This window comes from Halalkalibacter suaedae, from assembly GCF_017939705.1.
Taxonomy (GTDB): domain Bacteria; phylum Bacillota; class Bacilli; order Bacillales; family Bacillaceae_D; genus Halalkalibacter; species Halalkalibacter suaedae.
On the sequence record NZ_JAGKSQ010000007.1, the window covers coordinates 1 to 57671 of the forward strand.

Annotated in this window: 52 protein-coding genes and 5 tRNA genes (1 of these 57 running past the window's edge); 45 read left to right on the forward strand and 12 right to left on the reverse strand. The window is 38.5% G+C overall.

All coding sequences use genetic code 11. The annotated features are described in order from the left end of the window. Positions 1-299: 299 nt before the first annotated feature. The 8 genes from J7W16_RS15815 to dnaA all read right to left on the reverse strand — a co-directional run bounded on the left by J7W16_RS15815 (position 300) and on the right by dnaA (position 10513). Entirely contained in the window at positions 300-1382 is a 1083-nt protein-coding gene (locus tag J7W16_RS15815; RefSeq protein ID WP_210598448.1) for an HD-GYP domain-containing protein, read from the reverse strand. Positions 1383-1507: 125 nt separating this feature from the next. Further along, positions 1508-4063, reverse strand: coding sequence for a DNA gyrase subunit A (gene gyrA / locus J7W16_RS15820; protein WP_210598450.1), 2556 nt, complete (start codon positions 4061-4063; stop codon positions 1508-1510). Between the two features lie 25 nt (positions 4064-4088). Continuing rightward, positions 4089-6002 carry a DNA topoisomerase (ATP-hydrolyzing) subunit B gene (gyrB, locus tag J7W16_RS15825; protein ID WP_210598452.1) on the reverse strand — a complete coding sequence of 638 codons (1914 nt, stop codon included), beginning with the start codon at positions 6000-6002 and terminating at the stop codon, positions 4089-4091. Positions 6003-6059: 57 nt separating this feature from the next. Next, positions 6060-6326: an extracellular matrix regulator RemB gene (remB, locus tag J7W16_RS15830; RefSeq protein WP_210598454.1), complete on the reverse strand. Its 267-nt coding sequence runs from the start codon at positions 6324-6326 to the stop codon at positions 6060-6062. An 18-nt stretch (positions 6327-6344) separates the two neighbouring features. Further along, a complete protein-coding gene (gene recF / locus J7W16_RS15835) occupies positions 6345-7454 on the reverse strand; it encodes a DNA replication/repair protein RecF (RefSeq protein WP_210598456.1) in 1110 nt (369 codons plus the stop codon). Positions 7455-7466: 12 nt separating this feature from the next. Further along, on the reverse strand, positions 7467-7682 hold the full coding sequence (gene yaaA, locus J7W16_RS15840) for a S4 domain-containing protein YaaA (protein ID WP_210598458.1): 216 nt from the start codon (positions 7680-7682) through the stop codon (positions 7467-7469). Between the two features lie 165 nt (positions 7683-7847). Beyond that, positions 7848-8990, reverse strand: coding sequence for a DNA polymerase III subunit beta (dnaN, locus tag J7W16_RS15845; protein ID WP_210598459.1), 1143 nt, complete (start codon positions 8988-8990; stop codon positions 7848-7850). A 167-nt stretch (positions 8991-9157) separates the two neighbouring features. After that, positions 9158-10513: a chromosomal replication initiator protein DnaA gene (gene dnaA, locus J7W16_RS15850; RefSeq protein ID WP_210598460.1), complete on the reverse strand. Its 1356-nt coding sequence runs from the start codon at positions 10511-10513 to the stop codon at positions 9158-9160. A gap of 599 nt (positions 10514-11112) precedes the next feature. Between dnaA and rpmH the strand changes: the two genes are divergently transcribed. The 12 genes from rpmH (at position 11113) to J7W16_RS15910 (ending at position 22156) form a co-directional block, all read left to right on the forward strand. After that, the gene (rpmH, locus tag J7W16_RS15855) at positions 11113-11250 is read left to right on the forward strand and encodes a 50S ribosomal protein L34 (protein WP_003323480.1); all 138 of its coding nucleotides are present in this window, start codon (positions 11113-11115) and stop codon (positions 11248-11250) included. Between the two features lie 73 nt (positions 11251-11323). Beyond that, positions 11324-11683 carry a ribonuclease P protein component gene (gene rnpA / locus J7W16_RS15860; protein ID WP_210598461.1) on the forward strand — a complete coding sequence of 120 codons (360 nt, stop codon included), beginning with the start codon at positions 11324-11326 and terminating at the stop codon, positions 11681-11683. A 73-nt stretch (positions 11684-11756) separates the two neighbouring features. Beyond that, complete coding sequence (spoIIIJ, locus tag J7W16_RS15865; RefSeq protein ID WP_210598462.1) at positions 11757-12527, forward strand: YidC family membrane integrase SpoIIIJ; 771 nt, start codon at positions 11757-11759, stop codon at positions 12525-12527. Further along, positions 12524-13159 carry an RNA-binding cell elongation regulator Jag/EloR gene (gene jag / locus J7W16_RS22200; RefSeq protein WP_210598463.1) on the forward strand — a complete coding sequence of 212 codons (636 nt, stop codon included), beginning with the start codon at positions 12524-12526 and terminating at the stop codon, positions 13157-13159. Before spoIIIJ ends, jag begins: the two co-directional genes overlap by 4 nt. A 185-nt stretch (positions 13160-13344) precedes the next feature. Further along, complete coding sequence (gene mnmE, locus J7W16_RS15875) at positions 13345-14724, forward strand: tRNA uridine-5-carboxymethylaminomethyl(34) synthesis GTPase MnmE (protein ID WP_210598464.1); 1380 nt, start codon at positions 13345-13347, stop codon at positions 14722-14724. A gap of 22 nt (positions 14725-14746) precedes the next feature. Further along, positions 14747-16633, forward strand: coding sequence for a tRNA uridine-5-carboxymethylaminomethyl(34) synthesis enzyme MnmG (gene mnmG, locus J7W16_RS15880; protein WP_210598465.1), 1887 nt, complete (start codon positions 14747-14749; stop codon positions 16631-16633). A gap of 18 nt (positions 16634-16651) precedes the next feature. Further along, positions 16652-17365 (forward strand): 16S rRNA (guanine(527)-N(7))-methyltransferase RsmG, encoded by a 714-nt coding sequence (gene rsmG / locus J7W16_RS15885; RefSeq protein WP_210598466.1) that lies wholly within the window; start codon positions 16652-16654, stop codon positions 17363-17365. A gap of 211 nt (positions 17366-17576) precedes the next feature. Then, positions 17577-18464: a nucleoid occlusion protein gene (gene noc / locus J7W16_RS15890; protein ID WP_210598467.1), complete on the forward strand. Its 888-nt coding sequence runs from the start codon at positions 17577-17579 to the stop codon at positions 18462-18464. Between the two features lie 132 nt (positions 18465-18596). Further along, positions 18597-19370 carry a ParA family protein gene (locus J7W16_RS15895; RefSeq protein ID WP_210598468.1) on the forward strand — a complete coding sequence of 258 codons (774 nt, stop codon included), beginning with the start codon at positions 18597-18599 and terminating at the stop codon, positions 19368-19370. Continuing rightward, on the forward strand, positions 19351-20199 hold the full coding sequence (locus tag J7W16_RS15900) for a ParB/RepB/Spo0J family partition protein (protein WP_210598469.1): 849 nt from the start codon (positions 19351-19353) through the stop codon (positions 20197-20199). The genes J7W16_RS15895 and J7W16_RS15900 overlap by 20 nt, the downstream gene beginning before the upstream one ends. An 87-nt stretch (positions 20200-20286) precedes the next feature. After that, positions 20287-21435, forward strand: coding sequence for an aminotransferase class V-fold PLP-dependent enzyme (locus J7W16_RS15905; RefSeq protein ID WP_210598470.1), 1149 nt, complete (start codon positions 20287-20289; stop codon positions 21433-21435). Positions 21436-21451: 16 nt separating this feature from the next. Beyond that, entirely contained in the window at positions 21452-22156 is a 705-nt protein-coding gene (locus tag J7W16_RS15910; protein WP_210598471.1) for a DUF554 domain-containing protein, read from the forward strand. Positions 22157-22415: 259 nt separating this feature from the next. Here J7W16_RS15910 and yyaC read toward each other — a convergent pair whose 3' ends face one another. Then, positions 22416-23069 (reverse strand): spore protease YyaC, encoded by a 654-nt coding sequence (yyaC, locus tag J7W16_RS15915; protein WP_210598472.1) that lies wholly within the window; start codon positions 23067-23069, stop codon positions 22416-22418. A 97-nt stretch (positions 23070-23166) separates the two neighbouring features. Here yyaC and J7W16_RS15920 point away from each other — a divergent pair, with 97 nt between their 5' ends. From J7W16_RS15920 to rlmH, 25 genes are all read left to right on the forward strand, one after another. Continuing rightward, positions 23167-24189 carry a YkvI family membrane protein gene (locus J7W16_RS15920; protein ID WP_210598473.1) on the forward strand — a complete coding sequence of 341 codons (1023 nt, stop codon included), beginning with the start codon at positions 23167-23169 and terminating at the stop codon, positions 24187-24189. Positions 24190-24246: 57 nt separating this feature from the next. Beyond that, positions 24247-24447, forward strand: coding sequence for a DUF951 domain-containing protein (locus J7W16_RS15925; RefSeq protein WP_210598474.1), 201 nt, complete (start codon positions 24247-24249; stop codon positions 24445-24447). A gap of 192 nt (positions 24448-24639) precedes the next feature. After that, positions 24640-25740 (forward strand): redox-regulated ATPase YchF, encoded by a 1101-nt coding sequence (ychF, locus tag J7W16_RS15930; RefSeq protein ID WP_210598475.1) that lies wholly within the window; start codon positions 24640-24642, stop codon positions 25738-25740. Positions 25741-26100: 360 nt separating this feature from the next. Beyond that, complete coding sequence (gene rpsF / locus J7W16_RS15935) at positions 26101-26388, forward strand: 30S ribosomal protein S6 (RefSeq protein ID WP_210598476.1); 288 nt, start codon at positions 26101-26103, stop codon at positions 26386-26388. A 25-nt stretch (positions 26389-26413) separates the two neighbouring features. Beyond that, positions 26414-26896: a single-stranded DNA-binding protein gene (gene ssb / locus J7W16_RS15940; RefSeq protein ID WP_210598477.1), complete on the forward strand. Its 483-nt coding sequence runs from the start codon at positions 26414-26416 to the stop codon at positions 26894-26896. Between the two features lie 72 nt (positions 26897-26968). Further along, positions 26969-27202 carry a 30S ribosomal protein S18 gene (gene rpsR, locus J7W16_RS15945; RefSeq protein ID WP_034628907.1) on the forward strand — a complete coding sequence of 78 codons (234 nt, stop codon included), beginning with the start codon at positions 26969-26971 and terminating at the stop codon, positions 27200-27202. Between the two features lie 297 nt (positions 27203-27499). Continuing rightward, positions 27500-28438, forward strand: coding sequence for a YybS family protein (locus tag J7W16_RS15950; RefSeq protein WP_210598478.1), 939 nt, complete (start codon positions 27500-27502; stop codon positions 28436-28438). Between the two features lie 10 nt (positions 28439-28448). Beyond that, on the forward strand, positions 28449-30413 hold the full coding sequence (locus J7W16_RS15955) for a DHH family phosphoesterase (RefSeq protein ID WP_210598479.1): 1965 nt from the start codon (positions 28449-28451) through the stop codon (positions 30411-30413). A gap of 1 nt (position 30414) precedes the next feature. Further along, positions 30415-30858, forward strand: coding sequence for a 50S ribosomal protein L9 (gene rplI / locus J7W16_RS15960; protein WP_210598480.1), 444 nt, complete (start codon positions 30415-30417; stop codon positions 30856-30858). Positions 30859-30984: 126 nt separating this feature from the next. After that, a complete protein-coding gene (gene dnaB / locus J7W16_RS15965; protein ID WP_210598481.1) occupies positions 30985-32349 on the forward strand; it encodes a replicative DNA helicase in 1365 nt (454 codons plus the stop codon). Between the two features lie 191 nt (positions 32350-32540). Continuing rightward, positions 32541-33827, forward strand: coding sequence for an adenylosuccinate synthase (locus tag J7W16_RS15970; RefSeq protein ID WP_210598482.1), 1287 nt, complete (start codon positions 32541-32543; stop codon positions 33825-33827). A 357-nt stretch (positions 33828-34184) separates the two neighbouring features. Further along, positions 34185-34260 (forward strand) — tRNA-Lys (locus J7W16_RS15975). A 15-nt stretch (positions 34261-34275) separates the two neighbouring features. Continuing rightward, positions 34276-34350, forward strand: a tRNA-Glu gene (locus J7W16_RS15980). 16 nt (positions 34351-34366) lie between these two features. Then, a tRNA-Asp gene (locus tag J7W16_RS15985) sits at positions 34367-34443 on the forward strand. Positions 34444-34461: 18 nt separating this feature from the next. Then, positions 34462-34537, forward strand: a tRNA-Phe gene (locus tag J7W16_RS15990). Positions 34538-34540: 3 nt separating this feature from the next. Then, positions 34541-34613, forward strand: a tRNA-Thr gene (locus J7W16_RS15995). A 245-nt stretch (positions 34614-34858) separates the two neighbouring features. Beyond that, positions 34859-36310: a peptidoglycan DD-metalloendopeptidase family protein gene (locus J7W16_RS16000; protein ID WP_210598483.1), complete on the forward strand. Its 1452-nt coding sequence runs from the start codon at positions 34859-34861 to the stop codon at positions 36308-36310. A 163-nt stretch (positions 36311-36473) separates the two neighbouring features. Next, complete coding sequence (yycF, locus tag J7W16_RS16005; protein WP_210598484.1) at positions 36474-37181, forward strand: response regulator YycF; 708 nt, start codon at positions 36474-36476, stop codon at positions 37179-37181. Next, entirely contained in the window at positions 37182-38999 is a 1818-nt protein-coding gene (gene walK / locus J7W16_RS16010; protein ID WP_210598485.1) for a cell wall metabolism sensor histidine kinase WalK, read from the forward strand. It begins immediately after the preceding gene. After that, positions 38996-40336 (forward strand): YycH family regulatory protein, encoded by a 1341-nt coding sequence (locus J7W16_RS16015; RefSeq protein WP_210598486.1) that lies wholly within the window; start codon positions 38996-38998, stop codon positions 40334-40336. Before walK ends, J7W16_RS16015 begins: the two co-directional genes overlap by 4 nt. Next, on the forward strand, positions 40323-41099 hold the full coding sequence (locus J7W16_RS16020; RefSeq protein WP_210598487.1) for a two-component system regulatory protein YycI: 777 nt from the start codon (positions 40323-40325) through the stop codon (positions 41097-41099). Before J7W16_RS16015 ends, J7W16_RS16020 begins: the two co-directional genes overlap by 14 nt. A gap of 33 nt (positions 41100-41132) precedes the next feature. Continuing rightward, on the forward strand, positions 41133-41930 hold the full coding sequence (locus tag J7W16_RS16025) for an MBL fold metallo-hydrolase (RefSeq protein ID WP_210598488.1): 798 nt from the start codon (positions 41133-41135) through the stop codon (positions 41928-41930). A 400-nt stretch (positions 41931-42330) separates the two neighbouring features. Further along, positions 42331-43545, forward strand: a complete 1215-nt coding sequence (locus tag J7W16_RS16030; protein ID WP_210598489.1) for a S1C family serine protease — start codon at positions 42331-42333, stop codon at positions 43543-43545. 141 nt (positions 43546-43686) lie between these two features. Next, positions 43687-43845: a CxxH/CxxC protein gene (locus tag J7W16_RS16035; protein ID WP_210598490.1), complete on the forward strand. Its 159-nt coding sequence runs from the start codon at positions 43687-43689 to the stop codon at positions 43843-43845. A gap of 61 nt (positions 43846-43906) precedes the next feature. Then, positions 43907-44386 carry a 23S rRNA (pseudouridine(1915)-N(3))-methyltransferase RlmH gene (gene rlmH / locus J7W16_RS16040; RefSeq protein WP_210598491.1) on the forward strand — a complete coding sequence of 160 codons (480 nt, stop codon included), beginning with the start codon at positions 43907-43909 and terminating at the stop codon, positions 44384-44386. Between the two features lie 132 nt (positions 44387-44518). Here the strand turns inward: rlmH and J7W16_RS16045 are convergent, their stop codons facing one another. Further along, on the reverse strand, positions 44519-46579 hold the full coding sequence (locus J7W16_RS16045; protein WP_210598492.1) for a S8 family serine peptidase: 2061 nt from the start codon (positions 46577-46579) through the stop codon (positions 44519-44521). Positions 46580-46766: 187 nt separating this feature from the next. Here J7W16_RS16045 and J7W16_RS16050 point away from each other — a divergent pair, with 187 nt between their 5' ends. The 4 genes from J7W16_RS16050 to J7W16_RS16065 all read left to right on the forward strand — a co-directional run bounded on the left by J7W16_RS16050 (position 46767) and on the right by J7W16_RS16065 (position 52363). After that, positions 46767-49040, forward strand: a complete 2274-nt coding sequence (locus J7W16_RS16050) for a cell wall-binding repeat-containing protein (protein ID WP_210598493.1) — start codon at positions 46767-46769, stop codon at positions 49038-49040. Between the two features lie 17 nt (positions 49041-49057). After that, complete coding sequence (locus J7W16_RS16055; RefSeq protein ID WP_210598494.1) at positions 49058-49699, forward strand: carbohydrate binding domain-containing protein; 642 nt, start codon at positions 49058-49060, stop codon at positions 49697-49699. 358 nt (positions 49700-50057) lie between these two features. Then, positions 50058-51356 (forward strand): GHKL domain-containing protein, encoded by a 1299-nt coding sequence (locus J7W16_RS16060; RefSeq protein WP_210598495.1) that lies wholly within the window; start codon positions 50058-50060, stop codon positions 51354-51356. 170 nt (positions 51357-51526) lie between these two features. After that, complete coding sequence (locus tag J7W16_RS16065; protein ID WP_210598496.1) at positions 51527-52363, forward strand: alpha/beta hydrolase; 837 nt, start codon at positions 51527-51529, stop codon at positions 52361-52363. Positions 52364-52709: 346 nt separating this feature from the next. Here J7W16_RS16065 and J7W16_RS16070 read toward each other — a convergent pair whose 3' ends face one another. Further along, a complete protein-coding gene (locus tag J7W16_RS16070) occupies positions 52710-53087 on the reverse strand; it encodes a VOC family protein (protein WP_210598497.1) in 378 nt (125 codons plus the stop codon). Between the two features lie 292 nt (positions 53088-53379). Here J7W16_RS16070 and J7W16_RS16075 point away from each other — a divergent pair, with 292 nt between their 5' ends. From J7W16_RS16075 to J7W16_RS16090, 4 genes are all read left to right on the forward strand, one after another. Next, complete coding sequence (locus J7W16_RS16075) at positions 53380-54507, forward strand: acyl-CoA dehydrogenase family protein (protein ID WP_210598498.1); 1128 nt, start codon at positions 53380-53382, stop codon at positions 54505-54507. A gap of 23 nt (positions 54508-54530) precedes the next feature. Then, entirely contained in the window at positions 54531-55352 is an 822-nt protein-coding gene (locus tag J7W16_RS16080; protein ID WP_210598499.1) for a phosphate/phosphite/phosphonate ABC transporter substrate-binding protein, read from the forward strand. A gap of 124 nt (positions 55353-55476) precedes the next feature. Further along, a complete protein-coding gene (locus tag J7W16_RS16085; RefSeq protein ID WP_210598500.1) occupies positions 55477-56658 on the forward strand; it encodes a cobalamin-independent methionine synthase II family protein in 1182 nt (393 codons plus the stop codon). Next, positions 56651-57139 carry an OsmC family protein gene (locus J7W16_RS16090; RefSeq protein WP_210598501.1) on the forward strand — a complete coding sequence of 163 codons (489 nt, stop codon included), beginning with the start codon at positions 56651-56653 and terminating at the stop codon, positions 57137-57139. Before J7W16_RS16085 ends, J7W16_RS16090 begins: the two co-directional genes overlap by 8 nt. A 275-nt stretch (positions 57140-57414) precedes the next feature. Here J7W16_RS16090 and J7W16_RS16095 read toward each other — a convergent pair whose 3' ends face one another. Next, positions 57415-57671, reverse strand: partial view of a clostripain-related cysteine peptidase gene (locus J7W16_RS16095; protein ID WP_210598502.1) — the end only. Its footprint extends 1708 nt past the window's final position; only the last 257 of its 1965 coding nucleotides appear in the window; the start codon falls outside the window, past its right edge; its stop codon occupies positions 57415-57417.

Genomic DNA, 57671 nt, shown 5'->3' on the forward strand with positions numbered 1-57671 from the left:
ATGTATTAGGCACGCCGCCAGCGTTCGTCCTGAGCCAGGATCAAACTCTCCATAAAATTGGTTTGAGTTTAAATAGCTCAATACTTGTTGCTGACTTTTAAAAAAGTCTAAATTGACGAGATATCCTTACTGTTGAAGTCAACAGTAAAATTCTCTTTTTCGCTTGGCTTTTGTTCAGTTTTCAAAGAACTCGTTTGCCGCTCAGTGGCGACTTAAAATAATATACCATATTGATTAATCGGCGTCAACAAAAAAAGAAAAATATTTTGAGTGGTAGCTTAAATACAAATAGTGTTCTTTTAGTTAATCACTTCATTTATAAATAATTCAGCATGCTGCACTAAATTTATTATTTCAGCAGTTGAATCTAATTTAACCATTGGTCTTGTTGGATTGCTTTCATTGTAAAAAACAATTTCAGCTGTTTCACTATTTGATAGAAGTACCCGATTCCCAACAGAAACAGGAATAATATTCTCTACTAAAGCTTGAATTGTCTTCAGATCAAACTTTCCAAACTGACCTTTTGAGATATCTTCAATAACTTGATATGGTGATCGTTTTGAACGGTAGAAACGTTCAGAAGTCATCGCATGGTAAACATCTGCAACAGCCACAATTTGACTGAAAGGATGGATCTTTGAACTTTCAGTACTTAACGGATATCCACTTCCATCATGACGCTCATGGTGTTGTAATACTGCAAGAAGAATGGAATCAGAAATACCAGTTACTTTCTTTAACATATTATAGGCATAAATAGGGTGCTTTTTTATTTCATCAAATTCTATAGCTGTTAATGAACCTGTTTTTTGCAAAATACTTGGGGCGATTTTGGCCATTCCTGCATCAGCTAAAACACCAGCATAACCAATTTGAAAATAATCACCTTGCTTATAATCCATCTTAAGTCCAAGGTAAAAAGATAAGATTCCAACATAAACAGAATGATGGAAGAGGTAATCTTCTTTTGTGCTTAGATGATGGAGATTGACTAGTTCATGAGGTTGTTCAACTACACTATCAAATAAAGGAGATAAAATTTTTCTAACGTTAAGCATCTCGACCTTGTTACCAGCTTGCCAAGATTGAAAGAGTTTCTTATATTCTTTAACAGCATTCATGTAATCATTGCTAAAGTTCTTTTCAATAAGAGGTTGTTTTGGTAAAACATCTTCTTCCTTTAATTCAGTTGGAATGTATTTTTCTCCATTTGCTTTAATTGATTGAACTTCAACAGTTTTAATTAAGAACACATTTAAAACGTTTAGCAGCTCGGGTGTAAGAACCGTATTCTCTCTAATAATTGGGAAATCTGTTAAGCCATCAACATCTTTAGCAACGATACATCCACTTTCTACTTGTTTTAAATTAACCTTCATTATTAAAATCCTCTCAATAGAAAAATAACTAAGCTACCTCTCATTATACGTCAACTTTTAAAAAACAAAAAGAGGGTGTTAGAAAGGTTTACTACCCTATCAACACCCCTAATGTTAGTAACTATTTATTCTTCGTTATCCGTTTCTGGTTCTTCCTCTAAATCTTCCTCTGAATCTTTTTCAAGATCAGACTCTAATTCGGAAACTGTTTCTGTTTCGGATAGCTCATTTGCTTCCTCATCAATGATATCTTCTTCATCTTCAATATCAACTCGTGCTACAGTTGCTACTTCCTCGCCTTCGTTCACGCGAATTAGAGTAACCCCTTGAGTATTACGTCCAGTTGTTGAGATACCCTCCACTTGTGTACGAATCACAACACCACTTACAGTAATAATCATAATATCATGGTCCTCTGAAACAACCTTCAAGGCAACTAAAGGTCCATTCTTTTCGGTAATATTACACGTTTTTATCCCTTTACCACCACGATTTTGGATACGATACTCCTCGATAGGCGTCCTCTTACCGTAGCCTTTCTCAGTAACAATTAGAACCGCATGATCTGGCTCAATAATATCCATACCAACGACATGGTCATCATTCCCTAAGGAGATTCCTCGCACTCCGGCTGCAGTTCTTCCCATTAAACGAACATCTGTTTCAGGGAAACGAATGGACATCCCCTGCTTTGTTCCAATAATTAATTCCTGACTACCATCTGTTAAGCGAACCCCGTGAAGTTCATCTTCTTCCCGTAACGTTATCGCAAACAATCCACCTTTACGAATATTTGCAAAAGATGATAGTGCTGTCCGTTTTGTTACACCGTATTTTGTTAGGAAGAATAAATAGGCATTTTCCGTGAATTCCTCGATCGGTATAACCGTACTAATATATTCCCCTTGTTCGATCTGAAGAAGATTAATAATCGGAATTCCCTTTGCCGTTCGGCCAAGTTCAGGAATTTCATACCCCTTCAGACGATAGACTTTACCCTTATTTGTAAAGAATAATATCGTATGATGCGAGTTTGTTGTGAATAGATGTTGAACAAAATCATTATCATTTGTTCCCATACCTTGAATTCCTTTACCGCCTCTTTTTTGATTGCGGTACGTCGAAATAGGTAATCGTTTAATATAACCATGGTGTGAGATCGTAATAACGATGTTTTGGCGTGGGATTAAATCCTCGTCCTCCAAATGCTCTTCACTCATAGAAATGATTGTGCGACGCTTATCATTGTATTTCTCTTTAATTTCTGTGAGCTCTTCTCTGATAATTTCAAGTACCTTTTCATTATCAGCTAGAATGGCTTTAAGCTCTGCAATTCTTTCCATAAGCTCATTATACTCGTTTTCTATCTTATCGCGTTCTAAACCAGTTAGACGCTGTAATCGCATATCGAGAATGGCTTGAGCCTGCTCATAGCTTAAACTGAATCGTTCAATTAAGCCGTTCCTTGCTATTTCAGTTGTTTGTGACGCACGAATTAAACTAATTACTTCATCAAGATGATCCAGTGCAATACGCAAACCTTCTAGGATATGTGCTCTAGCTTCAGCTTTTCGAAGTTCGAAAGCTGTACGTCTACGAATCACTACGACTTGATGGTCAAGATAATGCTCAAGACATTCCTTTAGATTTAATACCTTAGGTTGTCCACCTACAAGTGCTAATAGGTTTATACCAAAGCTTGTTTGCAATGCCGTTTGTTTATATAAATTATTTAGTAGCACATTAGCATTAGCATCTCTACGGAGCTCCATTACAATACGCATTCCTGTACGATCAGATTCATCACGTAGATCCGTAATACCATCAATCTTCTTTTCACGAACTAACTCAGCAATTTTTTCGATTAATCGAGCTTTGTTCACTTGATAAGGTAACTCATTGACAATAATGCGTTGCTTACCATTGTTTTCCTCAATCTGTGTTTGTGAGCGAATAATTATAGACCCGCGTCCAGTTTGGTATGCTTTACGAATACCCGATCGTCCAAGTATCTCAGCTCCAGTTGGGAAATCCGGACCAGGAATGTATTCCATTAGCTCTTCAATTGTAATATCACGATCCTGAGAAAGAGCAAGAACCCCATCAATTACTTCGCCAAGTTGGTGCGGAGGAATGTTTGTAGCCATCCCAACCGCAATTCCAGATGCACCGTTAACTAAGAGATTTGGGAATCGTGCTGGTAGAACAATCGGCTCTCTTTCAGAACCGTCGTAGTTATCCTGGTAATCAATCGTATCTTTATTAATATCACGTACAAGCTCCATTGAAATCTTGGACATTTTCGCTTCTGTATAACGCATTGCTGCTGCAGAATCACCATCAACAGAACCGAAGTTACCATGTCCATCAATAAGCATATAGCGATAACTAAAGTCTTGAGCCATTCTGACCATCGTTTCATAAACGGCAGAATCGCCATGTGGATGGTACTTCCCGATAACTTCTCCAACAATACGAGCTGATTTCTTATATGCCTTATCAGACGTCATACCAAGTTCATTCATCGCAAATAAAATACGGCGATGAACGGGCTTCAACCCATCTCTTGCATCAGGAAGAGCACGACTTACAATTACACTCATCGCGTAATCCATAAAAGATGACTTCATTTCTTGACTTATATTTCGTTCTTGTACTCTAGATTGATCTTGCTCAGCCATTAATTATAAACCTCCATCTCCAAGCCTAGATATCAAGATTTTCTACATATTGAGCATTCTCTTGAATAAAATCTCGGCGTGGCTCTACTCGATCTCCCATAAGGATTTCAAAGATTTCATCTGCCTTCATGGCGTCTTCTAATGTTACTTGAAGCACCGTACGGTATTCAGGATCCATTGTCGTTTCCCATAACTGGGTCGGGTTCATTTCACCAAGACCCTTATAACGTTGAATACCAACTTTTGATTTATCAGCTACATCCTTTAACGCTTCTTCTAATTGCTTATCACTATAAACATATTGTACTTCACGGCCCTTAGTTATCTTGTAAAGAGGTGGTTGAGCAATATAAATATAGCCCATCTCTATTAATGGCTTCATGTACCGATAAAAGAACGTTAAAATAAGCGTTCGAATATGAGCCCCGTCAACATCGGCATCTGTCATAATAATAATCTTGTGATAACGAGCCTTTTCAATATTAAATTCTTCACCTATACCAGTACCGAAAGCTGTAATCATTGCTCTGATTTCATTATTAGCTAAAATTTTATCAAGTCTCGCTTTTTCGACATTAATAATTTTTCCACGTAGTGGCAAAATAGCTTGGAAATGACGATCTCGTCCTTGTTTGGCTGATCCACCTGCAGAATCACCCTCTACAATATAGATTTCACTGATTGTAGCATCCTTAGAAGAACAATCTGCTAGTTTCCCTGGAAGAGAGCTAACTTCAAGAGCACTTTTTCGACGAGTTAACTCTCGTGCCTTTTTTGCTGCTTCACGAGCACGAGAAGCCATTAACCCTTTATCGACAATCTTTCTTGCTACTTGGGGATTCTCAATAAGAAATCTCGCAAAATGTTCGCTGAAAAGTGAATCAGTAATCGTTCTAGCTTCACTATTTCCTAATTTAGTTTTCGTTTGTCCTTCAAACTGGGGATCAGGGATTTTAACAGAAATAATAGCCGTTAATCCTTCCCGGACATCCTCCCCAGTAAGATTCGGGTCATTTTCCTTGAAAAGACTATTCTTTCGAGCATAGTCATTAATAACACGAGTCAAACCTGTCTTAAAACCAGATTCATGCGTTCCGCCCTCATGTGTACTAATATTATTCGCAAATGAGTAAATATTGCTAATATAGCTATCATTGTATTGAACCGCTACTTCAACAGTTAGCCCGTCCTTCTCGCTCTCAATATGAATGGGTTCATCATGAAGTACTTCTTTCGTACGGTTAAGATGCTCAACAAAAGAAGCAATTCCCCCTTCATAATGATACGTAGCTTCTTTATCCTCCACTCGTTTATCTTTTATAGAGATTGTCAAACCTTTATTAAGAAAGGCTAATTCTCTTAGACGAGTAGCTAAAATGTCGAACTCATATACCGTTGTTTCTTGGAAGATCTCTTCATCTGGCTTAAAGTGAATAATCGTACCATTCTTACTAGTTTCTCCAATTACCTCTAAATCTCCAGCAGGAACGCCTCGTTCAAACTTTTGATAGTGGATTTTTTGCTCACGATGAACTTCAACCTCGAGTACCGTTGAAAGTGCATTTACAACAGAGGCACCAACCCCATGTAGTCCACCAGAGACTTTATATCCGCCACCACCAAATTTACCACCAGCATGTAGGACAGTCATAATGACTTCCACTGCAGGGCGTCCCATCTTCTCATGAATTCCAACAGGAATACCTCGACCATTATCCTCAACTGAAATACTGTTGTCTTCGTTAATGGCTACTTTAATTGTATCGCAATAGCCTGCCATTGCTTCATCAATACTATTATCAACAATCTCCCATACAAGGTGATGTAATCCTCGTGAGCTCGTTGAACCAATATACATACCAGGGCGTTTTCGAACAGCTTCTAAACCCTCTAAAACCTGAATCTGACTTTCATCATAAGATTGTTGTTGTTCTGTCACTTCATTCACCTTCATTCTCATTTATCAATATATCTAGAAAGGCTATTAATAAATATATTACGTATCTTCTCTCTCCAACTGAAGTTCAACCTTGTTGTGGGCTCGCCGATTAAGGGTCAACGAAGAAACAGGGGAATAATAGATTTCATCATTTGTTAAAACGATAGACTTAATATAATCAGCGGAGATCGTATTGATCTTCTTAGTTTTCCCCTCATGCTTTAAGAAATCAGCTGTTACAGATTGTTCCTTAGAGTCATAATTTAAAATAGCGATAATGTCCTTTGAACGTATAATGACATCTCCACCCAAATGGATAAACATACTTACACCGCCTCACTTTTAGTGATCAATTGTTCCTTCTGACACATGAAAAACGGCTGCTTTTTTTAATATTTGATCATCAATTCCTTCAACACTTGTTGTTGTTACAAATGTTTGAACACGCCCTTGAATTGTATGAAGAAGATGGGACTGACGGTAATCGTCTAACTCTGAGAGCACATCATCTAGAAGTAATATCGGATATTCACCAATTTCTGAATAAATTAATTCTATTTCTGCGAGCTTAACAGCCAAGGCTGTCGTCCGTTGCTGCCCCTGTGATCCAAAAGTTTGGACATCCCGTTCATTCACAACAAATCCAAGATCATCACGATGAGGACCAAATAACGTTACACCACGTTGTATTTCTTTTTGTTTCTTCTCTTCATACGTACGATAGAATTCATCCTTTATTTTCGACAAATCCATCTCTTCTAATACGTTAGTAGAGGGGATGTAGCGAATTTCTAGTTTTTCTTTCCCTCTACTAATGTCATGATGTATCGGTTCGGCCCATTTTTGTAGACGTTTAACAAAGGCAAATCTTCTAATCGTCACTTCTGCAGCTAACACAATCATTTGATCTGTTAATACATCCAGCATTTCCTTAGATCCTTTTCCAATCTGGAGTGCTTTTAGCAAATGATTTCGTTGAAGCAAGACTTTATGAAACAGAGCTAAATGATGTAAATAGACGTTACTAATTTGACCAAGTTCCATATCTAGGAATCTTCGGCGGATTTGCGGACTACCTTTGACTAGGTTCAAGTCCTCTGGAGCAAACATGACCACATTAGCAGCACCAATGTATTCACTTAGCTTTTTCTGCTCAAGTCCATTTATTTTCCCTTTCTTCCCCTTGAGAGAAAGGATTAGTTCCATGTTCAGTGGACCTCTTTGTTTCGTGAATTGTCCTTCAATCTTTGAAAACTCAGCTCCCCAACTAATTAACTCTTTATCCTTAGATGTTCGATGGGATTTTGCAAGCGCAAGTACATAAATTGCTTCTAGGATATTGGTTTTGCCTTGGGCATTTTCACCTAAAAAAACATTCACTTGTTGTTCAAAATTCATCTCAACTCTTTCGTAATTACGAAATTGTCTTAAGAGCAAGTGATCTAAATACAAAAGGGATTCCCCCTAATTGGCCACAATTTCAATTTTCCTTCCATCTTCAAAAAGTAAAATGTCGCCAGGTATCAGTTTTTTACCACGACGATTTTCTTCTTCGTTATTCACATAGACAGTATGTTCAGCCAAATACCATTTAGCCATACCACCTGTATCAATTAACCCAACCTCTTTAAGAACCTGCCCTAAGGTTATGTAAGCTGTTGAAATGACGATTTGTTCCATGTAATCACATCTTTCTCTTGTTTTAAGATAAGACTTTTTTCAGCAAAGGGAAGACAGCAAATCATATAAATTGAAATGCTGTCTCTGTTTCTCGTTCATTCGACTTCTCTATATTGTACTAAACGTAGCCTTGATAGCCAAGTCCTTTTGTTATTCCATCGAAGATTAATATGTTCGAACAGGGGAGAATAGGTGTAAATAATGGTCATGATCGGTTGGTCTAATAACAAACGGACTCATTGCTCCAGTAAAAGTAATATGAATTTCCTCACTGTCGACAACCTTTAAGGCGTCGATTACATTTTTGCCATTAAAGGAGATCCTCATATCTTCTCCCTCGAAATCGATTGAGTCAATATGCTCAGTAACTTTTCCAACTTCAGGTGAAATAGAGGTGATCTCAATTTGTCCCCCTTCTAATGTTTTTAAGTTAATAACATTATTTTTACCCTCTCTTGATAAAAGCAAAGCACGTTCTAATGTATGGAGAAATGGTTTCGCTTTTAGTTTAAAGGCTGTCTTTGATTGTGTTGGAATCATCCCTTTTGTAACGGGGTATTTCCCTTCAAGTAACCTTGAGAAAAACAAAATATTTTTCATTTTAAATAATACTTGATTTTCTGTCACGACAATGTCGACCCGTTCTGAGGAATCATCAAGAATTTTGCTCAGTTCATTTAGGCTTTTTCCTGGAATGACAACATTATTAAATGATAACGATTCATTATTTCTTTCAATTGTTGCTTTTCTCATTGCTAATCGGTGACTATCTGTTGCAGTACAGTTCAACTCATCTTCTTCCGTTTCTAAGTTTACACCTGTCAACACCGGACGTGTTTCCTGAGTGGACACAGCGAAAACTGTTTGGCGAATAAGATTTTTAAGCATATCTTGCGGTAAACGAAAGAGGAGATCTTCTTTCACTTGTGGTAAACGAGGATATTCCTCAGGGTCTAGTCCGTTTAAATTAAAAACTGAAGAGCCAGAACGAATCGTAGTAGCAAATTGATCTTGAACAATGATTTCAATATCTTGTCCTGGTAGCTTCTTAACAATTTCAGCAAAAAACCTAGCTTGGAGAACGATAGAACCCTTTTCCTCAATTCGAACAATTTCCGAACCTTCTTCTTCTTTAGGGATGAAGGTCTCTATTGAAATATCTGAATCACTTCCTGTTAAAGTAATTCCACTGTGATCGGCAACGATTTTAATTCCTGTCAGAATAGGAATAGTCGTTCTAGAAGAAACCGCCTTTGTTACATTCTGAACGTCATGAACAAATCGATCACGATTAATAAAAAAACGCATAGTAAAAACTCCTTAATTATATATTTATGTTTTTTAAAAAAGTAGTAATAGTAGTAATAGGGGCTGTGGATTTGTGGATAAGCGACTTAAACGAACGCAGGGCAAGCCTATCCACATGTTAGTAGTTTGTTGATAGACTTGTACCCTTTATTCACATTGTGCACAATTTAAGAAGATCTTAATAAATCAATGAGTTCTTGAACCTTATCTTGAAGATCTTGATCTGTTCTTAGTAAGGTTGAGATTTTTTCATGGGCATGAATGACTGTTGTATGGTCTCGTCCGCCAAATTCACTCCCGATTTTAGGTAAAGAAGAATCGGTCAACTCTCTTGATAGATACATGGCAATTTGTCTAGGGAATGCTACTGATTTCGTTCGTTTCTTTGCTTTGAAGTCCTCTAACTTTACGTGATAATGCTCTCCTACTAATTTCTGAATATCAGTAATCGTTAAGATCTTAGGTTTAGAATTTGGAATAATATCCTTTAATGCTTCGGCGGCTAGGTCAGCATTCATATCTTGATTAATGAGCGATGAATAAGCAACAACTCGAATTAAGGCCCCTTCAAGCTCTCGAATATTGGTATCTATTTGATTTGCGATATACAGCATCACTTCATTTGGTATATCTAAATTTTCAGCCTTAGCCTTTTTTCTTAAGATGGCAATACGAGTTTCTAAGTCTGGAGGAGTAATATCAGTAATCAATCCCCATTCAAACCTCGAACGTAACCGATCTTCTAACGTAGGAATCTCTTTTGGTGGCCGATCACTAGAGATTACAATCTGTTTCGATTCTTCATGTAGAGCATTAAATGTATGAAAAAATTCTTCTTGTGTTTGTTCTTTTCCAGCTAAGAATTGAATATCATCTATTAAAAGAACATCGACATTCCGGTACTTGTTTCGAAAATGGACAGCCTTGTTATCCCGAATCGCATTAATGAATTCATTTGTGAACTTCTCAGAAGATAAGTAAACAACCTTTGCATTAGGGTTATGATCCATTACATAATGGCCAATCGCATGCATTAAGTGAGTTTTACCTAGCCCGACTCCACCATAAATAAATAACGGGTTGTAAGCTTTAGCTGGAGCTTCTGCAACAGCTAGAGAAGCTGCATGGGCAAAGCGATTACCTGAGCCGATGACAAATGTATCGAACATATATTTATCATTGAGCATCGTCTTTGTGGATGAAGCTACTAAGTCATTCTCCTGCCTTGCCTTCTTTTTCGGTAATGGATCTGGAATAAAATCCTCTTCTAATTCATGCTGCGGGATGACAAACTTCGGCTTAAGTCGAGTACCTGTTAAATGTTCAATCGTATCAGTTGTTAATTCAGCATAGTGATCTTCAAGCCAATCGCGTGCAAATTCATTGGGAGCAGTAATGACAATCGTATCATTCTGAATATCATTTGCTTTTGTAGCTTTTAACCAGGTTTCAAAACTAGGTTTGCTTACTTTTTTCTCGATTTCAGCAAGAGCCTGGCTCCACAAATCATGGATATTCTCCAAAGGTTTCCCCCTCCTAACTGTCTTTTTTTTTAGACTTTTAAATGACAAATTCTGCGTGTATAACGTTTGTACACCTCGAAGTATACAAGCGAATAAATATACATACACACAGGAATCGGTATAAAATAATATTATAGAAGAAAAGCATCATAAACAGAGTTTTGTACATGTTGTGGAAAACTAAATCAACACCAATTAAAAGATGTCCACAACTTTACCCACAGGCTGTGGACAAATAAATAGCACATTTACCTTATCCACGAGTGAAAACAATTCAATCATAGCAAAAAAACTTATCAGTGGCAACGGTTTGTTGTATTTATCCACATAACACTGCATCTTGTGTTCTTATTTTATCCACAACACAACATATGTGTGTAACTTGTCGATAAAACTGAGGAGAACTCGAAAAGTGTCGGTTAATGGTTATCCACAGCACTTACCGAGGGATTTGTATAATGTGTTTTTGTGTTTTAATAGAGGATCAGAGAAAGGGAGGAAGAAAACTTAATAATAGACTTCTTGACATTTACCACTAAAGTTCTTTATAATTTACAAGAATGTCTAAGGAGTAGTTAATCCTCAGGGAGGTGTTATAAATGGGAAAACCAACGTTTCAACCAAATAATCGTAAGCGTAAAAAGGTACACGGATTCCGTGCACGTATGAGCACAAAGAACGGCCGCAAGGTATTAGCTCGTCGTCGTCGTAAAGGAAGAAAAGTTTTATCTGCATAGGCCACTGATGTCAGTGGTCTTTTTCTTCTTAATAAAGAGGAAGTAGAAAACAATGATCGAAGGAGGACGTAATGTGAAAAAAGAACAACGGATCAAAAAGAATGATGAGTTCTCAAAGGTCTTCAAACATGGGAAGTCCGTTGCTAATCGCCAATTCGTCCTCTATACATTAAGGAAAGAGGGACAAGATGCACTTCGGATCGGTCTTTCTGTTAGCAAAAAAGTAGGAAATGCCGTTACTAGAAATCAAATTAAACGGTACATACGAGAAGTCTTTCGATTAAATGAAGAAAGCTTGGCTGCGAATGTCGATTATGTCGTGATAGCAAGAAATCCAGCAGCTGAAATGAAATTTGCAGAAATAGAAAAGAGTTTGTTTCATATATTAAAGAAGGCGAATGTCTTAAATAAGAAAGCAATACTATCAAAGTAGGGATGACCTATAGTGGTAGTCTATTATAAAAGAAGATAGAAGAATTCCTGAAAGAGGATAGGGAGGAAGACAAGTGCTGAAAAAATTTGGCTTGGCTGCAATGCTAATTGGGCTTCTTGTAGTAATGACAGGGTGCTTTAACATTGAGGAACCAATTACAAGAGATAGTGAAGGGATATGGAATTCGTATTTTGTGTATCCGTTATCTTGGTTGATCATATATGTTGCAGAGTTATTTAATGAGAACTATGGACTAGCAATCATTATAGTAACGATTCTAATTCGATTGGTTTTACTACCATTAATGATTAAGCAGACGAAGAGTGCGAAGGCGATGCAGGCAATCCAACCTGAAATGGCTAAGCTTCGTGAAAAATACAGTGCAAAAGACCAAAAGACACAACAACAATTGCAAAAAGAAATGATGGAAATGTTCCAAACTAAAGGAGTTAATCCTTTAGCAGGCTGTTTGCCGTTATTTGTTCAAATGCCAATTCTACTTGCTTTCTACCACGCGATCATGCGAACAGATGAAATTGGAGGTCATAATTTCCTTTGGTTTGCTTTAGGTGAGCCTGATCCAATTTTTGTTTTACCAATCGTTGCTGGGATCACAACTTTTATTCAACAAAAGATGATGATGGTTACAGATAATCCGCAAATGAAAGTATTACTATATGTAATGCCAATTATGATTTTTGTGTTCGCCATTTTCTTCCCAACTGCATTAACCTTGTATTGGGTTGTTGGTAACATATTCATGATTACTCAGACTTATTTTATTACTGGTCCAAATGTTGGTAAGGATAAGGTACCTAAAGAAACTGGAGGCAAGAAAAAGTGAAGAAGCTAACTGTTTCAGGTAAAACAATTGAAGAGGCTATTACTAAAGCATTAATTGAGCTTGATACGGTAAGAGATAAGATCACTTACGATGTTGTTGAAGAGCCAAAAAAAGGGCTATTTGGCCTTTTTGGCTCAAAGCCTGCTGTTGTAAATGTCGTTGTTCTACCTGACCCGGTTGAAAAAGCTTATTCGTTTCTACTAGAGACTTTAACCCATATTGGAATTGATTCAAGCATTACAAAGCAGGAAGAGGGACAAACGGTTAAATTCGATCTCACTTCAAATGGTGAAGCTGCTCGGTTAATTGGTAAAAGAGGTCAAACGCTTGAAGCATTAGAGTATTTGACCAATGTAGTTGCTAATAGAGAGGCAGAGTCATACCTTAAAGTAGAACTTGATACTGAAAATTACCGTGAACGCCGGAAACAGATTCTTGAGAAATTGGCAATCCGGGTAGCGAAGCAAGTCAAAGTGACACGAGTTCCGACTCCGTTAGAACCAATGAATTCAAGTGAGCGTAAACTGATCCATTCCACACTGCAACGTTTTGCTGGAATCCGAACGGTTTCAGAGGGGAAAGGAATAAAGAGACATATTGTGATTACTCCTGCTTCAAAAAAGTCTCATTAAGACTTTCTGTTGAGGGTGTTCCAAAAGGTAGATGACCTTTTGGAACACCCTCTTTTGTGATTCGTATTTATTGGTTGATTATGCTATTCTAATACTTTAATAATGATGGCTATAGTAACTAATAGTTAAGGTGATAATAAAGATTATATAATATAGTATATATTGGGTTTATAAGAGAGGTGAGTATGGTGGAATTTGATACAATAGCTGCGATATCAACAGCACTTGGTGAAGGAGCAATTGGAATAGTGCGATTAAGTGGGGATCAGGCTGTTGAAATTGCAGATCTCATTTATAAAGGGAAAGACAAGTTAGAGTCCGTTCCTTCCCATACAATTGTTTATGGGTATATTACTGATCCGAGAACGAATGAACGGATCGAAGAAGCAATGATTTCTATTATGAGAGCACCTAAAACCTTTACTAGAGAAGATGTTGTCGAGATTAACTGTCACGGTGGAATTTTATCCGTTAATCGTGTCTTACAGCTTGCCTTAAGAAATGGAGCTCGTTTAGCTGAGCCGGGTGAATTCACGAAACGTGCCTTTTTAAATGGTCGAATTGATCTCTCGCAGGCTGAAGGGGTAATGGATCTCATTCGTGCGAAAACAGACCGTGCGATGGATGTTGCTCTGAACCAGGTTGAAGGCCGTTTATCTAACCAAATTAGATTATTAAGACAGGCACTACTTGAAACTGTTGCACATGTTGAGGTCAATATTGACTATCCTGAATACGATGCTGAAACGATGACGCATCATATTTTAAAGGAGAAGGCAGAGTATGTGCTTAAGGAAATTGATAAATTATTAACAACAGCTTCTCAAGGGAAAATTCTCAGAGAAGGAATATCAACAGTTATTATCGGTCGCCCGAATGTCGGTAAGTCTTCTTTGTTAAATAGTCTTGTCCATGAAAATAAGGCTATTGTTACGGATGTTCCTGGGACAACTAGGGATGTAATTGAAGAGTATGTGAATGTAAGAGGGGTACCGTTAAAGCTAGTCGATACAGCTGGTATTAGAGAAACTGAGGATATTGTAGAACGAATTGGTGTTGAACGCTCGAGGCAAGTATTAAAGGAAGCTGATCTTATCTTACTTGTTCTCAATTATGGTGAAGTACTATCAGAGGAAGATCGTGCTTTATTTGAAGTAGTAAAAGATATGAACGTTATTGTCATTGTCAATAAGACTGATATTGAGCAGAGGATTGATCTAGATGCTGTGAGAGAGTTAGCGAAAACGCGCCCGCTCGTTACAACATCGCTCCTACTTGATGAAGGGATTGATCAATTAGAGCAAGCAATTGCTGATTTGTTCTTTGAAGGAGATATTGAAGGTGGCGATTTAACCTATGTGTCGAATACGCGTCATATTGCTTTACTAGAGCAGGCTAGCTCGACGATTAAGGATTCTCTTGAAGCGATTGACATGGGCGTACCTATCGACCTCGTGCAGATCGATATAACAAGAACGTGGGAGCTACTTGGCGAAATCATTGGTGACAGTGTACATGAAAGTTTAATTGACCAATTGTTTTCACAATTCTGCCTAGGGAAGTAATGAAAAAAAGGAGGTTAAAAAGATGAATTATCAAGGCGGAGAATTTGATGTTGTGGTCATTGGTGCTGGCCATGCTGGTGTTGAAGCTGGACTTGCTGCAGCGCGTATGGGTGCTAACACATTAATGCTTACTTTGAATCTAGATGCTGTAGCATATATGCCATGTAACCCTTCAGTAGGTGGACCGGCTAAAGGGATTGTTGTTCGTGAGATTGATGCATTAGGTGGCGAAATGGGTAGGAATATTGATAAAACTCATATCCAAATGAGAATGCTTAATACTGGTAAAGGGCCTGCAGTTCGGGCGTTACGTGCACAGGCAGATAAGTTTCTCTATCAAAATGAAATGAAGAAAACGATTGAGGAGCAAGAAAATTTGCTTCTGAGACAAGGAATGGTCGATCGTCTTATAGTGGAAGATGGTGTATGTAAAGGGGTAATAACAAACACAGGAGCTGAGTATCGCTCAAAAACAGTCATTGTTACAACTGGAACATATCTTAGAGGGAAAATTATTCTAGGAGAGCTTGCGTACGAAAGTGGGCCAAATAATATGCAAGCATCTGTTAAATTATCGGATCATCTAAAGGAGCTAGGTTTTTCTATTGTGCGCTTCAAAACAGGAACGCCTCCTCGTGTGAATGCAAGCAGTATTGATTATTCACAAACAGAGATCCAACCAGGGGATGACCAGCCTCGTGCGTTTTCATTTGAAACGGTTAAATTCATTACAGATCAGTTGCCTTGCTGGCTAACATACACAGGTGAGGAAACGCACACAATTATTAACAATAATCTAAGTCGTTCTCCAATGTATTCTGGTGTTATTGAAGGAACAGGACCGAGATACTGCCCATCAATTGAAGATAAAATTGTTCGATTCAATGATAAACCGCGTCACCAAATTTTCCTTGAACCAGAAGGGCGTAATACGTCTGAGGTTTATGTTCAAGGATTATCAACTAGTTTACCTGAGGAAGTCCAACTTGAGATCCTAAAATCAATTCCAGGCTTACAAGATGTGAAAATGATGCGGCCAGGATATGCGATTGAGTACGATGCCGTTGTTCCGACTCAATTGTGGCCAACGCTTGAGACAAAATTAATTGAAGGTTTATTCACAGCAGGTCAAATAAATGGAACATCTGGTTATGAAGAGGCAGCTGGTCAAGGGATTATGGCTGGAATTAACGCAGCTCGAAAAGCTCAAGGTAATGAAGGAATTATTTTAGATCGATCAGAGGCATATATTGGTGTTCTTATTGATGATCTCATTACGAAAGGGACAAATGAACCTTATCGTTTACTAACTTCTAGAGCTGAGTATCGTCTTCTGCTTCGTCATGATAACGCAGATTTAAGATTAACTGAAATCGGACATGAAATTGGAATGATCCCACAGGAACGCTATGAACGCTTTATTTTGAAGAAGAATCAAATTGAGCAAGAAAAGAAGCGGCTAGAAGGAATTATTATTAAGCCGTCAGAGCATGTAGCAGAAGTATTAGCTGCAGCAGGGTCTACACCATTGCAAGAAGCGATCAGAGCAACCTTGCTTTTGAAGCGTCCTGAGATGACTTATGCTGATATTGCTAAAATAGTAGAAGCTCCAGAAGAGGCTATTAATGAAGAAGTTGCAGAGCAAGTAGAAATTCAAGTGAAATATGAAGGTTATATTGAAAAACAGCTTCAACAAGTTGAACGTTCTAAGAAGATGGAAAACAAAAAATTACCAGAAGATCTCGATTATATGGCTATTAGTGGGTTAGCATCAGAGGCTAGACAAAAATTAAGTCAAGTTCGGCCGCTTTCGGTAGGTCAGGCATCGAGAGTATCTGGAGTGAATCCAGCTGATATTTCGATTTTGCTAGTGTATTTGGAGCAGGGGAAATTAGCCAAAATTCAATAAGAAAAGTGGAGATTGTCCATGTCAAAACAACAATTTATCCCTTTATTAAGGGAAAAAGGCATTGAATTAACAGAGAAACAGGAACACCAGTTCGATTTGTACTTTAACATTCTAGTTGAATGGAACGAGAAGATGAATCTAACTGCAATTACGAATGAAGATGATGTTTATTTAAAACATTTTTATGACTCAATCTCTGCCGCATTTCATTATCCTTTTAAAGCCGGACAAAGGGTTATTGATGTCGGTGCGGGGGCAGGCTTTCCTAGTATTCCAATTAAAATCATCTATCCTGAGCTAGAAGTAAGTATTGTTGATTCGTTAAACAAACGGATATCATTTTTAGAACATCTCGCTTCCTCATTACAATTAAAAAATGTCTTTTTCCATCATGATCGTGCTGAAACTTTTGGACAAAATAAGCAGCATCGTGAAGCATATGATATTGTAACTGCTAGAGCTGTTGCTAGAATGTCAGTGCTCTCAGAGCTTTGCTTACCGCTTGTTAAGGTGGGTGGTGACTTTTTGGCAATGAAAGCTGCAGGTACACCAAATGAACTTGAGGATGCGAGTAAAGCAATTACTCTTCTAGGTGGGAAGATAGTCTCTGACAATGCATTTACGTTGCCGATTGAAGAAAGCGAAAGGCATATCGTTCATCTGCATAAAGAGAAAGCAACGCCAAAAAAATACCCAAGAAAGCCGGGTACCCCAAATAAGCTACCATTGTAAGTTATGTTTCACGTGAAACATAACTTCTTTTTTCTAAAGCATTTAACATAGTTTCTGAAGACCAATTATATTAATTTTATCTGTTAATTAAGGAATATTACTTGACGCTAATGGCATTGCAGGATATAAAAGAAATAGGGATAATAGAAGGACTTTCGTAGTGTGTGTCGAAATCAGTAAGACGGTTACTATCAGAAGGTGGTGTCAGACGATGAAGCAACCGTTTTCTCGCTTTTTTGGCTTGAACGATAAACAAGCCGAGGTAGAACAAAGTGAAAACGACGAAATAGAAGTGGTAAGCGAAAACGAAGAAATTAATGATAATGAAGAAGTTAGAGAAGTATTAATTTCTGAAATTGTACCGAATCGTTTCCAGCCTCGTACTGTATTTGACGAGGAACGCATACAGGAACTCGCACAAACGATTCGTACTCATGGGGTAATTCAGCCGATAGTCGTGAGAGAACGTGATGGTAAGTTTGAGATTATTGCTGGTGAAAGAAGATGGCGAGCGGTTACATTGCTTGGTTGGGAAACAATCCCTGCACTAATAAAAGATTATAATGACTCCCAAACAGCTTCAATTGCATTAATTGAAAACTTACAAAGAGAAGGGTTAACTGCGATTGAAGAAGCGATTGCGTACGCAAAGTTAATTGAGTTACATGGCTTAACACAGGAGAGCCTAGCTCAAAGATTAGGAAAAGGACAATCAACTGTCGCAAATAAGTTGCGATTGTTACATCTTCCTGATTTAGTTCAGCAAGCAATCATGGAACGCAAAATCTCAGAACGCCATGCCCGGGCATTGCTTTCACTAAAGGATGAAGTCGTCCAGACAAAGCTTTTAGAAGAAATTATTGAAAAGCATCTTAATGTTAAGCAAACAGAGGAACGGATTAGACAGATTTTAGAAGGTCAACAAGGCCAAAAGAAAAAAGTAGCAACGCGTAAGTCTTATTCTAAGGATATGCGTATTGCTATGAATACAATTAGACAGTCCGTCGATATGGTTTTAAAAAGTGGTTTACATGTAGATACAGATGAAGAAGAGCATGATGAATTTTATCAATTTACTATTCGAATTCCTAAAAAATAATCTATCAATTGTGATAGATTATTTTTTTCTATCAAATTATTTACGCAGTTACACAACTTTCTAAAAACGTGAAACGAAAATTGTGTTAAAATAAAAGACGAATTGCAGTTAGGACGGAAAGTAGGTGACAGTGTGGGGAGAATCATCTCTGTAGCAAATCAAAAGGGTGGTGTCGGAAAAACGACAACCGCTGTTAATTTAAGTGCTTGTTTAGCACATATTGGCAAGAAGGTTCTGCTTGTTGACATTGATCCACAAGGGAATGCAACAAGTGGTGTAGGGATAGAGAAAGGCGATGTTGATGAGTGTGTCTATGATGTCTTAGTTGAGGATGTTGAACCAAGACAAGTTATAAAGAAATCAGCATTAGAAGGTTTAGATGTTTTGCCTTCTACGATTCAATTATCAGGAGCTGAAATTGAATTAGTACCGACCATTTCCAGAGAAGTACGATTAAAAAGAGCCTTGGCAACTGTTTCTGATGATTATGATTTTATATTTATAGATTGTCCACCATCACTGGGGCTACTAACGATTAATGCGTTAACCGCTTCAGATTCGGTGTTGATACCGGTACAGTGTGAGTATTATGCATTAGAAGGTTTAAGCCAATTATTAAATACAGTACGATTAGTACAAAAACATTTAAATACAAATCTTGCTATTGAAGGTGTTTTGTTAACGATGCTAGATGCTCGAACGAATTTAGGAATTCAAGTTATTGAAGAAGTTAAGAAATATTTCCGTGAGAAGGTATTTGATACAATTATTCCACGTAATGTACGTTTGGGAGAAGCACCGAGTCACGGGAAACCAATCATAACGTATGATCCTAAATCAAGAGGGGCAGAGGTTTACGTAGATTTAGCAAAGGAAGTGGTGACGAGTGGCGAAAGGGTTAGGTAAAGGATTACAAGCATTTTTTCCTGATCATACAGATGAAATGGAAGATAAAGTAGAACAGTTATCTGTCTCTGAATTACGATCAAATCCATATCAGCCTCGTAAAACTTTTTCTGAAGAAGCAATTAAAGAATTATCAGACTCTATTCGTGAGCATGGTATTCTTCAACCGATCATTGCTCGGAAAACCATTAAAGGCTATGAAATTGTCGTTGGAGAAAGACGTTTTCGTGCAGCGAAAGAAGCTGGATTAACTGCCGTTCCTGTGGTTGTTAAAGAATTAGATGAACAAAAAATGATGGAATTGGCATTAATCGAAAATCTTCAAAGAGAAGATTTAAATCCAATTGAAGAAGCTGTGGCTTATGAAAAATTAATGAGCCATCTCAAGGTTACACAGGAACAGCTATCAAAAAGGGTTGGTAAAAGCCGTCCGCATATTGCGAATCATTTACGATTATTGCAATTACCAAATGTTGTTCAACAATTTATCTCTGACGGAAAATTATCAATGGGACATGGACGAGCTCTGCTTGGACTAAAAGAAAAACAGAAACTCTCCATCTTACTTGAGAAAGTTTTGCAAGAGAAATTAAGTGTTCGTGAAGTTGAAGCACTAGTAAATCAATTAAATGAACATGTTCCACGTGAAACAAAACGAAAGAAAATTGTGTTATCGCCTTTCCTGAAAGAACGTCAGGATGTTCTGAGATCTAGACTTGGAACTTCGGTGCTGATTAAGCCAGGAAAGAAAAAAGGAAAGATAGAAATAGATTATTTCTCTGATGATGATTTAGAGCGTATCGTTCAGATGTTAGAAGCTAATCAATAATAATCTAATCAAAAAAGTCATCACTATCGATCGTTATAGCGATGACTTTTTTTTGCTGAAATGAGATTAGGAGGGGAGTAGTAGCGTATGATTTACTTTGATCACGCAGCATCTTCGTTTCCAAAGCCAAAAGCTGTGGCACAGGCTATGCATGAAGCAGTAGACACGTACAGTGCGAATCCAGGTAGGGGTGGACACGTTCTTGCGGAAAAAGCCCGCTTAGCTATTGATGAAACGAGGAAAAAGCTAGCAAATCTTTTTGGAGCAGCAAGTAGCAAGAATGTATGGTTCTATCAAAATGCAACAATGGCTATTAATCAAGCACTAATTGGTTTTCCATTTGAAAGTGGGGATCATGTTATTACAACGATGTTTGAGCATAACTCAATCTTAAGACCACTTGAAAAACTGATAAGGGAAAAAGGGATTAAAGTTACATATGTCGAGCCGAATGAAGAAGGAATGATCACTCCTGACGTCTTTTTAGCTGAAGTAACGGACCGAACAAAAATGTTTGCAGTCACACATGCCTCCAATGTAACTGGAGCCATATTCCCAATTAAGGAGCTTGCTAAGGTTGCTACGAAGAATAGTATTGTAGTAGTAGTAGACGCCTCTCAAACAGCTGGGACTCTGCCAATTGATATAGAGAAAGATGGAATTGACCTATTAGCCTTCGCAGGTCATAAATCATTATTAGGTCCTCAAGGAACTGGTGTCCTTATAAGTAAGCAGGATTATAACCTTGAACCACTTATTGTAGGAGGTACTGGCAGTTATTCTGAATTACCGCATCAACCATTATCATGGCCTGATCGGTATGAAGCCGGGACGTTGAATACACCAGGGATTGTCGGGCTTTCAGCAGGTATTGATGAAATTAATCGAAAAGGGATATCGTCAATTTATGAGCATGAGCAGCAGCTAGTGAAAACATTTTTAGAACAAAGTGAATTAATTGAAGGTTTGACTGTTTACGGGCCAAGGAATCTATTAGAACGCGTTGCTGTTATTTCGTTTAAGCTTGATGGAATCGATAGTCATGAGGTGGCGATGATTCTTGATGACCATTATCAAATTGCAGTTCGTGCTGGACTTCACTGTTCACCGAAAATACATCAATCAATGAAGACAATAGATACAGGTCTTATTCGAGTTAGCTTCGGACCGTATAATACACTTGATGAAGTGAGTAAATTAATTCAGGCATTAAAAGAAATAGAAGCAGCATTTTAGCGAGGAGATCGAGAACATGGTTTTGACTGGAACAATTGTGAATGGACTGGCAATCATTCTAGCTTCACTCATAGGTCTACTAGTTAGACGAATTCCTGAGCAAATGAAGCAAACCATCATGCAGGCAATTGCCCTTGCAGTCATTGTCTTAGGTATTGGAATGGCATTAGAGAGCGACCAATTTTTAATTGTGATTGCGAGTCTTGTAATAGGTGGAATTATAGGAGAAAAGGTTAATATTGAAGGTGGATTAAATAGAGTAGGGGTATGGCTTGAACGACGCCTTGGTGCCAAGGAAGAAGGATCAATTGCAAAAGCCTTTGTTACGACAACTCTTATTTATGTTGTCGGTGCTATGGCCATTCTTGGTGCACTTGATAGTGGTTTACGAGGAGATCATGCCGTTCTTTATACGAAATCAATGCTAGATGGGTTTTCAGCAATTATCTTCACATCAACATTAGGTATTGGAGTAATTTTTTCAGCTATTCCAGTTATGCTATATCAAGGTGGAATTGCCTTACTTGCTACTCAGATCAATCAATTTGTACCTGAAGTAGTAATGAGTTCATTTATAACAGAAATGACAGCTACAGGTGGGGTATTGATTATTGCAATTGGATTGAATATTGCGGGTCTATTACAGGTTAGGGTTGCCAATCTACTACCTAGTATTGCTATTGTTGCTGTAATGGTAACTGCTTTACACTTTTTTTCTTAATATAATAAATAGAGAGGCTCGGACGCAACAAAAGTGTCTGACTGAAATTCGGAATAAAGCATTTATTTAGCGGATGAAATATACGTAGACTCCTGCGGGATGCAAAAGCAAGCCAAAGGTGAGACCCCACAGGCGAAGCCGAGGAGGCTCACCGGCTTCCCGCGGAAAGCGAAGTATATTTCAGGAGCGGCGTCCGCAAGCTATCTATCTTGGTTCGGGTTTTAAGTCAGTTCAGACTTTTGTCCCGGCCTCTTTTTTGTTATAGTGGTGTCTCTTTTTTTGATTGAAAGAGAAGCTGAGGTTTCACTTTGAGCTTTTGTAATAAGGTAGGGGCACTTGTTTCTTTCATTGGAAGATTAAGATCTGCCTTTTTAATAGATTCAGCAATGATATCAGCCATTGTCATAACAGTATGAAGTCTTGTGTTTTGTAAGACAAAGTATTCCATCATTCCACCGATATTTACAATGCCAGTCATATGAATGTCACCAATTGCCGGCAGTTGCTTCTGAACGGCCGCTCCTGGCTGGATAGGGCCATGGGCGAGTGAAATATGCCCGACACTCGTTAAACGTCCTAGACACGCATCAATCGCTAAAATGAATGGACGGAAGTGTGTGCGCTTAATTTCCTCTAAACGTTCAACCATATTGACGGCGTGAACCGGGTGCTCTAACGTTCCATATACATGGAACCGATTTAGGCTCATCTGTTCTAGTTTGGTTCCTATTAGAGGACCCAATGAATCCCCCGTTGAACGATCTGTTCCAATACAAATAATAACTAAATCGCGTCTGACATAATATTCTGTCATTTCATACAATAGTTCAGCCAGCTTCTCTGTTACGCAAGAATCATCCATATGAATCCGTAAATGATCTTTTTTACCGAACAGACGATGGTTTGTACTCATAACATCGCCTCCTTTGCCATAGTAGTAACAGTATACGGAACTTTTTTCCTTTCTATACATAGAGAGTGAAGAAAGGGAGAATGAGGAGAGGATTTGTATGTGGGGAAACGGGTTGAAATGGATGTTTCTTATAATTGGAACAATGATTGGAGCAGGATATGCATCAGGGCGTGAATTATGGGAGTTTTTTGGTTCAGAAAGCGGACTAGCAATCATTTTGTTTGCTATTTTATTTTCTATTTGTTGTACGGTTATTTTAACGATTAGCGCTAATAAAAAGTCAACTCATTATCTTCCGGTGCTACAGGCAATTATGGGGGAACGCCTTTCTCGAATTTATGATTTTATGATTATCATTTATCTATTTTCAGTAACTGTAATTATGCTTGCAGGGGGTGGGGCGACCCTTGAAGTTGTACATGTACCATATTGGCTAGGTACCGTTATTATAGGTGGGATGGTCGTTTTATTATTTTTATGGGACACAAAAGGCATGACGTCAATGAATGCTTTTATTATTCCTATCTTAATTGTCTTTTTATTAGGTGTGTTAATCGCCTTTCAATCTTTACAAGGCTTTCCAATAGAATTTCGGTTTGATAACCAAAGCAATTGGCCCGCAGCATTAACTTTTACAGCTTTGAATATATTGCCGCTCATTGCAGTACTTGGTGCGATCGGTAACGAAATTAAACATAAAGGGGAAATATGGATTGCGAGTATAGGTAGTGGTATTATATTAGGTGGTATCTCCTATTTATATAATGAATCATTGCTTCAAGTTGCTGGAGATATTATGCTCTATGAGATTCCACTATTTGCGATATTAAAGCACTATCCGTATTTTATGGTACTTATTATGTCTGCATTATTATGGTTAGCCATCTATACAACAGCCGCTTCTGGAGTGTTTGGTTTATTATCTAGAACAAGAGAGTGGATTAAAGGACCAGCATGGATGATTGCATTGCTTCTAATCAGTATCATGGCGCCACTAACAACGATAGGTTTCTCTACATTAGTTTCGGTTCTATATCCATTGTATGGAGTCCTTAACCTCTATGTTCTTGCATCCCTTTTGTTATATCCAATAATTCATCGGCGTTCTGCTATGAAATAATTCCATCTCTAACGAGGTTTCATGTATAATATAAAATGAGAAAAGGAGGTACATGACATGACAGATAAAGAGTTTGCCCTAAATGATGTTGTAGAAATGAAGAAGCAGCATCCTTGTGGTGTGAATCGATGGCAGATCATTCGAATGGGTATGGACGTGAGAATTAAGTGCCAAGGTTGCCAGCATAGTGTCATGCTCCCTCGTAAAGAATTTGCGAAAAAAATGAAGAAAATTATTGAGAGTCAAGCAAATGTGTAAGACTTTAGGTAAAAACATTCCAATAGGGAGTCTGCTATGAATATTTATAGTGGACTTCCTATCATGTGTTGAAGCTGATTGCAGCTTGTCTTTTTTTTAGGGAATCACTATAATTAGTAACGACATTAGGAATGAATACATGCTGAGCGTAAACGGACAAGCATGTTTGAATATAAAAAAGGAAGTGAACGCATGGCTTTAACTACTGGAATTGTAGGATTACCAAACGTTGGGAAATCTACATTATTTAATGCGATAACACAAGCAGGAGCTGAATCTGCAAATTACCCATTCTGTACAATTGATCCGAATGTAGGAATTGTTGAAGTACCAGATGAAAGATTAAGAAAATTAACAGAGCTAGTTTCTCCGAAGAAAACCATTCCGACTGCTTTTGAATTCACTGATATTGCTGGGATTGTAGAAGGTGCTAGTAAAGGAGAAGGGCTCGGGAATAAATTCTTATCTCATATTAGACAAGTTGATGCTATTTCACACGTTGTTCGATGCTTTGCTGATGATAACATTACACATGTCGCTGGTGGGGTAAATCCTTTACGTGATATTGAAGTAATTAACCTTGAGTTAATCCTAGCTGACTTTGAAACAGTAGATAAGCGACTAGCTCGCGTTGCCAAGCTTGCAAAAGCAAAGGACAAGGATGCGATAGCTGAATTAGAAGTTTTAGAACTTCTCCGTGATGCATTTGAGAATGAAAAGCCTGCTAGAAGTATTGACTTTACAGAAGATCAAGAGAAGATTGTCAAGCAGTTTCATCTATTAACAAGTAAGCCAGTCTTATATGTTGCCAATGTAAGTGAAGATGATTTAATGGCATCAGAAGATAATGACTATGTAAAGCAAGTGAAAGAATTTGCCGCAGCTGAAAATAGTGAAGTCATCTTAATCTGTGCCAAGATTGAATCTGAGATTGCAGAGCTTGAAGGTGAAGAAAAAGAAATGTTCTTAGAAGAGCTAGGAATAGAGGAGTCAGGGCTAGACCAACTGATTCGTGCAGCCTATAATCTTCTTGGCTTACAAACTTACTTCACTGCAGGTGTTCAAGAAGTGAGAGCATGGACATTCCGTAAAGGAACAAAAGCACCACAAGCCGCAGGAATCATTCATACTGACTTTGAACGAGGCTTCATCCGTGCCGAAATCGTCTCATACGAAGACCTAGTTGATGCAGGGTCAATGAACGTAGCAAAGGAAAAAGGAAAAGTCCGCTTAGAAGGAAAAGAATACATCGTTCAAGACGGAGATGTTATTCACTTCAGATTTAACGTATAATCAATAGAAAAGATCTTAAAGCTTGTAGGCAACGTCTCCATAACGAGGGACTGTCGACAAGCTTTTTTGATCTTTAATTCCCAGGAAAAATTTGTAGTGATTTGATTCCAATTTCACCTCTTACAAAGCGGACGGGATGGGAGCTCTCATCTTGGCTTCTTACCTTTTGACTTTGCTATTACGCGGAAGAGAGGAAGTTTATACACTATAACCACATGAACTTCACCAAACACCAACAATCTTCTTGCGTGCCAAGTATCGATCTGTTATAATCTACTAATGTGAGTAAAATGACTCATCTGATGAGTTTTATTCCTTGCTCCAATAAGGAGCCGTTAGACCAAAAGGAGGTGGACCGGAATGCGTAAGTACGAAATTATGTACATCATCGCTCCAAACCTAGAAGAGGCAGCTACTAAAGAAGTTGTAGAACGTTTTAATAATGTTCTTACTACTAATGGTGCTGAAATCGAAAAGGTGAACGAGATGGGTAAGCGCCGTTTAGCATACGAAATCAACGATTTTCGTGAAGGTTTCTACGTATTGTTAAATGTACAAGCTAGCTCAGAAGCGATTGCAGAATTTAACCGTCTTATTAAGATCAACGATAATGTTATTCGTGTTCTTGTAACAAAAGACGAAGAATAATTAAATGAAAGTGGGAGGGGTATGAATGCTTAATCGTGTCGTGCTTGTTGGACGCTTAACGCGTGACCCAGAACTACGTTACACACCAAATGGAGTGGCAGTAACAAATTTTACCCTTGCGGTAAACCGAACATTTTCAAATAAGCAGGGTGAACGCGAGGCTGATTTCATCAATTGTGTCGTCTGGCAAAAACCAGCTGAAAATGTAGCTAATTACTTGAAAAAAGGTAGTTTAGCAGGTGTTGACGGCCGAATTCAAACTAGAAGCTATGACAACAATGAAGGTCGAAAAGTCTTTATTACTGAAGTTGTAGCGGAAAGTGTTCAATTCCTTGAGCCACGTGGTGCAAACTCAGGGCAAGGAAATGAATCATATGGTGGACCTAGTTCAATGGGGAATAACGATTACGGAAAGCAGCAGAACCGCTCATCTGGTAGTTTCAATAATGACCCATTTGCAAATGATGGGAAGCCAATTGATATTTCAGATGATGATTTGCCGTTCTAAAATCCTCTCTTGCTTATAATGAAAATGTGATGAATATACGAATACAAATAGAAAAGAAAGGAGTGCTGCTCAATGGCTCGTCGTGGTCGTCCAAAACGTCGTAAGGTTTGTTTCTTTACTGTAAACAAGATTACGAAAATCGATTATAAAGACACTGATCTTCTGAAGCGTTTCATTTCAGAGCGTGGAAAAATTCTTCCTCGCCGTGTAACTGGAACATCTGCAAAATATCAACGTCAACTAACTATTGCAATTAAGCGTGCTCGTCAAATCGCTCTATTGCCATATGTAAATGATGTTAACTAATAAGTAAAAATATAAAACACAGCCATCGTGCTGTGTTTTTATTTTTTGAATAACAGGCTGGGACATAACTAAAGTGTCTAACTGAAATACTGAACAAGGCAATACCTCAGGAGCGGTTTACTTCCGCCCACTATTATTGTTCGGATTTTCTTTTAGTAAATCACTTTTGTCCTAGCCTATTTTATTTTTTGAATAAACTCTCTGATTTCGAGCAATGCTTTAACTTTGAGGGCAATTGCGTTAAAATATAAAAGAATATCAAGAGTTGCATACACAACAAGAAAAAGAGGTGGATTTGTGAGAGAAACAAGAATGATAACAGAAGGGGCTGTCCTAGCCGCTATTGTTACAATAATTTTACTTCTCACGTTTTATGTCCCGGTTATTGGTTCGTTTACGATATGGGCACTGTCGTTGCCATTTACTGTATTTACATATCGAAAAGGTTTAAAAGCAGGCTTCATTTTGTTATTTGTTTCATGCTTTATTGCATTTGTTATAGGGATTGGTGGAGGGTTAGCAATTGTACCAACCTTCATGTTTGGTAGTGCAGGGTTAGTGATTGGTGAAATGCATCGTCGCGGAAAAAATGGTTTTTCTGTCTTGTTAGGAGCATCACTGCTATTCATTGTACATATCTTACTTTCATACATCGTTATGACCCTCGTATTAAATATCAATCCAATGCAATTAGCGATTGACTTAACAAAAGAACAAATGGAAATGACTGAATCAACGTTAGTTAGTTTTGGTCAAGAAGTAAATATTGAGGCATTTGAAGAAACATTAGATCTGCTTATTTATATGGCACCTGTTGTTATTGTAGGAACGGCTGTCACCTTAGCTTTAATTAGTACGTTATTAGGGTATTACGTATTAAGAAAACTAAGACATAAGGTACAAGCACTTCCCCCATTTCGAGAATGGCAATTTCCAAAGAGCTTTCTATGGTATTATTTAATTGTCATGATTCTTAGCTTTAGTGCTGTTGAAGAAGGATCGACACTATTTGTTATTGTTTGGAACCTGTTTCCACTATTAGAGGTAGTCTTAGCAGTTCAAGGGTTTTCCTTTATTTTCTTCTACTGTCATCAGAAGAAAATAGCGAAGGCAATACCTATTTTGTTAATCGTTGCGTCACTAGTGATCATGCCACTATTACATCTAGTTCGTGTTCTTGGAATTCTAGATTTAGGCTTTGGTTTGCGTAAGCGAATAGAGAGCCAGAAAAAATAGGAGTGACAATATGCCTAAGTTTTTAATGAAACGCTGGCATGGTCAACATGTCAATGCCTTGTTTATTATTTCAGCTATTTTTATTGGGATCTTGACAGGCTATCAATGGATAATTGGTGTTTTGGGTTTTCTTCTACTAGGGATTATAGCTATTTTCACGTATCAAGCGAAGGTAGCCTTCGAGAGAGATTTAGCTGAATATATTTCAACGCTCTCTTACCGAGTCACAAAGGCTGGAGAAGAGGCAGTTACGAAAATGCCAATTGGTATGATCTTATTTAATGAGGAACAAAAAATCCAATGGGCCAATCCATTTATTACGAATCTAATAGATGGAAATGTAATCGATAAGCATGTAAATGAAATAAGCGAGCAATTAATCGTGTTGCTTGAAAGTGATGAAGATGATGATATCATTACATTAGATGATAAATACTTCCAAGTCTCACTTGAACGAAATGAGCGACTTTTTTACCTTCAAGATGTCACAGGTGTTGAAGAGATGAAGGAACGTTACAAGCAATCACAAACGGTTGTAGCGTTTTTGTATCTTGATAACTATGATGAGGTGACTCAGGGCATCGATGATCAACTACGTGGACGATTAATGAGTATTGTAACAACCATCTTAAATGAATGGGCGACAGCTAATAGCATTTTCTTGAGAAGAACGGCTTCAGATCGTTTTATTGCGATTATGAATGCAAAAGCATTGAAAGAAATCGAAAAGCATCGCTTTGATATCTTAGATAAAATCCGAGAACTAACAGCTAAAGAAAAGGTAGCGATTACGTTGAGTGTAGGTGTTGGTACTGGTGAAGATTCAATCAGGGAACTAGGGAAAATTGCCCAATCAAGCTTGGATCTAGCTCTTGGCCGTGGTGGCGATCAAGTAGCCATTAAGAAGAAAAATGGTAAAGTACGCTTTTACGGTGGGAAATCAAATGCAATGGAAAAAAGAACTCGTGTTAGAGCAAGGGTTATCTCTCATGCGTTAAGAGATTTCGTACTTGAAAGTGAAAAAGTATTAATTATGGGCCACCAAAACCCAGATATGGATGCAATCGGTGCCTCTATTGGTGTAAGAAAGATAGCTGAGGTTAATGGAAAAGAGGGCTATATTGTCTTAGATCCAGATGAGATTAACCATGATGTCCAAAAGCTAATGGAAGAAATTGAAGAGCATGATTATTTATGGTCACAATTTATTACACCAGAAGAGGCGAAAGAGCAGATTACACCAGAAACATTGTTAATTATTGTTGATACTCATAAACCGTCTCTTGTAATCGAACCAGATCTATTAGAGTTAGTTGAACGGATTGTTGTTCTAGATCATCATCGCAGAGGGGAAGAGTTTATTGATGACCCTGTACTTGTTTATATGGAGCCATACGCGTCCTCCACAGCTGAGCTGGTGACAGAATTACTTGAGTATCAACCAAATAAGCTCAAAATGGATCGTCTAGAAGCGACAGCATTGCTTGCTGGTATTATTGTTGATACTAAAAGCTTTGCAGTAAGGACAGGTGCAAGGACGTTTGATGCTGCATCATTTCTGCGTTCAAACGGAGCAGATACGACATTAGTACAGAACTTATTAAAGGAAGATCTCGAACATTATATTAAACGATCTAAGCTGGTAGAGAGTGCTGAGCACTTTCTTGATGGCTATGCTATAGCAACAGGTAGTGAAGAGGATACGTATAGTCAGATGATTATTGCTCAGGCTGCAGATACATTGTTAAATATGAAGGATGTTGTTGCTTCTTTTGTTATTTCTAAGAGAAAAGATGGCATTGTCAGCATAAGTGCTCGTTCGCTGGGTGATGTTAATGTTCAAGTTATTATGGAACAGCTTCATGGCGGCGGACATCTTTCAAATGCAGCAACACAGCTTGAAGATATGACAATAATTGAAGCAAAGGAAAAGCTTCAAGAAACGATAACGAAGTGTGCAGGAGGGGAACAGTAGGATGAAAGTAATTTTTTTAGAAGATGTGAAAGGAAAAGGAAAAAAAGGCGAGGCCAAAAACGTTTCAGAGGGATATGCTCGTAACTATTTACTTCCAAATAATTTAGCAGTTGAGGCAACCTCTGGAAACATGAAAAATTTAGAAGCTCAGCAAAAGAGTAAGCAAAAAAAGACTGAAGAAGAATTAGACAAGGCTAAAGCCTATAAAGATGAGCTAGAAGCCTTAACAGTGGAAATTAAAGCAAAATCTGGCGAAGGTGGCCGATTATTTGGAGCTATTTCAACGAAGCAAATTGCGGAGACGTTGGCTAAAATGAAGAAAAAGGTAGATAAACGAAAAATCTTACTAGATCAACCAATTCGGGCACTTGGCTATACGAATGTTCCAATTAAGATTCATCCAGAAGTTATTGCAACAGTAAAAGTACATGTTGTGGAAGAATAGAATAGATTTAAGGAAATGGGTGACATATTCGGTCAATATTGGCTGAGTCACCCTTATTTTTTTCTATACCAACTTAGAAACTATCCTTTATAATAGGAGAATGAAAGAGAGAAAGGAGGGGTTGGCATGAGTGATTTATACGCAGACCGTACCCCACCTCAAAACATTGAGGCTGAACAGGCCGTTTTGGGGGCTATTTTTCTTGCAGATGAGGCTCTTGTAACTGCTTCTGAGCGTTTAATGCCAGAGGATTTTTATCGTGCTGCCCACCAACGTATCTACCAGGTTATGCTCGATCTAAATGAAAAGGGAGAGCCAGTGGATCTAATAACAGTTACATCTGAACTCCAAAATCGTAAGTGGCTTGATGATATCGGTGGTGTTCCTTATCTAAGTGATATTTCAAATGCTGTTCCAACAGCAGCAAATGCAGAGTATTATAGCAAAATCGTAGAAGAAAAATCGATTTTACGTCGACTGATTAAGGTAGCATCAACGATTGCCGCAGATGGTTATGCAAGCGAAGAAGAAGTAGATACAATTTTGACAGAAGCAGAGAAAACGATTCTGGATGTATCACAACGTAAAAATACTAGTGCCTTTATTTCGATAAAGGATGTATTAATAGAGACTTACGATAAAATTGAATTGCTGCAAAATCATAAAGGTGATATTACTGGAATTCCGACGGGCTTCATTGAATTAGATCAAATGACAGCAGGCTTCCAACGAAATGATCTTATTATCGTTGCTGCTCGTCCGTCTGTAGGTAAGACTGCATTTGCCTTAAATATCTCACAAAACGTGGCGACAAGAGCTGGAGAAAATGTTGCTATTTTTAGTTTAGAGATGGGGGCTAGCCAGCTGGTTCAGCGTATGCTTTGTGCAGAGGGGAATATTGATGCCCAGCGAATGAGGACAGGTGCTTTGAATGCGGAAGATTGGCAGAAGTTAACGATGGCAATGGGAAGCCTTGCAAAGGCAGGCATTTATATCGATGACACTCCAGGTATTAAAGTAAATGACATTCGTGCAAAATGCAGAAGATTGAAGCAGGAGCATGGGTTAGGAATGATCATGATTGATTATCTACAACTGATTCAAGGAAACGGAAAAAGCGGAGAGAACCGTCAGCAGGAGGTTTCGGAAATTTCGCGGACATTAAAGCAAATTGCCCGTGAACTTGAAGTACCTGTTATTGCCCTTTCTCAGCTTTCTCGTGGTGTTGAATCAAGACAGGACAAGCGTCCAATGATGTCTGATATTCGTGAATCAGGAAGTATTGAGCAGGATGCTGATATTGTTGCATTCCTATACCGTGATGACTACTATGACAAGGAAACAGAAAATCAAAACATCATTGAAATTATTATCGCGAAACAACGTAATGGTCCTGTTGGAACGGTTGAGTTGGCATTTGTGAAGGAATATAATAAGTTCGTCAATTTGGACAAGCGTCACGATGAACGTGACATGCCACCAGGAGCATGATCGATAAATAAAAGACTGCCTCATAGGGATAAAACCTTATGAGGCAGTTTTTTTTATAGCTAATAGTCGAACGAAAACAAAGGATAATTATATAATTGTTCGTGTTTACGTTGACTCGCTCCTATCTAGTTGGTATACTAATCAATGGCTTTGGAAAAATACTATGAATAAGCAAAGCGGAGGTGCATGTCATGTCATCAGTGGTTGTTGTGGGAACACAATGGGGCGATGAAGGAAAAGGAAAGATTACAGATTATCTTTCTGAGAGAGCAGAGGTTGTAGCACGTTACCAAGGTGGTAATAATGCAGGTCACACAATTGTTTTTGGTGGAACTAAATACAAATTACATTTAATACCTTCAGGCATCTTTTATAAAGATAAAGTTTGCGTGATTGGGAACGGAATGGTTATTGATCCGAAAGCATTGGTTGAGGAGCTTGCTTACTTACATGAGCGTAATGTTGATACAAGCAATCTACGTATTAGTAACCGGGCTCACGTTATTCTTCCATATCATTTGAAATTAGATATTGTAGAAGAGGAACGTAAGGGTGCAAACAAGATTGGTACAACCAAAAAAGGGATTGGCCCTGCTTATATGGACAAGGCTGCACGTATTGGGATCCGTATCGCTGACTTATTAGATAAAGAAGTGTTTGAAGAGAAACTAGAGCGTAATCTAGAAGAAAAAAACCGTATGTTTGAAAAGTATTATGAAGTATCGGGCTTCACGAAGGAAGAGATCCTAGAAGAATATTACGAGTATGGCCAACAAATTCAATCATACGTTTGTGATACATCCGTTGTTTTAAATGATGCACTTGATGAAGGAAGACGTGTGTTATTTGAAGGGGCACAAGGAGTTATGCTTGATATTGATCAAGGTACATATCCATTTGTTACCTCATCGAATCCTATTGCAGGTGGAGTAACAATTGGATCTGGAGTTGGTCCAGCTAAGATCACTAAAGCTGTTGGTGTTTCAAAAGCATATACAACACGTGTTGGTGATGGTCCATTCCCTACAGAATTACATGATGAAATTGGTGATCTCATAAGAGAAGTAGGAAACGAATACGGTACGACTACTGGACGCCCACGTCGTGTTGGTTGGTTTGATAGTGTTGTCGTCCGTCACGCACGCCGTGTGAGCGGATTAACTGACCTATCTTTAAACTCAATTGATGTCTTAACTGGAATCAAGACATTAAAGATTTGCACAGCATATAAGTATCGTGGCGAGACGATTGAAGAGTTTCCTGCGAGTCTGAAGGTTCTTGCTGAATGTGAGCCGGTATATGAGGAGCTTCCTGGTTGGGAAGAGGATATTACTGGAGTAACATCTCTTAGTGAGCTTCCTATCAATGCACGTCATTATATTGAACGGGTTTCGCAGTTGACTGGTATTCCTTTAACAATTTTCTCTGTTGGACCAGATCGCAATCAAACAAATCTAGTTCGTGGTGTATTCGCTTAATATAAATCAATATAAAGGATGGAAGGATTCCCTTGCATCCTTGTATTTTTTTCGTTATTCTTAATGGAGTAATGAATAGCTCAAAAAAACTTTTTAAAAAAGTATTGCTTCGATTTTTTTTATGTGTTATTATAAATCTTGTCGCCAAGAGTACAAGCTACTCAAACTTGACAAAGCAGCATTGAAATACATCAAGAGCCATTAGCTCAGTTACGAGCGTTTCTTCAAGAAATAACTACGAGTTGTTTCGACACAGCTCACTTCTAGCGTTGCTAGTAGAGGAAGAAACAGGTGGATGCATCATTGAATATGCGTCGTCCGTAAGATTCTTGACAAAGCAGCATTGAAATACATCAAGAGCCATTAGCTCAGTTGGTAGAGCATCTGACTTTTAATCAGAGGGTCGAAGGTTCGAATCCTTCATGGCTCACCACTTATTTTTCAAAGTGGCCCGTTGGTCAAGCGGTTAAGACACCGCCCTTTCACGGCGGTATCACGGGTTCGATTCCCGTACGGGTCACCATTTTATATTATTAATTGGTCCGGTAGTTCAGTTGGTTAGAATGCCTGCCTGTCACGCAGGAGGTCGCGGGTTCGAGTCCCGTCCGGACCGCCATTTAATTTCATATGGTATGGCTTGGTAGCTCAGTCGGTAGAGCAATGGACTGAAAATCCATGTGTCGGCGGTTCGATTCCGTCCCAAGCCACCATTAGCCGACCTAGCTCAATTGGTAGAGCAACTGACTTGTAATCAGTAGGTTGGGGGTTCAAGTCCTCTGGTCGGCACTTACTAATCCGTATGTATTCTATACATACGGGTTTTTTATGTTTTAATTTACAAAAAATATCCAGAAATATGACAAAAACATTACAATCTATTAACATTTAAATTTTATAAGAAACAAAATAGAAGAATATGCTAGAATAAGGAAGGTTATCGAAAGCTGTCTATAAACCAAAAATAAATCGTCCAAAATACATAGAGTTATGTAGAAAAGGTTTAAGTAAGAAGAATTTTTAGGAGGAATGGCATGAATTCAAAGAAGGATTCTTATATAACGAAGAGACTCGTTGTTTCTTTACAATTGCTTGTTTTTTGCTCAATGGTTTTTATATTCTCTGGAGCGAATACAGTAAATGCTGAAAAATCATCTATACACACCATATACCACGTTTATATTAATGGTAAACATATAGGTTTTATTAATAATAAAGAAGCAGTTGAAACGATCCTTGCTGAGAAGGTAGAACAATCCAAGATTGAGAATCTTGATCTATCTCTTCAAATTAAAGAGGAAATCGAAGTCATTCCTGAGATTGTTTTTCATGATCGTAGTGAAAATGAGTTGGTTACGTCAACACTAACAGATCAGGTTTCTGTAGAGGCAAAGGTTGCTGCTCTAGAAATTAATGAAGAGACGATTATTTATCTCCCTTCTGAGCAGGAAGCGGAGAAAGTATTAGAGCAGCTAACGGCACCATTTGTTTCAAAGGAAGACTATGAATCTTTCTTTAATTCGGAGGTAAAGGTAGAAACGGAAGAAAAGAAAATAACTCTTGAAATAGGCGATGTGCTTTACAAAGATATTTCTTTTACAAAAGATGTGGAAATTGCAGAACATGTTGTAGATCCAACTAAGGTTATCTCAGTAACTGATGCTGTTGACTTAATTAAGAAGGGTGTGCTTAAAGAAACCCCTTATATTGTTAAAGAAGGTGATGTCCTTGGAGCAATTGCTAACAACCATGGACTTACGACAAAAGAGTTACTTGATATAAACAAGGATCTTAATGAGGATAGTGTTATAAATATTGGTGATCAATTAAATGTAACCGTATATGAGCCGATCGTTGAGGTTCTTACAACAAAGGTAAAAAAGGTCGAGGAAGACATTCCGTTTGAAACTGAAGTTCAGGAAGATAGCTCCTTATGGAAGGGTGACCAGAAGGTAACTCAGGAAGGAAGCACTGGTAAGCAAGTGATTGAATATGAGATCACTGAACAAAATGGAAAAATGGTTAAGCGAGAAATATTATCTGAAGAAATAACTGAAGAACCAGTCAAGAAAATTGTTGTAAAAGGAACAAAGGTTATTCCATCTCGTGGTTCTGGACAAGTTGCATGGCCGGCAGTCGGGGGCTATATTTCAAGCTATCAAGGAAACAGATGGGGTCGCTTCCACCGAGGCATTGATATTGCAAGACCGAGTAATTACAATATTCTATCCGCTGATAATGGGACTGTAACCTCCGTTGGCTATCAAGGTGGCTATGGAAATGTAGTTAGAATTAATCATAATAATGGCATAGAAACATTATATGCACATTTAGACTCGATTGATGTTAGTGTTGGACAAACTGTTTCACAAGGACAGAAGATTGGCGTTATGGGAAGAACCGGGAATTCAACAGGTGTTCATTTGCATTTTGAAATTTATGAGAATGGCCAATTGAAAAACCCAATGGATTATCTAAATAGATAAAGAATTGAACATTAGATGAAAAGGATATCTTAACAAGTCAATACCGACTTATAAGATATCCTTTTTCTTATTCTTACATAAGAACGTTTAAGGATGCTAACGGACGTAAGCAATGACATATGTTAGAATAAAGAGAAACTACAGAGATCGGAGAGAGTTCAGGATGGATAAACGAATCTTAGTTGTAGATGATGAAAGACCAATTGCTGACATCTTGAAATTCAACCTCGAAAAAGAGGGGTTTGAAGTAATATGTGCATACGATGGACTTGAGGCAATTGAGCTTGTAAATAAAGAGACGCCTGATTTAATTTTACTGGATATTATGCTGCCATATAAAGACGGAATGGAAGTTTGTCGTGAAGTCCGAAAGACATTTGATATTCCAATCATAATGCTAACAGCAAAGGATTCAGAAATTGATAAGGTTCTGGGCCTAGAGCTTGGTGCCGATGATTATGTGACAAAGCCATTTAGTACCAGGGAGCTTCTTGCTCGTGTTAAAGCTAATTTACGTCGACATCGAGTAAGTGATGATACAAGTGGTCAGCTGAAGGAGATTGTTGTAGGTGACTTAAGCATTTACCCTGAATCTTACTTAGTTAAGCGACGGGGGGAAACGATTGAGCTTACGCATCGTGAATTCGAGTTGATTCATTATTTAGCGAAGCATTTAGAACAAGTAATGACAAGAGAGCATCTCTTACAAGCGGTTTGGGGCTATGATTACTTTGGAGATGTTCGAACCGTTGATGTAACGGTGAGAAGATTAAGAGAGAAGGTAGAAGATAATCCGAGTTATCCTGTTTGGATCATCACACGACGAGGAGTCGGTTACTATTTATCATCGCCTGAGCGGGAGCAGTCTTAAATGAAAGAAAAAGTTGGCTTTTTTAAGTCGATCCAGTTTAAGCTCATTATTATCTATGTGCTGATTATCTTTATTGCAATGCAAGTCATTGGTGTCTATTTCACGAAGCAGCTGGAGGCACAGATGCTGACAAATCATTTTGATATGTTGGATGAACGAGCTCATTTGCTTTCCTATAACATTGCTCAAGAAATGACGAATAATCGTGAGGATCGAACAGCATTAATTGCTAATATTAATGTTCTTCTAAGAGATATCTTTCCGATTGAGAATACTGAAGTACAGGTCATTGACCAGAATAAAGTTGTGCTAAGTACATCTAATCTAAGCAATCGACATATCGTTGGTCAGCAAAGTACTGAGGTTAGAGTGAAGCGGGCATTACTTGGGACTGCAGATGCGACTAATGTCCGCGATCAATCTAATGGGCATCGAACGAGAGTGCTTGCAGTACCTATCGTTGTTGAAGAGGACATAGTAGGGGCATTATACATTGAAGCGTCGATTGAAGATATTTATGAACAAATAAGACAGATTAATAGCATTCTATTAAGTGGGACATTTATCGCTTTGGCGATCTCAGTTGTTCTGGTTGTCCTTTTAGCTAGAACGATTACAGCTCCGATCATTGATATGAGAAGGCATGCCCTGAGGATGGGGTATGGTGACTTCACAAGGAAAGTATCTGTCTACAGTGCCGATGAAATTGGGCAGTTAGCAACCTCATTCAATGACCTTACAATGAAGCTTCATGATGCAACAATTACTCGTAACCGTGAACAAAAGCGTTTGAAATCTGTTCTGACTCATATGACGGACGGAGTGATGTCAACGGATCAGGATGGCAAGATCATCTTAATGAATAAGCGTGCAGAGGAATTACTAAATATAGAGAGCGACAAAGCAGTAGGACGTTTCTTACCAGATGTGCTACATTTATCAGAAACATTTAATCTTGAGGACCTCTATGAACAATCAGAGTCAATTCTACTTGATTTTAGTAATGAAGAGGAAGCTTACTTATTAGAGGCAAACTTCTCTGTCATTCAGGAAGAAAATGGACCAATTAATGGTCTAATTACAGTTCTGCATGATGTAACGGAAGAAGAAAAGATTGAACAAGATCGCCGTGAGTTTGTTGCGAACGTATCTCATGAATTGCGAACGCCACTCACTACAATGAAGAGTTATTTAGAGGCTCTTGAGGATGGAGCGATTGAAGATGTAGAGTTATCGCGTCGTTTCCTTGGTGTCACGCAAAATGAAACAGAACGAATGATCAGGCTTGTGAATGATTTACTACAATTATCTAAGATTGATAGTCATGACTATCGTCTTACGACAGATACAATTGAATTACGTTCATTTTTAGAATTAACGCTTGATCGATTTGAAATGCTAGCTACTGATAAAAACATTATTTTTAATCGTAAATTCAGTAACAAACCAATCTATGTTGACATTGATCAAGATAAGATGACACAAGTCCTTGATAATATTATTTCTAATGCGATGAAGTATTCACCAGAAGGTGGAACTGTGAGAATAAGAACGCTCCAACAGGGTGAGAACGTCAGAATTAGTATTGCCGATCAAGGGATGGGTATTCCCCGGGAAAGCCAAACAAAGATTTTCGAGCGCTTTTACCGTGTTGATAAGGCGAGAGCAAGAAGTGTTGGTGGTACTGGACTTGGTCTTGCTATTGCGAAGGAACTTGTTCAAGCACATGGAGGACATATCTGGGCCCAAAGTGAGTATGGAAAGGGAACAACAATTTTTATTACCCTGCCTTATACCGTTAAGGAGGTAAAAGCATGAATGTAGAGCATATCAAATCAGGTTTGTTAATTGTCCTCATTGGTTTAAGTATCATTTTAACATGGCAACTATACACGTATCAGCCTGAGATTGCTCTTCTTGATGATGTTACATCACGATATGTCTCAAGTGAACTGATTGGTGAGGAACGAGTGATATCCGATGTTATTCAACCAGACCAAATGGTTGTTCATTATAATGACATGAAAGCATTAATCCCCAAAAATGACCCGAAGTTTGCTCAGCTTTATGAGAAACTGTTGACTGCTAGCTTTGAAGAAATTGAAGTGTCAGACGACATTTTCCCAAAGGTAAATGAAAGAGGAGGGATTGAATTACTATTTCCTACTTCAATTCCCTCACATCTCTTTCTTAATATGATTTCAGTTGAAACAGACTATCTCTATCCTGGAACAGTCATTGACCGTATTTATTTATATGTGAACGATGCTAATGGACAAGTGTATATGCAGTTTCTATCTAGTGAGGATCGTCGGGTCGGTTCAATGAAAACAAATATAGCAGTCAATGAATTTGAAGAAGTATTTGTTCAGCCAATTAGTGAATATATACCCGTCAAGACACTTGCAGGAGAGAGATCAACCAAGGCTCTTATTACTGAGGATGTCTATATTACAACTGAACCGTTCAAGGTTGATAAGTTGTCATACGGAGCTACTAAGCTATCCGTTCATTTATTTAGACAATCGTTATTCACTGATCCGAATGCCGTAAAATATTATCAGCAAACAGACGGTGAAGATTCATATACCGACGGTAACCGCATTATTAATTTGCGAAAAGACGGTTTGTTTATGGAATATGGGAACACTATTTTCTTAGGTTCACAGGAATTAACGAAGCATATTGTTCAAGGTGGATTTGAATTTATCAATGGTCATGGTGGTTGGACTGATCAGTATCTTCTCTCAAATTGGGTATCAACAACGAACCGTGACGAAGTTGAATTCCGTCTAGAACTAAATGGCTTCCCTGTGCACAGCATTGATGGACAGGATCGTATGACACTGAAGGCGAAAAGATCTGGTAACCAAATTATTAGCTATTCCAGACCGTTACTAGATCTAGACTCATTAGCAATCAACGCAAGTCAAAAAATAGAAATGCCTGCAGGAGAAGATGTGATTAGCTATCTTCAAAATGATGAGCTATTCGATGTACAACGCATTTCAAGAGTATCAGTTGGTTATGAAATGCACATGACCAATCCAACGTTCTTCACAGTTGAGCCTCATTGGTATGTCTTGTACGGAAGCCGTTGGCAAAAAGTTTCACTTGATCAATTGAAGGGAGCAGGCGACAATGGATTGGAATAGAACGAAGACGATTTTTATTGTTACGTTTCTGCTCTTAAATTTGTTTTTAACGTGGCAGCTAGTTGAAACGAATAACGCCAACCAAATGAATTTAATAACTGAGGCTACAATCCAGGAAAAGCTAAAGGAAAATAACGTTAATATTGAGGTTGAACTAAAGGAAGTAGAAATTTCAAGCCCACTCATTGTTGGGAAAAGTGTCGTTTTTGAGCAAGACAATCTTATACTAGCGAATCAACAAATTGATATTGTTGAAGAGCGGACGATCTTCTCAGTGCTTGAAAAGCCATTTCCCCTGACAAATGATCAACTAGATATTGACCTACAGCAATTTTTGACAGGCTATGTCTATAAGGGTGGCGACTATCGTTATGATAGCTACGACCCACTAACAAAAAAAATGACCTTATACCAATCGTATGAAGGTAAGATGGCCTATACCCTTGAAGAAGGGCCATTAACATTACAATTAGATGATGAGCTACAGATAATTTCTTATGAACAAAGGTATTTTGAGTTTGAGGAGCAACCCGGTAAGGAACCTGAGTTACTTTCAAGTCTAAAAGCTATTGAAAAGTTATGGAATGATCAGCTAATTGGTATGAACCAGACGATTACAGATGTCCAATTTGGCTATTACAATTTCTTCAGTCCAGCAGGTGATGTTCAAGTGTTTGCCCCGATGTGGAGAGTGACGGTCGGAGAAGAGGTCTATCTCGTACATGCAATTAATAGCTCAGTACAAAAACTCTCGGATTCATAAGGTAGAGATAGAAAGAAAGGAAGGAAGGTACGGATGTCATTACGCTTTAGTGTACTTGCAAGTGGTAGTACAGGTAACGCTGTATATGTAGAAACGGATCAGAAGCGAATTTTGATTGATGCTGGTTTAAGTGGCAAAAAGATGGACGAGTTATTTAAACAAATCAATAGAAGTCCAAAAGAGCTTGATGGCATATTAGTTAGTCATGAACATAGTGACCATATCAAAGGTGTTGGGATATTTGCTAGAAAGCATAAGCTACCAATCTATGCAAATGAAAAGACATGGCAAGCAATGGAGCCAATGCTCGGTCAAATACCAACAGAGCAAAAGTTTATTTTTAAGACAGGTGAAGTGAAAAGCTTCGGAAACCTAGATATCGAATCCTTTGGCGTTTCTCACGATGCAGCTGAGCCGATGTTTTTTACATTTCAGCATGAAGGTAAGAAGCTCGTGCTTGCAACGGATATGGGCTATGTAAGCGAGCGAATTAAAGGAACAATTAAAGGTGCAGACATGTTCATTTTTGAATCAAATCATGATATGAATATGTTACGAATGGGAAGATACCCATGGAGTGTTAAAAGGCGGATACTGAGCGATGTTGGACATGTTTCAAACGAAGATGCAGCCCTTGCCTTATCTGAGGTCATAACAGATAATACAAAACGTATTTATTTAGCCCATTTAAGCCTAGATAACAATATGAAGGATCTTGCACGTCTTTCTGTCGAACAAGTATTAAAAGAGCAAGGAATGGCGGTCGGTGAGCAATTTTCACTTTATGATACAGACCCGCATCATTCTACTCCATTAGCAGTCGTCTCTTAGTATAAATGAAGAGGTTGGGACAAAAGTAATTTAACTAATAGAAAACCGAAAATGATAGTTGGCGGGAGTAAACCGCTCCTGAAATATACTTCGCTTTCCGCGGGAAGCCGGTGAGCCTCCTCGTGCTTCGCACTTGCGGGGTCTCACCTTTGGCTTTTTTGTCCCGCAGGAGTCTACGTATATTTCATCCGCTACATGATTGCTTTATTCGGTATTTCAGTTAGATACTTTAATTATGTCCCGGCCTCTTTTTATGCATTACTTTTGACGTTTACGCGTCAACATTGTTGGGAATTATAAAGAAAAATCAAAAATATCGTAAATTGTGTGAAAGCACTAGTAAATGACTTTTTTCCGATTATAATATAACCATAATCATACTAAAGGAAGGTGTAGCAGAATGGGGTACTATGACGATCATGCGACAGAGGTAAGATCAGAAAAACCTCGTAAGCAGCAAAGTCCTATTTTAATAGCATTTATTAGTGCAGTGGCAGGCGGTATGGTTGTCCTATTTTCAATACCGTTCTTAGCCAACATAGGGTATTTATCATTTCTTGATCAAAATGGATCAGATTCCGAAGCGGTGGAAACAAGTGCACCACAAGAAGGTTTGCGGACAGTCCAGCTCGATGTTCATTCTGATATAACCAGTGCTGTCGATAAGGTTTCCGATGCAGTAGTAGGAATCATTAATACACGCCAAGCCAATTTCTTCGATCAGTCTGGTGGAGAAGGCACAGGCTCAGGAGTTATTTATAAAAAGGCAGGCGATAAGGCATTTGTCGTTACAAACCATCATGTTATCGATCAAGCTAGCGAAGTTGAAGTTAGTTTGACAGATGGGACTCGGGTACCTGCCAAGGTGCTAGGAAGTGATGTCATAACTGACCTAGCTGTTCTTGAGATTGATGGTACAGATATTTCAACGGTTGCTGAGTTTGGAGATTCAAAGTTACTGAGAGTTGGTGAGCCCGCGATTGCAATTGGAAATCCATTAGGCTTACGCTTCTCAAGTACGGTCACACAAGGAATTATTAGTGCAACAGAACGAAGCATTCCTGTTGATTTAACAGGCAATGGCCAGGTTGACTGGTATGCTGAAGTCATGCAAACAGATGCAGCAATCAATCCAGGGAATAGTGGTGGAGCGTTAGTTAATATTGAAGGACAAGTGATTGGAATTAATTCAATGAAAATAGCACAAAGCTCTGTTGAAGGAATCGGTTTTGCGATCCCGACAGAAATTGCTCTTCCCGTTATTGAAGATCTCGAACGCTTTAGTGAGGTCCAACGACCACAAATGGGTGTAGGTATTCGTTCATTAAGCGAAATTGCAAGCTACCACTGGCAGGACACTCTAAAGCTTCCAGCAGAAGTGAAGGGTGGAGTCGTTGTTACAAGCGTTGCTCCCGCATCACCTGCAGAGCGTGCCGGCTTGCAACAATACGATGTTATTGTTGAGATTGATGGGACTGCAATGAATGACGGACATGACCTCCGTAAGTATTTATATACTGAAAAACAACTCGGAGAAGAAATTGAAGTGACCATTTACCGAGAAGGGAAGAAACAAACCGTTACCCTTCAGTTAACGGAGCAGCAAAGCTTCTAAATAAATTCAAATGAAGAAGTGTTCAACTAGTCAACAGGGCTAATGGAACACTTCTTTTTTTGTATTTAAAGTTATCCCGAGCATATCCACAGACGTAGAAAGGGTATGCTATAATTAGCAAATAAGAAAGGAAGTTGTCGAATGTATTATGCTTGTCAGGAACATATAGAGCTAGCACTAGATGTAGTAGTAGATGAAAAAGAATTAGCACCAGTCATTAATAAAATAGAGGATCAAACAAACTTATCCACAACATGTAGTTTTTGTGAAAAAGAAGCGATTTACACAATATCTGCGTAAATTAACATGTTGATATGTGGATAACTATTGTGGATAAGTTTTAGAAGAAGGTTGTGAACATGTGAATATCTCAATCATTACAGTTGGGAAGCTAAAAGAAAAATATTTAAAGCAAGGAATTGCTGAATATCAAAAACGATTAGGTGCATACGCCAAGGTCGAAATCATCGAAGTTGCAGATGAAAAAGCTCCAGAGCAACTAAGTGAACTAGAAATGGAGCAAATCAAGCAAAAAGAGGGAGAACGCATCCTAGCAAAGGTCCAACAAGATACGCATGTCATCGCTCTAGCCATCGAAGGCAAAATGGCCACATCCGAGGAGCTAGCCGATGACCTCGATAAGCTAGCAACCTATGGAAAAAGCAAAATTGCTTTCATTATTGGTGGATCATTAGGATTAAGCGATGATGTCATGAAACGAGCGAATCAGACACTTTCATTTTCGAAAATGACCTTTCCACATCAGTTGATGCGGTTGGTGTTGGTGGAGCAGGTGTATAGGGCTTTTAGGATTAATCGGGGTGAACCGTACCATAAGTAAATGAGGTTTCTAGAAAAATGGAGTTGAATAAGATTCCTCAAATTTACTGATAAGTAGTTTCTCTAATCTATAAAACCCGAATATGGTACTTTAAAAATGCACCTATTCGGGTTACTTTATAAGAACCCTATTCTATAACGGAATCCGAATCATAAATCGAGTATTTTCAGTAATTGCATGGGTGCCGCCCAAAATAGTGAAAGTCGTTCTCGACAAATTTTGTTCATTCATCCATGTTTGAACTTCTTTTGGTAGGTGATTGGTATCCGTCAAAATGATAGGAGATCTTTGTGAAGAAGAGTAAGGAGAAGCGGGAAGGGCATCGATGAAACTTCTCCCACTAGCAAACGATACATTTGAAAAATCAAAGTCTTTTTCAAATCGTTTAACCACTTCAATACTTGTACTAAACCTAGACTCTCCAGATATTCCTTCAATCGAAGTAACTCCTAGTTGTCGGAGTTGATCTCTAATCTTCTCTGAAATGACCTGTGTTCCCCCTATGATTGTTACTTTCCTAATTTCATTGTGATGAAAATAACTCACCACCTCACTTGATAGATGATCTCGTGCTGTTAACAAAATGGGGATTTGCATCATTCCGGCGTAAGGAGCGATAGAAAGTGCATCGGGTGACTGTTCATTTGCAGTTGTTAAAAAGACTTCGTTAGTAGTTCCAACCTCAGAAGCAATTTTCACTGCCGTATCAAATCTTGAGCGCCCACGGATGCGTTGAATGGGATATCCTTGTTGTCTTAAATTTTTTTCGATTTCGGGAGAGATGGCTGTGTCACCACCTGCTAAGTAAATTTTTGATGGCTGTAACCTGTTTAATTCAAGCAATAGATCGTTCAATAATCTGTCTGGTCTTGTTAGTAACAAGGGAGATTGAAATTTAGATGCTAATACACTAGATGTTAAAGCGTCAATTGGTTGATCACCCCTCCCTAGCACTACTACATCTGAACCTTCAGGCCACCCTCGTCTTGAAACTTCAATCCCAGTTAAATAACGATTAGCTCCAAAAATTTCAACGGTTTTTCGTACGTATTCTTCGGGAATTCGAACTAAACCGTGACCAAAAATAACGTCTCGGTTAGGTTCTCCTAAGTCTTTTACATTTTCAGTCAATCTTGAACGTAGTTGTGTGTTTGTAAAAGTTGGATGCTTTTCTTTCAAAACAGCTAAAGCCCCTGAAACAAAGGGTGCAGACATAGACGTGCCGCTCATATTTTGGTAACCATTATTTAAATATGTACTATAAATTCCTATTCCAGGTGCGGATATTTCAAGTGCTGGCCCTGTCGCTGAATAAGCATTAGCTTGAGTGGAAAACCGTCCACGTTCATTATCTGTATCTGTTGCACCAACAGCAATGACGGAATCATACTTTGCAGGGTAGTTTACCGTATAGTTATCTATATTGGCTGTCCCATTATTCCCAGCCGATCCGACAAGTAGAATTCCTTGTTCATAGGCTCGGTCGACCATTAATTTTAAGCTATTTGAATGATTCGTCATCCCTATACTCAAGTTTATGATATCCATGTTATTTGAAATCGACCACTCCAAAGCATGAATGATACTTGATAAAGATCCCGATCCATCTGCATCTAATGATTTAACCGCGAACAAATCAACGTCGGGAGCAACTCCTCTTATACCATTTCCGTTATGAAGAGCTGCTAAAATTCCTGCAACATGAGTTCCGTGTCCATTATCATCATGATATGAATCAGTATAGTGAACAGTAGATATCCCTCCTACAATTTGAAGGTCTTCATGTCGAGTATCAATTCCTGTATCAATAACAGCTACTCTTACTCCTTTTCCTGTAAAGTTTGCATTCCAGGCAAAAGGAGCATGAATACGATTAATTCCCCAATTATCGGTTTCATTATGAATGGTAACCACTTGATCCTCTTCTACATGTTCAACTAGAGGATTTCTTTCGATTTCCTCTAGTTCATTAATGGGCACAATAGCAGTTGCTATTGGGGCGACATCGATTATTTCAATAATGCTCCCGTCAGCATCCTCGACCACTTCTTCAGACACAGTTTCGTTAAAAGAAATGATTACTTCTGTCATATCATCATATTGATCTACTGCTTGAGTTCCCAGTTTCCCCTCAGAATTTGAACAGCAGCATAATATCAATAGACTAACTAAGATGATTCGGTTTTTCACCATGAAGACACTCCTAATATAAAATTCATTCACTACGGAATAGCAATGAATTTTGTTTTAGTTAGAATCGTCAAAAAGGAGGGTGATTATGTACAACCATTCATAATGAAAGTCATATATGAATGTAATTTTATTCATAAAAATCAACCTTAATTGTTAAGCTATGAATAAAATACCTAAGGAGGATGAAATGAGACGATTTTTATTAATGATGTCGATGCTGCTCATTTGTTCTGGATGCTTTGGTATAAATCAAAATCGGGACCCTGATGGCTACGAGGGACAGAATGTACAAGAAGGACAGGATTTTTTACCTTATCAGGCTAGTGACTTTCATATGAGCTATACGTTTTTTGGTTCAACTCAAGCACAAATAGATTTTGTCAATCGAACAAATGGAAATCTGCAAGTTGTCGCTCCGAGTTATTTTGATATTAATACAGATGGTAGTTTAAAGTTGACTAATCAGTTGAGCTCAACATTTATTAATGAGATGCACAGACGAAACATAAAAGTTGTTCCTTTTCTTAGTAATCATTGGGATCGTAATCTTGGACGGGCAGGCTTGGCAAATAAAGAGCATCTATCGAGACAAATAGCACAAGCGATCCAAACATATAATCTTGATGGTGTAAATGTGGACATTGAAAACGTGACTCATGTAGATAAAGATGATTTTACAGAGCTGGTTCGTTTGTTACGGAGCAAAGTCCCTCATCATAAGGAAGTATCCGTCGCTGTTGCTGCTAACCCTCAAGGCTGGACACAGGGATGGCATGGCATGTATGACTATCCAAACTTGGCAAAACATGCCGATTACTTAATGGTAATGGCCTATGATGAGAGTTATATTGGTGGATCTCCTGGCCCTGTGGCAAGTAAAAGTTGGGTAGAAAAAGGAATTGTTGAACTACTTCAACATGCACCTCGAAATAAGATTGTTTTAGGTTTGCCTTTCTTTGGTCGGTATTGGCAAGAGGGAGCAGCAGTTGGTGGGTATGGAGTTGCTAAACATATGGCTGACACATTAGTACAAAGATACAATGGATCCATTACATTTGATGAACAGAGTCAGTCGCCCAGGGTGAACTTCACGATACGAAGTGCGGATCCGACAACGGTCATTTCTGGGAGAACACTTCAACCAGGGAATTATACGTTATGGTTTGAGAATCAAAGGTCGTTGCAAGGGAAGTTCGATTTAATTCGTAAATATTCTTTAGCTGGTTCAGGAAGCTGGGCATTGGGATTAGAGAATCCAGCAATATGGACAAATTACGGGGCATGGGTCATGCCTAATTCAGAGAATCAAGCTGTTAAAATTTTGCCAGGACACCAAATAACTGGTGTCGTCACAAGTACCACTTTAAACATTAGACAGGAACCTACTACCACTTCTTCAATTGATGGGGAGTTGAAAAATGGAGAAATCGTTATTATTTCAGATGAAATGATTCAAAGCGGTGACCGTAATTGGTATCCAATTTATCTCGAGAATAATGACATAGGTTATCTAGCTGCAGACTACGTTAAACCAGTACAAACGAGAAACCTTTTTGGCCGTGATCGCTATATGACTAGTGTAAACATTGCACATGCTGGTTGGCCGGATGGGTCGGAAACGGTTGTTCTTGGACGTGGAGATCTACCAGTAGATGCACTCCCAGGAAGTGTATTGGCTGCCAAGTTAGACGCACCACTCCTTTTAACAAGACCTGACACATTGCCAACAGCGATACTAGATGAAATAAAACGTTTAGGTGCAGAACGAGTAGTTTTACTAGGAGGAGAAGGAGCTATATCGGCACAAACACAAAGAACTCTTGAACAAAGTGGAATGATCGTTCAGCGTGTTTTTGGAAGTAATCGTTTTGATACTTCTGTACAAATAGCCAATGAAATTGGAGTAGGAGATGAATTGATATTAGTAACGGGCCAGGAAACCTCTCCAGATTCACTTGCTATTGCTCCTTATGCAGGCATACGAGGAATTCCTATGTTACTAAGCTCAAGTCAGACATTACCGCGAGAAGTCCACAATTATATAAAAAATAACAGTGTAAAAAATGTAACAGTAATAGGCGGGAAATCAGTCATTTCAGAAAATATCTTACAAGAGTTAAGACTTCTTAAGGTTTCATCAGTGGAACGGATTTCTGGTACTGATCGTTTTAGCACAAGTGTAGAAATTGCAAAGCGTTTTGAAGCAGAGCTCCATCCGAACCATATTTATTTTGCTAGTGGTCTAAGTTTCATTGATGCTTTACCAGGTGCAGCTCTAGCTACAAGAGACAAAGCACCTATGATTTTAACCAATACTGACACAATGCCTAATTCGGTCAGTGACTGGATTAGAAATGATGGACGAATTCATCAAAATGCACAAATCAACTTCTTAGGAGGTTCTTTTACAATTACAGCTAATTCAAGGGCTCGGATATTACAACAAATTATATCAAAATGAGAAAGGAGGTCTCAATATTGAAAAAGTGGATAGGAACAATTATATTAACATGCTTAATAGTGGGCAGCTTATTAATGCAGAATGTTTCAGCCAAGTCAGGTCCTCAACCTAATGAGACGATCGGACAAGCTAGCATTGATGAAAAGGAAGAAGTAGTAGAACTTAATCTTGAGAAAAATGGTTTAGAAAGTGAGGTTGAGGAACTCGACGAAAGTTTGACAGGTGATCAAATTAATGAATTATTGGAAAGTGCAGAAAAAGACTTATTTGGTTGGTCGGCTGTAGGAGCAGATATTGAAAGAGTAGAAATAGAATCAATACATGGTAATGCATCAGTTCGAATTACAACAGAAAATAAGCAAGAACATGAAGGGGTCGTTCTTGCTCTTTCCCCCATTAAACCAGAAGTGAATTATGAGTATTCGGTATATGCAAAAGGAGAAGGAGATGTCTACTTAGAAATTGAAGAGACGAGTAGTAGGGGCCAATTCTTGAAAAGAACTCAGTCAGAATCAGTTACATTAACAAATGAGTGGCAAAGAATTGATTTGAACATAGAAACAGTAGCAGAAACAAATCAGGTCGATTTATTTATATTAACAGCAAGTCAACAGCGTGCATTATTTTATACAGATATGATTCAATTTAATGAGTTATAAAAGCGACCTCGGTCTTTCGAGGCGTTTTTTTACGTGTCCGGTAAGGATGGCGATTTACCGGGAGAACAGAGCCGGGAGGGCAGGGGTAATCGTGTGATAAATCCCTGATCCAAGTGAGCAAGAACTTCATTTAAGGCTAGTATCTTTAAATGAATCTGCACAACAATCTTTATTTTTATAAGCCTTAAATCTCATTTCTATATCGCAAATTGACAAGTTTCCGAAGGGAATTGTCTAATTATAAGAATTAATGTAGATTAATAAGATATAATACTGTTAGTAATTAAGGAATTAGGTGAAGGTTCTTTTATTAATTTTAAGACAAAAAATAAGTTTATCAGATAAGGAAAAATAGCCTATGTATACAAGGAAATTTAAACGGATTTTCATACTATCTATTATTCTTCTATTATTTTTTATAACTATAAATATTTATATCTCCTATTCAAAAATTAATAGAACGGTAGAAGAGTCTATCGCAAATCAAAGTCTCCAGGCAGCCAAGTCAATAGCTTCTTCAATGGACGTAGAAGGATATAAAAGATTTCTAGCTAACCCTGTCAGAAGCCAGGAGTATTGGGAAATAAGAAGGTATTTAAATGATGCAAGAGAAAAAATTGGTGCCCTTCACGTCTACACTTTAGCTGTTGATAATCCTAGAGTGTCGAAGGGGATGATCATGGGAATGCCTGAAGAGTGGGATAACTACGATATCGGAGACATTTGTACAGTTCCAGAAAAACAAGTTAAAAGAGCCTATGAAGGTAAAACCTACGTTACCGACGTACTTACTGATTTAAAATATGGCAACTACTTATCAGTCGGGGCACCGATAAAGGATAAAGAGGGCGACGTTATTGGTTATTTAGGGATAGATATTAGTGTGGATGTACTGGATGATATTGGCGGAAAAATACTCGGAAATAGTATTTGGCTATTAATTTTCAACGGTTTATTTGTACTTATTGTGAGTGCCTCATTTTTTATCATTCAAAGATGGTACCATCAAGAGGTAGCAAAAGAAATGAAGGATACGGAAGATATCTATCATTCAGAAGTTACATCATTAATTTCTTCTGCTCAATCATTAAGGCATGATTTTTTTAATCATATTCAAGTTATGCATGGACTGCTTAAATTAGGACATCACGAAACAGCTCTCAACTATATAACATCACTTTTTAAGGAAGCACGTTCAATTGAAAATATAAATATAAATATTGAAAACCCTGGATTGTCTGTATTATTGCAAACAAAGAAATTTTCAGCACAAAATCATAATATTGATATTGACTTCGATGTATCAAATCATTCCTTTGAAGCAGTCAAAACAGTAGACTTAATAAAGATTTTATCCAATTTAATTGATAATGCAATTGAAGCCACTCTAGAACTCCCGGAAGATGAAAGGGAAATAGGTATAGAATGTAAGGTCGAACCAGATCAGTATCTGTTTAAGATTGAAAATACGGGACAGAAAATTCAGGATAAAGAGAGCATTTTTAATAGAGGTTATTCAACGAAAGAACGAGGGAAACAAAGAGGTCAAGGATTATATATTGTGAGGAATGTCATCCATATATATGGTGGAGAAATATCAATTGATTCAACCGAAAATAAGACATCTATTATTGTGTTAATTCCTATAAAAAATTAGTTTGAAGGTTTTAAACCCTCACTTTTAACTGACACCGACTGAATTGTTGACTTACGGTATAGGTCGGTTTGTTTACTGATGAAACAGGTAAGCATGCAATAAGGCAATATGTAATGATAGCTGTCTATTGATGTTAAGTTCAAAGTAAATATAATGCTAGGGAGTCCTGTATGATGAAAAGTCCTGCCTTATCGTGGAAAGAAGTTCTGACCGGCGATACGAAGCATACCATTACCGGGGATGTTAGGATAATCGAAGCCTTCCCAATACCGCAACTGCAGACGGAGCGGAGAGTATGGATTTACTTACCTAGAAGCTATAACGATGAAACTCGTAGTTATCCCGTTATCTATATGCATGATGGACAAAATATGTTTAATCAAGCGACATCTTGGGGGACTGAGTGGGGTGTTGATGAGACGTTAGAGCAAATGACGATTGGTGATCCTGCACTTGAAGCTATTGTAGTAGCTGTTGATCATGGTGGAGACCAGCGTAACGATGAGTATAACTTTACGATTAACACGGAGTATGGTTTCGGTGGCAAAGGCGAGGCTTATGCTGAGTTCCTCGCGGAGACACTTAAGCCTTATATCGACAGCCATTACCGGACCCTCGCCGGAGCGGAGCATACAATGATGATTGGAAGCTCATTCGGGGCGTATATATCGCTCTACACCGCCATTCGTTATCCTGCTCAGTTTAGCCGAGTGGGCGGTATTTCATTCGTTATGTGGCAGGACAACGGCGCAATGATCCGATTAATTCAGCAGTCGGCTCTTTCTCCTACACTTCGCCTCTATCTTAGCATCGGCGAACTGGAGACCGATAATCCAGACTTTAACCGGATTGCCTCTGAGCACGTTGCCCTACTCAACCAGACGCTGACTGCAGCAGGGGTAGAGGATAGCAGAATTCGATTCGACGTCATTCCAGGCGGAACACACCACGAATCTACTTGGGGACCACTATTTGCTGAGGCACATCGTTGGCTGATTCAGCCATAATATGCTTCAAGCGGTTGGTTCAACTGTCAAAGGATAGAAGGAAAGCCTAAAAGAAATAACTAATAAAAAACCTTATTTAGTTAAATGAAGAACAAAAAGAGGCTGGGACATAACTAAAGTGTTTAACTGAAATGCCGAACAAAGCAGTCATGTAGCGGATGAAATATACGTAGACTCCTGCGGGATGAAAAAGCCAAGTGTGAGACCCCACAGGCGTAGCCGAGGAGGCTCACCGGCTTCCCGCGGAAAGCGAAGTATATTTCAGGAGCGGCTTACATCCGTCAACTATCATTGTTCGCATTTTGTATTAGCTAAATCACTTTTGTCCGAGCCTCTTTTTGCCTGCTTATAATTCCACTTCACTCATTAAGGCATGAGTATTTCCTTCCGTATCTTTAAAAAATACCATCCATGTTTCTGTTTGGCCCATTTTCGCTACGACATGCGGTTCATCGATAAAGACAACCTCTTTACTAATTAAGTGTTCATAAGTTGTTTTAATGTCCTCTACATGAAAGTAAATAACTGAACTTGCATGGGTGAATTGATCTTTTTCGGGGAGTGATAACATGAGCCGTAATCCATTGCATTCAAAAAATGCCATGCTCTCAGTGTTAAATAAAAGAGTGAGACCTAATTTCTCTTTATAAAAATCTAATGCTCTAGTTAAATCCTTAACAGGGACACCAATTTGTCCCACTCTCTGTATTAATGTTGTTTCCACGTGCCATTTCTCCCCTCAAATAATTACTTAACATAAAATCTACTAAGCTTCTAATACTATGTTCCCTAGTTTGCTAGGAAATTCCTTCTACCAAGAAAACCTACTTTTCATCTTTCGTCTCAAAATAAATATGACAGCTTGGTTATAACATTCGCAATCTTGAGTATCTTTATTAAGTATGCTACTTTTATTATAATAAAAAGTTATTAAACCTATAAAATAATATTATATACTGATAATGGTAGGCTCAAAGACTTTCAAAAAAATGATTTCATTCACAAGGAGGACAATAATGAACAATGTTTATCAAGATGGCAAGGGGTTTGCAAAGTCCTACATACTGTCTTACACAGAAATGACTGATCAGGAGTCGAGCTTTCCTGAAGAATCCTTTAAGGAACTTGGAGAAAAGGGCTTTTTAAAGTTACTCGTACCTGAAGAATATGGTGGATATGGCAAAGGCCTTGTCGAGCATGCGGAGGCTTGTCTAGCCTTTGCAGAGACGTGTGCGACGACTGCTCTTTGTTACATGATGCATAATGTTGCCTTGATGTGTGTCCTAACGCATGGAAGTGCTGAGCTTAAGAAAAGGATTTTTGAAGATGTCGTAGAGAACGGCAAATTTCTAGCATTGGGCTACAGTGAAATTGGAACAGGAACACATTTCTACAAGCCAGAAATCACAGCAGAGGTTAAAGGTGAATACACAACGTTTAATGGCACAAAGAGTATGGTTACTTCTGCTTCGTATGCTTCTTATTATCTCGTTCTTGCACCATCTGTAGAAGAAGGGAAAATTAACAACTGGGTCATCCCTCTTGAGGAAGATGGCTTAACATTTGCAAGCTCAGATTGGCAAGGTCTTGGAATGAGGGGGAATTCGTCATGTCCAATGCACATTAATGATGTGACTTTGCACTCTTCTAACCGTATTGGAGAAGAAGGATCTGGTGAAGAGCAAGTATTCAACGTGGTAGCCCCGTTCTTCATTCTAGGATTAGGTGCCATCTATAGTGGTATTGCTGTGCATCTGTTTGACATTGTAAGCCATCATGCTGTCGACCGAAAATATCCTGATGGACGTTCACTTTCTAATATTGAGACTGTACAAGTTCATATCGGCCAAATTTATAAGCAGGCATCTGTAGCCAAAGCAATGACCTTAGATGCTGCACAAGCAGGGGCGAACGGTGATGCCGATGCACTTGCAAAGATATTGGCGGCCAGAATCAACGCATCTGAAGCTGCAATCGATTGTGGAACGCTTGCTATGAGAGTTGGAGGAGGAAAAGCCTACAATAAGGCATTACCGATTGAGAGACTTTTAAGGGATGCATATGCTGGGCAAGTTATGGCTCCAAGCACCGACGTTTTGAATGTTTGGCTTGGGAAAGCATTAACAGGTCAGATGATTCCATAAAAAAACAATGAGGAGTGAGTTAATTGAATAACGATACTATAAAAGTTGGAGCCGTCATTTATGATCCGAGGGTTACAGTGATCTGGGGGATCATAGCCGATTTTTTCAAGGAGGAAGGGCTTGAAATAGAATGTGTCTTCTATAAGGATTACGAAGTACAGGTAGACGGATTACTGAACAAGGAAATAGACATTGCCTGGAATTCTCCTCTAGCATGGTTGGACACATACTTGCGAACCGATGGGAAATGCCAGATGGGTTCGATGAGAGATACCGATAGAGACAGAAAGACTTGTATCATTGTAAGAAAAGATAGTGGCATCACAAATGCTGCTGAGTTAAAGGACAAGACGATTGGCTTTGGTGCGATCGACTCACCTCAAGCAAGACTAATCCCGATCAATCATTTACATAAAAAATATGGGCTTGAGTATGATGAAGATTACACAGAGACATTATTTAATATTGGCGTGGGTCTTCATGGCGACCACGTCGGAGGAGAGTTAGATGCTCTCAAAGCATTACTTGCAGGTACTGTAGACGCATCTGTCACACTGGATTTGAACTGGGAAGCTTGGAAGAAGGATGGCACGATTGATGAGAATCAATTGCTATGTATTGATACGACAGATGTATTTGATCATTGCATTTTCGTGGCACATCCTGATTTTTCAACGGAAAGGTTTATCGAGTGGGAGAAAGTGCTTAATAAAATGGATTACAACAATGAAGACCATCAGAAGATGATGGATATGGAAGGCCTAAAGGAATGGGTTGAAGGCAGAACGACAGGGTTTGAGCAATTGCGTGAAGCAAATGATTATCTGAAGTTCCTAAATAAGTAATTTCTAAAGAGTTGAATGAACTGTTTCTATGAAACTATTTAATTTGGAAGCAATGAAAAAGAGAAGCGTGGGTGAGCCGTTGCTTCTCTCTACCTATTTCTATCTACTTTAGGAGATGAGAAAAATGAAACGACCATTACCGCTTTTTCCTACTTCTTTAATGGGAAGCATGCCTAGATCGAAAGAAGTACTAGGTGCACTACGAAAGATGAGAAGAGGAACGATGGACCGAAATGAATTTAACAGGCTGATTGAGACGGAAACTGAAAAGGTGGTAAAGCTACAGGAGGATCTTGGGATCGATATTATCACAAGTGGAGAAATTGGACGAGATAACTATGTCTCCTTTGTATCTGATAAAATTGGTGGCGTTGAGATGATGAGCATGAGTGAAATGCTCGATTATATTGATGATAAACAAGCTTTTGAAACCATTTTGACAATGCTTGATGTTCCCGCAATCAGTATTAAAAATGCCATCTGTGTCGGTAAGCTGCAATACAAAGGTGATATTGTCGCAGATGAGCTTAGGATGATGAAGAAATTCACTGATAAACCCGTCAAGGTTACATTACCAGGTCCCTATCTCCTTACTAGATCAATGTGGCTTCCTAATCTCTCTGGTACGTTTTACGAAAGCAAGGAGGAACTCGGGCAAGATGTTATAGAGATTATGAAGCGAGAGATAGATAATCTAATCGACATCGGGGTTGACGTTATTCAGTTTGATGAACCCGTATTGACCGAGGTTGTTTTCACAGATGGAAAGCCAAGATCGTTTATGTGTGCTGCTCTTTCGGAAAGAAAGGATCCTAAGGAGGAGCTAGAATTCGCTAGTTCCTTAATTAGACAGATTATGGAGTATATTGATCGAACAAAGACCATTACGTCTCTTCATATCTGTCGAGGAAACTGGAGCAAGAATGAGAGCATATTACTCACGGGGCCCTATACACCATTGCTTGAATTATTTGCGGAGGTGGATCCTGATCTATTAACACTTGAATTCTCAACACCAAGGGCAGGTGAGTTGAACTCCTTATTGTCTGATAGAAGAATTCGTGAAAATACTGCACTTGGTTTAGGTGTGATTAATCCACGTACAGATGAAATCGAGACAACTGATTCGATTGTTTTAAGAGTGGAGGAAGCGATGAACGATCTTCCAAAGGAAAAAATATGGCTTAATCCCGACTGCGGGTTTGCAACCTTCTCTAGTAGTCCAGTTAACATACTTGAAAACATCTCCGGTAAAATCCGTTCACTAACAGACGCAGCTACAATGCTAAGGAGTAAATATGAATAACGAACCAACAGATAAAGTAGTATTACATGAGTCCAAAGTTTTTGATATGAGCTTCAGGGGAACGTCTAACGATCTCTCGTCTGTGAAGGTGTATACAAATAGAAGTAGCTTTCAGATTGAAAAACAAGTCAGTTTTGACTCCGAATATGAACAAATCAGCAGTCTAGAATACTTTGCTGGATCTGTTTTAAGTAGCATTCTATTGACGCTTTTAGAGCAGTCTAAAAAGAAAGGCTCTATTATTGAAGAAATTGAAGGAGTCTTGAATCTATCACTGGATAATCCTTTGTCGATGTTGGGGGTAAAAGGATATGACGTGGAACCTTGTATTAATAAAACAACGGTAACCGTTTATTTGTATGCTGAGCTTGAGGAAAATGAGCTTTCTGAATTTTGCACTATGGCACTCAATCATTCACCAGTGTACAATACTCTAAAGAGGTCGATGGAGCTTGAAGTGAACTTTAGGAGACTTGTGTGAAGAGCTAGATTAATAAGGTGTTTAATTAATATAAAGAGGCTGGGACGTAACTAAAGTGTCTAATTGAAATACTTAACAAAGCAGTCATGTAGCGGATGAAATATACGTAGACTCCTGCGGGATGAAAAAGCCAAGTGTGAGACCCCACAGGCGTAGCCGAGGAGGCTCACCGGCTTCCCGCGGAAAGCGAAGTATATTTCAGGAGCGGCTTATGTCCGCCAACTATCTTTGTTCGTATTTTCTATTAGTTAAATCACTTTTGTCCCAGCCTCTTATTATTCCTCTAAATCAATGATAAACGGTTCAGTATATAATTCGTTCTGTGCATAATCAGTTATATAAAACTGGTAAACATACGCACCGGCGGGAACCTCCACGTCTTCAAGAATAAGTTCATTTTCAACGATGAAGGGTTCACCTTCCATAACTCCTGCTTCATCCGTTTCTTCGTTTGTATATTCAAAAAGGGGAATAATTTCATCTCCTGGCTTAATGGTGATAAGGTTTTTATCTGGCATATTCGTGTCGGGAA

Excerpts from the sequence above, each read along its gene's own strand:
- J7W16_RS15955 (WP_210598479.1), top strand. The coding sequence starts at position 28,449 with ATGCCTAAGTTTTTAATGAAACGCTGGCATGGTCAACATGTCAATGCC.
- J7W16_RS16000 (WP_210598483.1), top strand. The coding sequence starts at position 34,859 with ATGAATTCAAAGAAGGATTCTTATATAACGAAGAGACTCGTTGTTTCT.
- walK (WP_210598485.1), top strand. The coding sequence starts at position 37,182 with ATGAAAGAAAAAGTTGGCTTTTTTAAGTCGATCCAGTTTAAGCTCATT.
- noc (WP_210598467.1), top strand. The coding sequence starts at position 17,577 with ATGAAGCAACCGTTTTCTCGCTTTTTTGGCTTGAACGATAAACAAGCC.
- dnaN (WP_210598459.1), bottom strand. The coding sequence starts at position 8,990 with ATGCGTTTTTTTATTAATCGTGATCGATTTGTTCATGACGTTCAGAAT.
- yycF (WP_210598484.1), top strand. The coding sequence starts at position 36,474 with ATGGATAAACGAATCTTAGTTGTAGATGATGAAAGACCAATTGCTGAC.
- mnmG (WP_210598465.1), top strand. The coding sequence starts at position 14,747 with ATGAATTATCAAGGCGGAGAATTTGATGTTGTGGTCATTGGTGCTGGC.
- J7W16_RS15815 (WP_210598448.1), bottom strand. The coding sequence starts at position 1,382 with ATGAAGGTTAATTTAAAACAAGTAGAAAGTGGATGTATCGTTGCTAAA.
- J7W16_RS16025 (WP_210598488.1), top strand. The coding sequence starts at position 41,133 with ATGTCATTACGCTTTAGTGTACTTGCAAGTGGTAGTACAGGTAACGCT.
- J7W16_RS15910 (WP_210598471.1), top strand. The coding sequence starts at position 21,452 with ATGGTTTTGACTGGAACAATTGTGAATGGACTGGCAATCATTCTAGCT.
- J7W16_RS15970 (WP_210598482.1), top strand. The coding sequence starts at position 32,541 with ATGTCATCAGTGGTTGTTGTGGGAACACAATGGGGCGATGAAGGAAAA.
- J7W16_RS15925 (WP_210598474.1), top strand. The coding sequence starts at position 24,247 with ATGACAGATAAAGAGTTTGCCCTAAATGATGTTGTAGAAATGAAGAAG.
- rpmH (WP_003323480.1), top strand. The coding sequence starts at position 11,113 with ATGGGAAAACCAACGTTTCAACCAAATAATCGTAAGCGTAAAAAGGTA.
- J7W16_RS16090 (WP_210598501.1), top strand. The coding sequence starts at position 56,651 with ATGAATAACGAACCAACAGATAAAGTAGTATTACATGAGTCCAAAGTT.
- ychF (WP_210598475.1), top strand. The coding sequence starts at position 24,640 with ATGGCTTTAACTACTGGAATTGTAGGATTACCAAACGTTGGGAAATCT.
- remB (WP_210598454.1), bottom strand. The coding sequence starts at position 6,326 with ATGTTTATCCATTTGGGTGGAGATGTCATTATACGTTCAAAGGACATT.
- yaaA (WP_210598458.1), bottom strand. The coding sequence starts at position 7,682 with ATGGAACAAATCGTCATTTCAACAGCTTACATAACCTTAGGGCAGGTT.
- yyaC (WP_210598472.1), bottom strand. The coding sequence starts at position 23,069 with ATGAGTACAAACCATCGTCTGTTCGGTAAAAAAGATCATTTACGGATT.
- J7W16_RS16030 (WP_210598489.1), top strand. The coding sequence starts at position 42,331 with ATGGGGTACTATGACGATCATGCGACAGAGGTAAGATCAGAAAAACCT.
- gyrA (WP_210598450.1), bottom strand. The coding sequence starts at position 4,063 with ATGGCTGAGCAAGATCAATCTAGAGTACAAGAACGAAATATAAGTCAA.
- J7W16_RS16085 (WP_210598500.1), top strand. The coding sequence starts at position 55,477 with ATGAAACGACCATTACCGCTTTTTCCTACTTCTTTAATGGGAAGCATG.
- J7W16_RS16045 (WP_210598492.1), bottom strand. The coding sequence starts at position 46,579 with ATGGTGAAAAACCGAATCATCTTAGTTAGTCTATTGATATTATGCTGC.
- J7W16_RS16015 (WP_210598486.1), top strand. The coding sequence starts at position 38,996 with ATGAATGTAGAGCATATCAAATCAGGTTTGTTAATTGTCCTCATTGGT.
- rpsF (WP_210598476.1), top strand. The coding sequence starts at position 26,101 with ATGCGTAAGTACGAAATTATGTACATCATCGCTCCAAACCTAGAAGAG.
- J7W16_RS16065 (WP_210598496.1), top strand. The coding sequence starts at position 51,527 with ATGATGAAAAGTCCTGCCTTATCGTGGAAAGAAGTTCTGACCGGCGAT.
- J7W16_RS16050 (WP_210598493.1), top strand. The coding sequence starts at position 46,767 with ATGAGACGATTTTTATTAATGATGTCGATGCTGCTCATTTGTTCTGGA.
- J7W16_RS15920 (WP_210598473.1), top strand. The coding sequence starts at position 23,167 with ATGTGGGGAAACGGGTTGAAATGGATGTTTCTTATAATTGGAACAATG.
- ssb (WP_210598477.1), top strand. The coding sequence starts at position 26,414 with ATGCTTAATCGTGTCGTGCTTGTTGGACGCTTAACGCGTGACCCAGAA.
- J7W16_RS16060 (WP_210598495.1), top strand. The coding sequence starts at position 50,058 with ATGTATACAAGGAAATTTAAACGGATTTTCATACTATCTATTATTCTT.
- J7W16_RS16035 (WP_210598490.1), top strand. The coding sequence starts at position 43,687 with ATGTATTATGCTTGTCAGGAACATATAGAGCTAGCACTAGATGTAGTA.
- rsmG (WP_210598466.1), top strand. The coding sequence starts at position 16,652 with ATGTCAAAACAACAATTTATCCCTTTATTAAGGGAAAAAGGCATTGAA.
- J7W16_RS16020 (WP_210598487.1), top strand. The coding sequence starts at position 40,323 with ATGGATTGGAATAGAACGAAGACGATTTTTATTGTTACGTTTCTGCTC.
- dnaB (WP_210598481.1), top strand. The coding sequence starts at position 30,985 with ATGAGTGATTTATACGCAGACCGTACCCCACCTCAAAACATTGAGGCT.
- J7W16_RS16075 (WP_210598498.1), top strand. The coding sequence starts at position 53,380 with ATGAACAATGTTTATCAAGATGGCAAGGGGTTTGCAAAGTCCTACATA.
- J7W16_RS15905 (WP_210598470.1), top strand. The coding sequence starts at position 20,287 with ATGATTTACTTTGATCACGCAGCATCTTCGTTTCCAAAGCCAAAAGCT.
- mnmE (WP_210598464.1), top strand. The coding sequence starts at position 13,345 with ATGGTGGAATTTGATACAATAGCTGCGATATCAACAGCACTTGGTGAA.
- rplI (WP_210598480.1), top strand. The coding sequence starts at position 30,415 with ATGAAAGTAATTTTTTTAGAAGATGTGAAAGGAAAAGGAAAAAAAGGC.
- rpsR (WP_034628907.1), top strand. The coding sequence starts at position 26,969 with ATGGCTCGTCGTGGTCGTCCAAAACGTCGTAAGGTTTGTTTCTTTACT.